Consider the following 57,671-nt stretch of genomic DNA (forward strand, 5'->3'; position numbering starts at 1 on the left):
TAATAAGTTAATAATCAATCATATAAATAGAATAAAAACAGGAGTGGGATAGTAAAAAATATAATGCGTCTGCCCTGGATAAGGTAACCTACAATCTGTTATCGAATGCGTTTAAATATACCCCTTCCAACGGACATATTGTATTGTCAGTAACGGTGGATGAGGCGAAACAACAGTTGCAGATACAGGTTTCAGATTCGGGAGTGGGTATACCGAAAGAGAAGCAGGCGGAATTATTCAAGCGTTTCATGCAAAGTAATTTTTCTGGAGATAGTATCGGAGTGGGGCTGCATCTGACGCATGAGTTGGTACAGGTTCATAAAGGAACTATCAAGTATGCGGAAAATGAGGGTGGCGGTTCTATATTTACCGTGTCTATTCCAACCGACAAGTCCGCTTATAACGAAAAAGACTTTTTAGTTCCCAATAATGCATTGCTGAAAGATGCCAATATTCATACCGGACACTTGGCAGAACCCACTGATTTTCTTGGAGACGAACAGGAGGAACTGCCGGAATACGAAAAAGTGGATAATCCATTGAATAAGCGGAAGATATTGATTATTGAAGATGATAATGATATCCGTCAATTCCTGAAAGAAGAAATCGGTGCTTATTTCGAAGTGGAAGTAGCGGCGGACGGAACTTTAGGTTTTGAAAAGGCACGTTCCTATGATGCCGATCTCATTATCTGTGATGTATTGATGCCCGGAATGACCGGATTTGAAGTGACGAAGAAACTGAAATCGGACTTTGATACGAGCCATATCCCTATTATTTTGTTGACTGCGCTGAACTCACCGGAAAAGTACCTTGAAGGTATAGAATCGGGAGCAGATGCTTATATTCCCAAGCCGTTCAGCATCAAACTGCTGTTGGCACGTGTGTTCCAATTGATAGAGCAGCGCGACAAGCTCCGTGAGAAATATCTGAATGAACCGGGCATCATGCGTCCGGTGGTATGCTCCACGGACAGGGATAAAGAATTTGCCGACCGTCTGACTGTTGTTCTGGAGAAACATCTTGCCCGTCCTGACCTTACGATTGATGAATTTGCTTCCATAATGAAGATGGGACGTACTGCTTTTTACAAAAAAATACGTGGTGTAACCGGATATGCTCCTAATGAATACTTGCGCATCATCCGTATGAAAAAAGCGGCGGAACTGTTACTTTCTGATGAAAATCTGACAGTCGCCGAAGTTTCTTACCGCGTAGGTATTGATGATCCGTTCTATTTTAGCAGGCGTTTTAAGATGCAATTTGGAGTCTCACCTTCTATATATCAGCGTGGTGCGAAGAATAATTCTGCTTCAGAAGAGTAACCTTTATAAATTATCCTGTATCTTTGTGCACAGAAAATAATTGTAAATATGAAGATAGAAGATAAACTTGTAGCGTCCGTTATCAGCGGACTCAAAGCACTTTACGGTCAGGAAGTCCCTGAAAAGATGGTGCAGTTGCAGAAAACGAAGAAAGAATTTGAAGGACATTTGACGTTGGTGGTATTTCCTTTCCTGAAGATGTCAAAAAAAGGACCGGAACAAACGGCACAGGAAATTGGTGAATATCTGAAGGTAAACGATCCGGCTGTAGCAGCGTTTAATGTGATAAAAGGCTTCTTGAACCTGACTATTGCATCGGCTACATGGATTGAGTTGCTGAACGAAATCCAGGCAGATGAACAGTACGGCTTGGTGCAGGTTACTGACGCTTCTCCATTGGTGATGATTGAGTATTCTTCTCCGAATACAAACAAACCGCTTCACTTGGGACACGTGCGTAATAACCTTTTAGGCAACGCATTGGCTAACATTGTAGCGGCAAACGGCAATAAGGTAGTCAAAACAAATATTGTAAACGACCGTGGTATCCACATCTGTAAGTCCATGCTGGCATGGAAGAAATACGGAAACGGTGAAACTCCTGAAACTTCGGGTAAGAAGGGGGACCATCTGGTAGGCGATTATTATGTATCTTTCGATAAGCATTATAAAGCGGAAGTAAAGGAGCTGATGGTTAAATTTACAGCGCAGGGAATGAGTGATGATGAGGCGAAGGCAAAGGCTGAAGCTGAATCTCCGTTGATGCAGGAAGCCCGCGAAATGCTGGTGAAGTGGGAAGCCGGTGATCCGGAAGTACGCGGATTGTGGGAAATGATGAACAATTGGGTATATGCCGGATTCGACGAAACCTACAAGAAGATGGGTGTCAGCTTCGATAAGATCTATTATGAATCCAATACTTACCTCGAAGGAAAAGAAAAGGTTATGGAAGGTCTGGAAAAAGGTTTCTTCTACAAGAAAGAAGACGGTTCCGTATGGGCCGACCTGACTGCCGAAGGACTGGATCATAAACTCCTTCTCCGTGGTGACGGTACTTCTGTTTATATGACACAGGATATCGGTACGGCTAAACTTCGTTTTGCCGATTACCCGATTAATAAGATGATTTATGTAGTAGGTAACGAACAGAACTATCACTTCCAGGTGCTTTCTATCTTGCTCGATAAACTTGGTTTCGAATGGGGTAAGAGTCTGGTACACTTCTCTTACGGAATGGTGGAACTGCCGGAAGGTAAGATGAAATCCCGTGAGGGTACGGTAGTTGATGCTGACGACTTGATGGAGGAAATGATTGCCACTGCTAAAGAAACTTCACAAGAACTTGGAAAACTGGATGGTTTGACACAGGAAGAAGCTGATGATATTGCCCGTATTGTGGGGCTGGGAGCATTGAAATATTTCATTCTGAAAGTCGATGCCCGTAAGAATATGACATTCAATCCGAAAGAATCTATCGACTTCAATGGTAATACAGGTCCGTTTATCCAATACACCTACGCACGTATCCAGTCTGTACTTCGGAAAGCTGCCGAATCAGGTATCACAATTCCTGAACAGATTCCGGCTGGTATTGAATTGAGTGAGAAGGAAGAAGGGTTGATTCAGATGGTTGCCGACTTTGCTGCTGTTGTAAAACAAGCTGGTGAAGATTACAGCCCGTCTATTATTGCCAATTATACTTATGACTTGGTGAAAGAATACAATCAGTTCTATCATGACTATAGTATTCTGCGCGAAGAGAATGAAGCGGTGAAAGTATTCCGTATCGCTCTGTCTGCTAATGTGGCTAAAGTCATTCGCTTAGGAATGAATTTACTGGGTATCGAGGTTCCTTCCAGAATGTAAGACTTTCTCTGAATAAAATATACTTTTGCGGGGTTTCTTTTATATAAAAGGAACCCCGCATGTTTTATTCTCCCCATCCAATATCCGGCCTGCTCTTATTTAAATCGTATTAATCTTTATTTGTACCAATCTTTATTTTGTTTCCCATTCGATGATACCCATCCTGCGAACTTAGGATATGATTGATCGATTCGTTTCCCTTCCTCCGGAACCGGGAGATTACTTACCGGCATATTGATAGCAAACGGCATCAAGTCTGCTGAAACATAATACATCCCTTCTTCCGGTCTGTAGATGTCTTTTCCGGTTCCCAGTATTGATAAGTCGGCTTTGTCAGTCGGGGGGTAATTTATCAGATGTAATTCTTTGCCTCTACCCTCATTGGAACAGATGAAGATAAACGGATTGTAAGGAGGTACCACATCTTTCTCACTGGCTCCATCAAGCGTGATGGTTACAGTATATTCTTTCTTTGATTCATCAGTGACGTTTTTGAATTTGGTCATGTCGTCATACAACAAAATGGTTGGGTGAGACTGTCCAGGCTCTGTTTCTTTTCCTTCCATGTATATAGAACTTGATAAACCATTGGCATCAGGCCCCGTTATTTTTACACTCTTGACATTGCTGTTTGAGAGCTTGTGGAATTGATATCCAAATCCGTTTTGCAGATAACCTCCACAGTGCTGTAAGATAAACTTGTCTTCTATTTCGTAAATGCGATTGTCGAGAGCGTTTCGGGTCATGGTACTGGTGTACTTTACCATTACGTCATTCATATCGTAATCACCTAACTTAGGCCATAAATCTTCAAAAGCCAGTGTGCCGGAATAAGAAATTTTATATTGCTCAGGAATTGCTTCGGGGGCCTCAGGCAGTGAAGGCAATGTTGGGTCAATCGCATTCTTTTCTGACGTATGAATATAGAATATGGCATCTGCATAATCAAAGTCAGTATTATCTTCAAATCCTACCGCTACAATCTGCCCGGACTTGGAATCACGGAGAGATACGGTTCTTTGTGTATTATTCGTGTTTAGATTCCTGGTGGAGTAGCGTGCTCCCATACCTTTTATAATATCACCCACTTTGTCTTTATCTGTTTCTGAGGTGAGTTTGCTCTTGAATCCCATACCTTGCAGGCACCAGCCAATTGTGACTCCGGCGGGAAATTTGTCCTCGTATTCTTGTGTAGCTTCATTCCAATATTTGAGTTTTATTTCTTCGCCACACACTAATGCTCCTGCTCCTAAAGTCTTGTAAATAGGAGAGGTGTTTGGAAATGCGATTATTTGTTTTATATCACTTGCGCTCTGGGGCGGATTATCGGTCGGATAGGTATAATATCCAACTGTATTGTACCATGCAGCAGAGCTGGTTATAAATACGAGGCTCACTTCGGTCGGGTTAACAATTGGAATATCTGAAGTCATTTTAATGGTACCATCAAAAAACTCCGGATAATTCTGACTGATGTTCATAACCTTGTTTTTACCGTTTTCATCTTTGACTGTAACCTTTCGGAAAACATACTTGATGTTGTATAGTACGTCTGCCGGCGGTATATTTATTTTAGGTTCCAGGTTGGTTGGTCTTCCTCTGTCATCCCAGTCTGCATCGGGAAGAACATTCCATTCTTTTAGATAGGTATGTTGGTTCGTGGTTACTCCTCTGGTTTTTGATGCCGTTTGTGAACGTAAGGCAGCGATATATGCATCTTGATTAAATAAAAGCCGATGACTCTCGTCAATCGTTAGTTTAAGAGGAGATACGGTAGCTAAATAATCCGATGATAACCATACTTCCGAGATGTCCGCCGAGATATTATTCATCTCCCCGCTGAATTTGCCATCTTCATCTGTAACTGCGCGGTAGATAGGCTCTATGTCTTTTTTGGACGCGGTGCCGTCAGTTGAGTATTCAATGGGATCTTGATCGTAAACATCAAAAAGGACACGATAATTTTCGCTTTTAAAACAATAATCAATATCCAAAGCAACAGCTTGGGTCATGTTGAAGTCGAAGTATGCTTCTTTTGGCATATGTCTTCTCTCCCAGGATAAGTCACGCTCTTTGTCCATGCAACTGATGGAAGATATGATAAGTGCTCCTATCATTAAATACTTTAAATTTGTTTGCTTCATAAGTTTGTGTATTAAATAGATAAAGAGCAAATATATACATTTAATTATATAATTTGCTCTTTTTCTGTTTTTTTTATTTCTTTTTTGCGAATCGTCCTTTTTTTGTGGTCGCTGGTCCTTTTTCATCTTGCAATTTGATGAGTTCCAAACAGCTAGCCAAACTCAAATCCTGCGGGACGATATCTTTAGGTATTTTATAATTGGAACCCTTATAGGTAATATAAGGTCCGTAACGTCCATTCAGAATCTCAAGTTCCGGCTCCTCTTCAAACGTCTTGATGTGGCGTTCCGCTTCCTTCTGGCGTTTCTCCAGAATCAACTGTTCTGCCTCTTCCAAAGTAATTTCCATCGGGTCAAGTGTTTTCGGGAGTGATACATATACCTTATTATGCAGGACATACGGACCGAAACGGCCTACGCCTACACTGACTGATTTTCCTTCATATTCGCCCAGTGTACGAGGTAATTTGAATAATTCCAGTGCATCTTCCAAAGTGATGGTTTCCATGGATTGACCTTTTTTCATTTGTGCAAAGCGTGGTTTTTCTTCATCTTCTACAGTACCAATCTGTACAACAGGACCGAAGCGACCAATCTTAACAGAAACAGTCTTACCTGTTCCTGGTTCTTCTCCCAGAATACGTTCGCCTACTTTATGTTCCGTCTTGATAGCCAATGTGTTTTCTACAGACGGATGGAACTTATCATAGAAATTCTTCATGATAGAAGTCCATTTCACTTCTCCTTCTGCAATCTCGTCAAATTCCTTTTCTACGCTGGCGGTAAAGTTGAAATCCAGAATGTCCGGGAAATATTCGGTAAGGAAATCATTTACCACAGTGCCGGTGTCTGTCGGGAATAACTTCGCCTTTTCTGCACCGGTAATTTCAGTATGGTTTTCATCCTTAATCTGACGATCTTTCAATGTCATGACATTAAACTGCCGTTCTTCCCCGTCTTTATTACCTTTTTCCACATATTCGCGTTGCTGGATGGTAGAGATAGTAGGTGCATACGTAGACGGACGTCCGATACCCAGTTCTTCCAACTTGCGTACAAGACTTGCTTCCGTATAGCGTGGAGGACGTTGGGTGAAACGTTCTGTTGCGGTGATAGGACCGTGTTCCAACTTCTGGCCTTTTTCCAGAGGAGGAAGCAGGTGGCTCTCATCTTCCTGTTCGTTGTCATCGTCATAAGATTCACGGTATACACGCAGGAATCCGTCAAACTTAATCACTTCACCGATGGCTGTAAATACATCGCTGCTGCCACTTATTGTTATGGTAGCAGTTGTTTTTTCCAGTTCCGCATCTGCCATTTGTGAGGCAATGGTACGTTTCCATATCAAGTCGTACAGTTTCTTTTCCTGTGCTGTTCCTTCAATGGACTGGTTTTCCATATAGGTAGGACGGATGGCCTCATGCGCTTCTTGTGCACCCTTAGTCTTTGTTTCGAAATGGCGGGGATGTACGTAACGGTCGCCCATCATTTTAATGATAGCGTCTTTACTGCCTGCTGTCGCAAATTCCGAGAGGTTGACAGAGTCCGTACGCATATAAGTGATGAATCCCGATTCGTATAAGCGTTGCGCGAGCATCATGGTCTGCGCTACGGTATATCCCAGTTTACGTGCGGCTTCCTGTTGCAACGTAGATGTTGTGAACGGAGCAGGAGGTGTTTTCTTGACCGGGCGGGTAGTGATATCGTCGATAGCAAAGCTTGCTCCCTGACATGCGTTGAGGAAAGCTTTTGCTTCTTCTTTTGTTTTGATACGGCGAGCCAGTTCAGCTTTCATTTCCACCAGTTTTCCGTCCGTGTCCGGAACGAGGAATACGGCAGTGATACGATAAGCAGCTTCCGTTTGGAAAGCATGTATTTCACGTTCACGTTCAACGATCAGGCGGACAGCAACTGACTGAACACGTCCGGCAGAAAGTGCCGGTTTCACTTTTCTCCAAAGCACGGGAGAGAGTTCGAAACCTACGATACGATCCAGAATCCGTCGTGCTTGCTGTGCATTTACGAGATTGAGGTCTATGTCTCGTGGTTGTTCAATCGCTTTTAAGATAGCGCTTTTCGTAATTTCATGAAATACGATTCGTTTTGTGTTTTCCGGTTTTAGTTTTAAGACCTCATAAAGATGCCAGGCAATCGCTTCTCCTTCGCGGTCCTCATCGGATGCGAGCCATACGGTTTCTGCGTCTTTAGCTTCTGTCTTCAGCGTGTTAACCAGAGCCTTTTTGTCTGCCGGAATTTCGTAGCTGGGTGTAAAATTCTTCTCTACGTCGATGCTGAATTCTTTTTTCTTCAGATCACGTATATGTCCGTAACTAGAAAGGACTTTAAAATCTTTCCCAAGAAACTTTTCAATCGTTTTTGCTTTTGCCGGAGACTCGACAATGACAAGGTTTTTCTGCATAATTCTTTCTTTTATAATGGCTTGTACCACAATATTCGGGGACAAAAGTAAAAAAAAAGATTCTCCTTACCTTATAATATAAGGAGAATTTAATAAAATCTTAAGATTTACATTTTATTGCAGGAAATAAAATATCAATTGGTATAGGTTAGTTTCTCTATATTCTACGTACATTTGTCTCATTAGTAAGTTGGTTTTCGTTTGACTTAAGTTGAACTATCGCTTGACTTAACTAAAACTATCGCTTGACTTAAGTCGAACGAAGATTCGATAGCATGATAAATAATTAATAATAGGGAAGTGGAGTTTAATCTTTCCTAATGAAATACGAATAGATAATGAGTGTAAATTATGATCTTTATGAGACTCCCGATCTCACAAAAAGTGGGGAAGAACAACCTTTGCATGCACGTGTCGTTTTGAAGGGAAGTTATACAGCCGAAGAATTTGTAGAACAAGTGACTGCATTTCAGCATATGCCTCATGCACAAGTGGTGGGTGTCATAGAAGCTATTTCGAAAGAATTGAGACATTTGCTTTTGAAGGGATTTTCCGTTGAATTGGGTGATATTGGCTATTTTACTCTTTCTTTGAGTGTGAACAAAGAAGTGACTGATTCAAAAGACTTGCGTTCACCGTCAGTATCTCTTAAAGATATTAATTTGAGAATCAACCGTCAGTTTAAGAAGGATATTGAGACTGAATTGGTATTACAACGTTATCATTCGCCTTTTCGTGGGAAGAATCTATTGGCAGAAGAAAAGTGCTTGCAGCGACTTAATAAATTCTTGGAAAAGAATCCATGTATTAACCGGCAGGATTATGCCTTACTTGTTGGAAAGACAAAAACACAGGCATTGCAGGATATTAATGCATTTATTGAAAAAGGAATTTTGAAAAAATATGGTTCAGGACGTTCGGTCGTATATATTAAGGCTGGATGAACCATTTTATCGGATATATACTTGATATTAAACATTTTCTGCTTACCTTTGTTTGCATGAAAAAAGAAAATGGGAAAGGAGACGAACCTATGGCCAGTAATTATATTCGTTTCGATTGGGCTATGAAACGCTTATTGCGTAATAAAGCCAATTTTGCAGTTCTTGAAGGCTTTCTGACTACTCTTCTCAATGAAAAGATTGTCATTCAGAAATTGTTGGAAAGTGAGGGTAATCAAGAAGATGAGTTTGATAAGTATAATCGTGTTGATATGCTTGCGGAGAACTCTAAAGGAGAACTTATTCTGATTGAAGTTCAGAATAACAATGAGTATGCTTATTTCCAACGTATGTTGTTTGGTACTTCTAAATTGGTGACCGAGTACATCAATCGTGGAGAAGGTTATGATAAAGTACGTAAAGTGTATAGCGTCAATATTGTCTATTTTTCATTAGGCAATGGAAAGGATATAGTATATCATGGTAAAACGGAATTCAGAGGGATTCATCAGAATGATGTACTGGAGTTGACTCCGTTCCAAAAACAGACGTTTAAGGTCGATGCTGTCAGCCAGCTTTATCCTGAATATTATATACTAAAGGTGAATGACTTTAATCAGGTTGCCAAGAGCCCGTTGGAAGAATGGATTGGCTATCTGAATACAGGTGATATTCCTGATAGTGCTACTGCTCCCGGTTTGACGGAGGCTCGTGAACGATTGAAACTTGATAAAATGACGAAAACCGAACTTGAAGCATATTATCGTCATTTGGATAATATTGTAATATTGAAAGATAATATATTAACAGAACGTGCGGAAGGTCGTGCGGAAGGTCGTGCAGAAGGTCGTGCAGAAGGTCGTGCGGAAGAAAAAAAAGAAACAGCACGTAATATGAAGATTTTGAATATTCCTATTAATACTATTTCACAGATAACAGGTCTGTCGGTAGAAGAAATACAAGGCTTATAAATCTATTGGTGGCGGATTTGTGGTGGAGACAACGGAATAATTGAAGTTTAAGTTTTTGAGAAGGGGCGTTATCCGGAAATGGAAACGCCCCTTTCATTAATTTAGAACCGGAAACTCAATCCTCCTAAGAAGTTGAATCCTTCTGTAGGATAACCCAAATAATATTGATATTTCTTATTCAGCAGGTTATGTACTTGCGCATAAACGGATACTCCTTTGAATACATTATAGCTGGCTCCGATATGCAAATCATTAATTGCGGTCATTTTTGCATATTCTTTCACTTCTTTCCGGCTGATGTAATCATAGCCCAGATTTATGTTAAGAGCAGAGATCGGATGAATACGTACATTGAAAGACATTTCACTGACGGGTTTCACAGCCAACAGATATTCCTCTGTTTTGCTGTCCCAATTATGATAAGTGTATTTAGCTGATATTCCGAGGATATCTTTGTAATCGTAACTGATTTCACCGCCAAGGTAGAGATTATCTGTATTATCTTGAGCAAAAGTAAGATAAGAGCCTGAATGAATATTACTCGGGTCAAAACCTAAATAAGATAAGTCGTTCTTTAGATTTTGATAACCACCGAACACGTTGAACCAAAGTCCCGGATAAGGGCTTGCTTTGAATCCGATACTACCGTTGATTTGCTCGTAAGTATCATAAGGACGTTGTACATATCCCAAAGTAGCAGTGGTATTTGCCTCCGGCAGTTCACCGTAAGGACAGATGTTTTCTAATCTGCGGAAATCATTCAGTTGCTTACCGCCAGTTGCTTTTGCATAAACAATGTAGCTGTCAGAAAAAATATACTGTGCAGTGATATCGGGTGAGATACGGAAAGACTTGTCAAATCCGAAAGATAAATCTACATTGGCTCCGATATGCAGTTTCCAGTCATCATTATCCAGTTCATAATATGGATTTAAAAGAAGCGTTGTGTAGTTCTTGAAATATTCATCTCCGGTGGAAACATTCTTTGTATATCCGCTGTAGAGAAGATTGTTCATTTCCAAAGCGATAGTTATTGATTGTTGGTCGCCGATAGCTCCCGTGACATCGCCTTTGGTACGTATGATTGTCTCCTTGATACCTGTATTGGCTTCAGATTCATTGAACATGTTATGCTGGCGTTCATACATCAACAGATTTGTTTCTGCATTGAAACGCAGTGGTGCAGTCTCATCAATGAAATGAATGCCTGCATGAAAGTCACCGGATGTGAATTTCTGCTTGCTGTTTACGCTTTCCGGTTGGAAGTTGAAGTTGCTCAATCCGAAGTTTCCGGCAATATTTAAATCCAATTGATCGAATTGATGCGTATAATCCACATTAGCACGTGTGCGGTAGTAGAAAGCGTTCCATTTCTCTCCATCTGTGAAAGGAAGAGTTAACTTACCATCCATCCCATCCATTTGGAAACGTACATTCAGCTTATCTTTCTTTGACAGGCGGAATAGATAATTGGCAAGAACATCCAAATTGCCATAATTGCCATATCCGGCACGTACATATCCGGGAGTAGTGCCTGGCTGAATTTCTTTTCCGGTATAGGGACGCATCAGACCTGCCGGAACAGAAGTAGCCGGAAAGAATGTCGTAGCATATTCCACCTCTTTCTTACTCACTGTCGGTTCTTCTACTTTAGGCAGGACGTTCACTTTCGAAGCATCCATAATGTCCGGGTTATATTCTTGTTCCACAACGACCGTGCGGTTCATTGTCGTATCCTTCGGTTGGGTAGTTTGGGCTTGAAGGCAGGATGGCATTGAGATTGCCAATGCGAGTCCTCCTATTATATAATAAGATCGTTTCATACTTTTCTATTTTTTAATTCTCAATTCTCAACTTTCAATTTATGAAGTCTGCTTTCAATCATACTTTGAATATCGTCATTACCCTGGTAATTCTGTTGCAAACTTAACAGATACTGACGTGCATCCAGATCTTTACCCGTAGCGTGGTAAACATCAGACAGAAGGACAAAACTACGTGCCAGCCAATAAGCATGAGGTGTGCTCTGTTCTATATAGTTGAGCAACTCTTTCTCTGCAGCGGCATATTCTTTTGCATCGTAAAGTGATTGTGCAACCTGATATTTTGCTTCGGCACCATAAGAGTTACGCGTATCTTTAGCCAGTTCACGGTAGTCTTCCAGTGCTTTTTTGTCAGCCTTTTGCTTGGCGTAGGCTTTAGCACGGTAATAAAGAGCTTCGTTCCTTAACTCCGGACTTAGTTTGGCTTCTGCAAGTAGGTCAGTAGCTGCATGGATGGTTTCTATATCATCTCTCAACAGGAAGGCGCAACGCAAAATACCTGTTTCGGCAAGTTGGCGACGTTCTACGCTAGTTGCTTTTTCTTTCAGCATTTTATAGCTAGCCAATGCTTCAGCCATGTTTTGTTGGTTGAACTGCACTTCGGCACGCAAGATTAGCGCTTCTTCTGCAAATGGGTTGTTAGGATATTCCAATAACTTATCGGAATGGAGAAGTACCATATCGTAATTCTTCTGTTCGTTACCAATCAGGCAGAGGTAATAATGCGCATTCAGACTGAAAGCACCTTCCGGGAAAGTCTGCAAGTATTTGTTGAAACTTGTTTTGGCTTCTTCCATCCGGCCTTTTATATAAATCTTTTCTGCAGCGGCATACGTAAGTGAGTCTTGTTCATTGGCATCGAAACGGATATGTCCCGGCATGGCATTTGCTAAAGCTGCAAATTCGTCGATGCGGTTCAAGTCTACATAAATAGATTTCAAGTCACGCATGGCAAGGCGGGCTTCTTCGCTGCCCGGATATTTCTCGATCACTTCCTTGTAAGCTCCGATAGCCTGATTGTAGTCTCCTTTCTGATAGTACAATAATCCGATTTCTGCAGCGGCTTTCCGGCTGACAGGGCTTTCGGGGTATTTGTTCAGTAATTCTTTAAAAGAGGTAATGGCTTGATTGTTGTTATCCATCAGGACATAAGAACGTCCTTTCTCATAAATGGCATTTACTGCATAAGGAGAAGAAGGATATTTACCCACCAGTCGGTTTAATAAAGTGATTTTGCCGGAATAGTCTTTCTGTAATCCCGATACGAGAGCGAGTTGATAGAAAGAATAGTCGCCAGAAGAAGTATTCATTTGTTCCGCTTGTGAGTAGTAATGTTTGGCCTCTTCGAAGCTGCGTACATGCAGGTAGCAGTCGCCGATACGGTTATAGGCATCGGCAAGTGCGGTTGTATTTTCACCTTTTTCCAGTTGAATATATTTCTGAAAGTAGTTACTTGCCTGTGTATAGTCTTTGCGGTGGAAAGCGATATACCCTAAGTTGTAGTTGGCAAGTGCGTACATTTCGTTATTGGGCTGGGTGGTGAGTTGCAGGTAAGCGTTGAAGTCACGGGTTGCTTCCGTCATTCGGTTAAGGCGATAGTAAGATTCGCCGCACCAGTAGTAAGCGTCTGCTTTGGTCTGCCGGTTGTATTGTCCGATGGCGATGGATTGATTCAGATATTTAATAGCCTGTGTGAAATCAGCATTGGCAAATGCTTGTGTACCTAGTTGGAACAGGATTTTTTGTTTGGCTTCCAATATTTGTGCACTTGGTTTGGCAATCCGGTCGATGGATTTCAGGGCTGCATCATAACTGCGGGTATTCATGTAAACTTCTACCAAATAGCTGCTGACTTTTTCAGCGTAAGGAGAAGTCGGAAATTCATTCAGGAACTTTTCGAAGGCAGTGACGGATTCGCCGAAAGCGGAGAAGGAAGTTTCATGCAGGCAAAGAGCGTAATTGTAAGCTGCCTGTTCCTTGATTTGCATATTGGCACTGGAGGCGGCTGCCTGTTCGAAAGCCATGCGGGCTTTGCTTTTTTCCGCCAGTTGCAGATAAGAGAGCCCCATGTGGAGATATGCGTTTTGAGTAAGGGCATCATTGGCAGTTGTAACTTTGCCTAATGTTTCGGCTGCTTTGGAATAGACTTTCGTCTGATAGTAGGAGAGCCCTAACATATAAAGAGCATCGCGACGTGGAGCCGAATGATCTTTGTTCAGGTAATTGTTGAATGCTTCTACAGCTTGGTGATATTGTCCGAAGTGGTAGTAGGCATCTCCCAGAATGCGATACATTTCTGCGGCATGTTCATTATTTGGATAGGCCGACAGATAGTTTTGTGCTACAATCTGTGCCTTATCATAGTTTTGGAGCTGTGCATAAATTTCGGCAATGTAATAGGGGACAAGTGCCTTGTATTTTGAATCGTCCTGCAACGGCAAGAAACCTTTCAGTGCTTCGTTATAGCGTTTTTGCGTATAGCGGATATAAGAGAGATAATAATCACAGTCTTTAGCATATTTGGGACTGTTGGAGCGCAATGTTTCAAACCAAATTGCGGCTTCTCGTAGATTATCGGTTTTCAGATAACAGGTAGCCAATTGGTAAGTGCAGTCATCCCGTTCCTCATTACCCAGTAGACCGAGGTCGGCAGAGTTGAAGAATGCCAGTGCTTCGTCGTATTTTCCTTCATAGAAATAGCAGGAGGCTAATAGTGCATAAATACGGTTGGCGTAAGGAGTGTCAGGATAGCGGTCGAGATACTTGCGCAGGATTTCGATCCGGTTCTTGTCTTTCAGTTCATAAGCGGAACTGGCCAGCATGTATTCAGCGTCTTGAAGAAGGCTGGCGGCAGGCTTTTGTTTTACAAATGCTTTCAGTGCCGGTAGGGCGGCTGCATAATTTTTTTCCTGGAAAAGTTCTTTCCCTTCTTTATAAAGGTTGTCGGTCGAAGTGAACTTATCACTTGTCTGGGCAAATCCTATCATAGGAGTGCAGCAGATAGCCGCACAAATGAGTCTAGTAATTTCTTTTTTCATAATCGGGTGTTTATGCAAAAGTACAGAATGAAAGGGGATATGTTTCTGTAGTTTGTTATATTTTAACGAATTATCTGTCAGATAAGAACTTTTTAAGTCCTCGCCGGATAGAATCCAGCCCAAAATCTTCCGGTTGAATCTCGGAGAGAGGTAGGAAGAGAGAATCTGCTACATCATCCATGGCGGAGAAATGGCTCATGTCTTCTACGGTACAGAGGAAAAACATATCAAGTGTGTGTACTGGAAAACCTGAATAAACATAAATATTGGGAAGTGTGAACTGGTAAACGGCTTTTTTAACTTTCAGCCCTGTTTCTTCCAGTACTTCGCGGATAACACCTTCTTCGCCTGTTTCATTCATGTCGATGAATCCGCCGGGTAGGTCGAGAGTTCCTTTGGCCGGCTCTTTGGCACGTCGGCAGACAAGCAGTTCATTTTTCTCATTCAAGATAAGTGCTACTGTGGCGGCAGAAGGATTGAAGTAATAGACAAAGCCGCAATCTGCACATTTTTTAGATTTCTCGTTGTTGACCTCAAAATGAGGGGAACCGCATTCAGGGCAATATAGGAATTGGGCAAGAGGATGTTCCATGATCGTATATATTTTCAGGTTTTTGTTTATGCTTGCAAAGTTATAAAATGCTTTTATTAATTTCATCTATCATGGCATAGAAATATTCGATTGGACTTTTTTTGCAAAGGCGGGGGGGCTGCCTTTATCTTTGCATCAGAAACAAAAAACAAAACGTTGTTTCTGATGTTATAAGTCAAATCAATTAATAACAATAAAAGCAATAAAGATTATGGAACCAATTTTAAATTCTCAACTTCCTGAATTCAGCGTTCAGGCTTTTCACAACGGAGCTTTCAAAACTGTAACCAACAATGACCTGAAAGGTAAATGGGCGATTCTTTTCTTCTATCCTGCTGACTTTACTTTCGTATGTCCTACTGAATTGGTGGATATGGCTGAAAAGTACGATCAGTTCAAAGCGATGGGGGTAGAAATCTACTCGGTAAGTACTGACTCTCATTTCGTGCACAAAGCTTGGCATGATGCTTCTGAAAGTATTCGCAAGATTCAATATCCGATGTTGGCAGACCCGACTGGCGCTTTGAGCCGTGCACTGGGTGTATATATCGAAGAAGAGGGTATGGCTTATCGCGGTACATTCGTTGTCAATCCGGAAGGAAAGATTAAAGTGGTGGAATTGAATGATAACAATATTGGCCGTGATGCAAGTGAATTGCTTCGTAAAGTGGAAGCTGCACAGTTTGTAGCCAGCCATGACGGAGAAGTTTGCCCGGCTAAATGGAAGAAGGGTGAGTCTACCCTGAAACCAAGCATCGACCTGGTAGGTAAGATTTGATAGATCTTGATAATGGTGATTATGGGAGGTCGGTAACGGAAGACGCTGCCGGCCTTTTTTCTCAAAAAACGAAAGGAAAAAGATATGTTAGAATCTGCATTAAAAGAACAACTAAGGGGTATTTTTGCTGGGCTGGAGGCAAACTTTACTTTTGATATATCCGTATCATCCGGCCACGAAAACAAAACCGAACTGGTGGAACTGCTGGGAGATGTAGCGGATTGTTCCGATCACATCACTTGTGTAGTGAATGAGGGAGACGCGTTGAAGTTTACTTTACTGAAGAATGGCAACCGTACCGGAATCACATTCCGTGGTATTCCTAACGGACATGAGTTCACATCGTTGCTTCTGGCTATCCTGAATCTGGATGGCAAAGGAAAGAACTTTCCCGATGAGGCCGTTTGCAACCGTGTGAAAGCACTGAAAGGCCCTATACATCTGACCACTTATGTTTCGTTGACTTGTACGAACTGTCCTGACGTAGTGCAAGCTCTGAATGCAATGACTACTTTGAATCCGGCTATTACGCATGAAATGATAGACGGTGCGCTTTATCAGGATGAAGTAGATGCACTGAAGATACAAGGAGTGCCCTCTGTCTTTGCAGACGGAAAATTACTTCATGTAGGCCGTGGTGAATTTGGCGAATTGCTTGCCAAGTTGGAAGAACAATATGGTATTGACGAAACCAAAGCGAATGCAGAGGTGAAAGAATATGATGTGATTGTGGCCGGTGGAGGACCTGCAGGAGTATCGGCAGCTATTTATTCTGCCCGTAAAGGACTCCGTGTAGCTATCGTGGCCGAGCGTGTCGGCGGACAGGTGAAAGAAACGGTAGGTATTGAAAATCTAATCTCTGTTCCGGAAACGACAGGAAATGAACTTGCCGATAATCTGAAAACACATCTCTTACGCTATCCGGTGGATTTACTGGAGCATCGTAAAGTAGAAAAAGTAGAAGTGGTTGGAAAACAGAAGCAGATCACTACCTCTGTTGGTGAGAAATTCCTGGCTCCGGCACTGATTATTGCAACTGGTGCAAGCTGGCGTAAACTGAATGTTCCGGGAGAAGCCGAATATATAGGTCGTGGTGTCGCTTTCTGTCCTCATTGCGATGGTCCGTTTTATAAAGGAAAGCATGTAGCAGTAGTAGGTGGAGGAAATTCCGGCATTGAGGCAGCCATTGACTTGGCTGGTATCTGCTCCAAAGTGACTGTTTTTGAATTTATGGATGAGTTGAAAGCAGACAGTGTACTTCAAGAGCGACTTAAATCATTGCCGAACGTGGAAGTGTTTGCAAGTTCGCAGACTACGGAAGTGATAGGAAATGGTGATAAGCTGACTGCCCTGCGCATCAAAGACCGCAAAACGGAAGAAGAACGTTTGGTTGAATTGGATGGTGTATTTGTACAGATCGGGCTTTCTGCGAATAGCAGTGTGTTCCGCGACATAGTGGAAACTAACCGTCCGGGCGAAATCATGATTGATGCACATTGCCGTACGAATGTGACGGGTATCTATGCAGCCGGAGATGTTTCTACGGTTCCTTATAAGCAAATTATTATCTCTATGGGCGAAGGGGCGAAAGCTGCGCTTTCTGCATTTGACGATAGAGTGAGAGGGATTATTTAAAATGTACAGATAGAACTGGACACACACAAACAACTCATGGTAAAGGCAATAAAGGTATGAATACATATTTTTGTTGCCCTTTATTTTTTTCTTACCTTTGGGGCACTTAACATTAACCCCCAAAAATGAGAAACATGAAAAAGATCTTTTTACTAATTTTCGTTATCCTATTTATTTTTCCGGTACAGGCCCAGCATACATTGAGACTGATGACTTATAATATTAAAAATGCGAACGGCATGGATGATATTTGTAATTTTCAACGGGTAGCCAATGTGATAAATAATGCTTCTCCTGATGTTGTGGCTATACAAGAGGTAGACAGTATGACCCGTCGGAGCGGACAGAAATATGTGCTGGGTGAGATAGCTGAACGTACACAGATGCATGCTTGTTTTGCACCTGCCATAGAGTTTGATGGAGGTAAATATGGAATCGGACTGCTGACAAAGCAAGTTCCACTACGTTTACAAGCTATCCCTTTACCTGGTAGAGAAGAGGCCCGCACCTTGATTCTGGCAGAATTTGAGGATTATATTTATTGTTGTACTCATCTGTCATTAACGGAAGAAGATCGCATGAAGTCTCTGGAAATAGTGAAGTCATTTACTGCTTCCTATAAAAAGCCTCTTTTTCTGGCTGGGGACATGAATGCTGAACCGGAATCCGATTTTATAAAGGAGTTACAGAAAGACTTCGAGATACTCTCCAATCCTAAACAATCTACTTATCCGGCTCCTGATCCCAAGGAGACTATAGATTATATTACTGCATTGAAGTCAAATGCTAATGGCTTCGCTCTTATATCCTCTCAAGTGTTGGATGAACCGATGGCCTCCGATCATCGCCCTATCCTTGTAGAACTGCGTACCGCTGAAAAGGCAGATAAAATATTCCGTACTAAACCTTATTTACAGAATCCCATAGGTAATGGTATGACAGTTATGTGGGAAACTACCGTTCCAGCATATTGTTGGGTGGAATATGGAACAGACACTACTCAACTGAAACGCGCTCGTACAATTGTTGACGGGCAGGTAGTCTGCAATAATAAACTACATAAAATACGTATCAACGATCTAATACCGGGACAGAAATATTATTATCGCGTATGTTCGCAAGAAATATTGCTTTATCAAGCATATAAGAAAGTATTCGGAAATACTGCCCAGTCAGATTTCTCTGAATTTACACTTCCGGAAACGGATACAGATTCTTTCACTGCTATTGTTTTCAATGATTTGCATCAGCATACAAAAACCTTTCGTGCTTTATGCAAACAGATACAGAATATCAACTATGACTTTGTAGTTTTCAATGGTGATTGTGTAGACGATCCTGTCGACCACGAACAGGCAACGACTTTTATTAGTGAACTTACCGAAGGTGTATGCAGTAATCGCATTCCAACTTTTTTTATGCGTGGCAATCACGAGATTCGCAATGCTTATTCTATCGGTCTGCGCGACCATTATGACTATGTAGGGGATAAGACCTATGGTTCTTTTAATTGGGGCGATACCCGTATTGTCATGCTTGATTGTGGAGAGGATAAGCTAGACTCTCACTGGGTGTATTACGATTTGAATGATTTCACACAGTTACGTAATGAACAAGTCGATTTTCTGAAAGAGGAGTTATCTGCCAAAGACTTCAAGAAAGCGAAGAAACGTGTTCTTATTCATCATATTCCGCTTTATGGTAATGATGGAAAAAATCTCTGCGCTGACCTATGGACTAAATTATTGGAAAAAGCACCTTTTAATGTGAGCCTGAATGCTCATACTCATACGTATGCCTATCATCCGAAAGGTGAGTTGGGAAACAATTACCCGGTCATTATTGGTGGAGGATATAAGATGGATAGCGCTACGGTGATGATTCTGGAAAAGAAAAAAGACGAATTGAGGATTAAGGTGTTGAATGTGAAAGGGGAGGTATTACTGGATATTACAGTTTAGATAATGCTGTATAAAAATGATATAGAAATGAAGGCCACAGGATTATAAATGATTCCTGTAGCCTTTATTTTTATAATCAGAGATATAGCTCGCACCGACTTTGATTATACTCTTGTTTTTTATATATGAATAAAATTATGAATTTCTGAAGTATTTTTATAGCTTCACTTTTGACACATTTTTTTAGTCGCTTTATTTCTTTAAATATACCACCGTCTTGCCTCCTCCATATTTTCGTATCACCCCCTCTTCTATATATTTATTCAATAATCCAATCGCCTTATCCCGATTTATCCCGGCCAGTCTCATAAAATCGGCTCGGGTGATGCAACCTTGTTCTTCTAAGTGTTGTATAAGGACGATACAGCAATTGTCTTCATTAAGACTGCCATCGTTGCGATAGGGAGATTCCATACGTTCCAACTGTAACGGTTCCATGCTTTCGCGGAATTTTTTGTTGATGCGAAGGTTTATTTTGTTCAAATGGATAGAAGGAGATCGGATTTCTTTCTTTTCCATTACCGGCCGACCGCATTTCAGCGATAAAGAGAAATGCCCTAATTCTCCGACTTCTACAATCCAACCTTGTTTTAACCAATGTTGTAATTCATCAGTAACAGCTTGCAGGCATCCTTCAATGGTAGCTTGACTGAAGCCATTACTTTTAGATATCAACTCTATGAATTTTTTTGCATCAAGAGTTCCTGACGGAATTACTCGTGCGTGAAGTGGCTGCTGCTCATCCTTTTTTGTGGGTTGCCACTGGCATAAAGATCATAAATAAACACTCATGTTTTATTTTGTTTTTAGTTATTCAGTAAATATTGTCTCCGATTGCATGATTTTATTCGTCGGACTATAGTCCGATGAAAGATAGACTACAGTCCGACGAATTAATTTGTGCACTCAAAGTTATTATTTTTTTCGGGTATAGGTACTAGTTTGTGCATTAAATGAGGAAATACTATCTGTCATATAGTTTCAATTAAGATTCATTAACTTATTTGCCGTAATACTTTTTAATATCTCTTGTGTATTAGCTAATAGATATCGAACTATAAACTTTAAAGACTAATATTATGGAAAAAGATTCTCCTTTTTCATCCACCGGCAGAAGGTGTATTGTAGCCCTAATGTGCATATTTGTCACAGCTCTTGTTTATGCACAGCAGCAAAAAATATCAGTTAGTATCAAAGAGCTTCCTCTTAAAGAAGCTATCAGTCAGATAGCAGAGAAGGCATCGATGAATGTAGCCTATAGCAAAGAATTTGTAGATACGAGTAGGAAAGTGTCATTGGAGGTGAAAAACACAGATGTAAACAAAGCATTAACTCTTTTGCTAAAAGGGACTAACATTGGGTTCCGTTTCTTGGATGACAGCATTTTATTTTATAATAAAGAATATCAAAATAAAAACACGTCCGAACCTGTTGATTCGCAAGAGAGTAAGAGAGAACTGTATGTGAAAGGTAAAGTTACTGATGAGAATGCGGAACCGATAATCGGAGCCACCGTGTCTGTAAAAGGATCGACTACGGGTACAATAACCGATATCAATGGTCAGTATTCCATCAAAGTACCCTATGGAAGTACACTTCGGTACTCATACGTCGGTTATCGTGAAGAAAGCATCATAGCGAAAGAAACGACAGTAAACGTAGTGATGAAAGAGAATGCTGTCAGCTTGGAAGACGTAGTAGTTGTGGGCTATGGCGTACAAAAGAAAGTAAACGTAACAGGTGCTGTATCTATGGTTAAAGCGGAGGCTATTGAGAACAGACCTATTACTAACGTAACTACGGGGTTACAAGGGTTGTTGCCCGGAGTTAGCATCGTTTCTTCTTCGGGACAGCCGGGTGCTGTGCCCAGTATCAATATTCGTGGTACGGGAACCATCAACAGTAGTACAGCACCTTTGATCTTGATTGATGGGGTAGCTGGGGGAGACATCAATTTATTGAATCCTTCGGACATTGAAAGTGTATCAGTGCTGAAAGATGCCGCCTCATCAGCCATTTATGGAGCACGTGCCGCCAATGGTGTTATTCTTGTAACTACTAAAAAGGGAGAAAAGAAAGAACGGGTAGTATTCCAATATAACGGATATGCCGGATTTCAGACTCCCACAGCATTACCGGAGCTTGTTAACGGAAGGGAATACATGGAACTCTCCAACGAAGCCATGAGTGCTGCCGGATTTTCCAAACCTTATACACAAGAGGCTTTCGATAAATATGATTCGGGACTGTACCCCAATGAATATTCCAATACTGACTGGATTGACGAAATATACAAAAGCCGGGCTTTTCAGACGGGGCATAATGTGAGTGCACGGGGTGGAAGCGAGAAAACCGGATTTTTTATGTCGTATGGTTTCTTGGATCAGGATGGGCTGATTGTAGGTGACGGATATAGTTCCAAAAGACATAATGCACGTATCAGTGTAAACACGGAAGTGTACAATCGTTTGAAACTGAATGGGCAGATGAGCTATGTCGATTTCTACAAGAAGGACTTAGGTTATAGCGGCACATCAGGGGTATTTCGCCTGTCACAGCGTATGTCTCCGCTACTTCCTGTCAAGTGGCAAATTCCTGACGAAAACGGCCGGATGGTAGATAGCGAGAATTGGTCGTACGGTTCGGTGCGTAACCCCTTGCAGGTAGCCTATGAGTCGGGAATGGAAGAACGGAAAACTCGTGTGCTCAATGGAATATTCAATGCAGATCTCAAAATTATAGACGGATTGAATGTCGGTATGCAGTATTCTGCTAATATATACACCCGCCAGGTGGATGAGTTTAACCCGAAGATGTTGTCTTATTACTCGGACGGTAGCCCGTTGAAAGCAAATGAAGATGCCAAGGACTATATTTCCCAAAGCCATCTCGACGTTATGACCCAAACGTTGCAATTCACCCTGAACTTTAATAAAACCATAGGACGCCACGAGTTGGGAGCGTTGTTGGGATTTTCGCAAGAGTGGGAAAACCGAAGCACATTGGGTGCTACGCGTGATAATGTGATGGTTGAAGATATTCACGTTATCAGCGCCGGAATGATTAATTTCATGAATAGCGGAACAAAAGATGAGTGGGCTTTGCGCTCTTACTTTGGTCGTGTCAACTATGCTTTTGACGGTAAATATCTGTTTGAAGCCAACCTGCGTGCTGACGGAACTTCAAGATTTGCCAAGGGCAATCGTTGGGGATATTTTCCATCGTTCTCGGCAGGATGGAACTTTTCACGTGAAAAATTCATGGAGTTTGCTACTTCGGTATTGAACTCGGGTAAGCTGCGTGCTTCCTGGGGTGAATTGGGAAATCAAAATATTCCCGGTAATTACTACCCCTACTTGTCACCTATCATTACCGAGGAGTCCTATCCTATCGGAGCTTCTAATACACCTGTTATGGGACTTTGGCAGAACAAAATAGGTAATCCCGATATCAAGTGGGAAACCATCCGCATGATTAATTTTGGAGTAGACCTTAGTTTTTTGAGTAATAGACTGAATGTGGACTTTGATTGGTATAAGAAAGAAAATATTGACGCGTTGGTTCGTCCCGATGTTCCGGCTATTGTCGGGGTTTCCAGCAGTAACGTGGGCTATGTCAATCTTGGTAAGATTGATGTCAAAGGATGGGAACTCAATTTGTCATGGCGTGATAAGATCGGAAATGTAAATTACAATCTCGGGTTCAATCTGTCGGACGCCCGTAATAAGATCACCGATTTGGGCGGAACTCCGGAGTCCCTGACCAGTACGGCTTCCGGTTCGTATCGTCGGGTAGGTGATCCGATAGGTGCTTTCTATGGTTATCTTACGGATGGGTTGGCACAAGTGTATGATTTCGAATCGGTGAATACAACTACAGGTAAGTATCAGAAACCAAAGTTCCCTCTTGTTGCCTCACAAAATGGCATTGTACAGCCCGGAGATATTAAGTATCGGGACATCAGTGGTCCTGACGGTGCTCCCGACGGGGTGATTGATGACTACGACAAAGTGGTATTTGGCGAGAAAGAGCCCCATTACACCTATGCAATCAAGGGTGGTTTGGAATGGAAAGGTATAGACTTCAGTTTCTATTTGCAAGGTGTAGGTAAAGTTGCCGGTTACCTTGAGGATGAGGCTCGGCATGCATTTATTAATGACTACTCGATCCCTAAAAAAGAACATCTTGACAGATGGACGCCTATGAATCCAAATGCTTCTTATCCCAGACTTTATCAGTCGCAGGAGCACAACAGGCTCTTCAGTGACTATTGGAAAGAAGATGCATCGTACTTGCGTCTGAAGAATATTCAGATAGGTTATCGTTTTCCTGCCCGGATGGTGGCACCTCTTGGCATTAATAGTCTTAGAGTATATGCTTCGGCAGATAACTTGTTTACTAAAACCAATTACTTCGGGGCTTATGATCCGGAAGTGAGGACCACCAGCGGAGATGTCTATCCGCAAGTAAAAACCTATGTTTTTGGATTATCAATAACATTCTAACCTATTAAACGACTATAAAGATGAAATACTCAAAATACTTTTTAATCATTGCTTTATTTGGTATAGTTACCTCATGTAGTGATTTCCTGGATAGAACGAACCCTAACGAGCCGGACAATGTGACATTCTGGGTAAATGAAGAGCAGCTTAAAAATGCTTTGCCACCCTGCTATGAAGCTTTACAAAAGGACTATCTTGTGAATTGGAGCGAATCGACGGCCGAAACAGTTATGTGGGGGAATATTACCAGTGGACTAAGTAAGGTTTCGGGAGGCAAGCACTCTTATACTGACGGTTTTCCTTTCACTACCTATTGGACAGGAGCGTATAGCTATATTTATCGCTGCAATAATTTTTTAGACAACTATAATAAAGCTCAAGTGGCTCAAAATAAGAAAGACGTTTATGCTGCAGAAGTAAAAACTATCCGGGCACTTATGTATTTTTACCTCACGACATTTTGGGGAGATGTACCTTGGGTAGGAGAAGTCATCCAGCCCGAAGATGCATATATCGAACGTACTTCCAGAGAGAAAGTCATTGACCAACTCGTCGAGGATTTGAAATGGGCGGCAGAGCGCATGCCTGAAGAAAGGTATACAGGCGATAAACTGGGAAGACTTGACCGCTGGGGCGCTTTAGCCATATTGGCACGTATCGCCTTGCAGAACGAAAGGTGGGAACTGGCTGCAAAAACGAGTGAATATATCATCGAAAACAGTCCCTATGGCCTGTATGAATACGAAAAACTATTTCATCACGAAGGGGATGTCGAGAATGATCCGAAGAATATCGAAGCCATCGTATATAGCCTTTTTGTACCCGAAGTCCGTACACAAAGTCTGCCCAATGAAACTTGCAGTCCGACAGACTATATACGTCTCAATCCAACGAAGTCGTTGGTGGATGCTTATCTGTGTACAGACGGTAAACCGGCAAAAACCGGATTGGAATATTATAAAAAGATTGGTGTGCAGACCTCATCATTATACAAGTCACCTGAAGAGCATTATGCTGATTATTTCCAGAACAGGGATCCTAGAATGAAGATGACTTTATATGCTCCGGGTGACAAATGGCCGGGAGGAGATGACGGTGACCCTGATACAGATAAGGCCAACGAGATATTTAATCTACCTCGTTTTGCTTCATTACAAGATAATAATCGTGTGGGGGCAAATAGCCGTACAGGTTTCTATCTAAAAAAGTATAACGACATAGATTTGGCCGGTTCAAGTGTAGGTGGGCACGGTAATCTCAATGTCATCCGTTTTGCCGAAGTCTTGCTGATTTATGCGGAAGCCACCTTTGAACTGCAAGGCAAGAAACTGACACAAACACAGATTGATTACTCCATCAACAGACTTAGAGATCGTGTGAATATGCATCGTATGAACCTTGACGAACTTAGTGCATGGGGGATGGATCTCGAAACTGAATTGAGAAGAGAACGTCGTATTGAGTTGGCAGGTGAAGGTACAAGATACGCCGATGTGATGCGCTGGCGTGAAGGTGAACTTCGTTTTGGACGTGCCATCACCGGTCCCAGCCTGAAAGTATGTATGAACGATTTGGGTGCCAACCCATATCCCGATACCGGAGTAGATGAATTTGGCGATGTAATCTACGAAAAGTCTACCGCAGAAGGTGGAGCACGCTACTTCGACGCAACGAAACATTATTTGTGGCCTGTGCCTAATCCCGAACGTCAGAAAAATCCTCTGTTGGGACAAAATCCAGGATGGGAAAAGTAATCATTAAAAAATAGAAACCATGTATTCAATGAAGAAATATTTATTATTGTTTTTATGCTTGACTTTGGGCGTTGCCTATGCACAAGACACTCTACGAGTGCGGGTAATGACATATAATTTGAGATTTGGGGAACTGGCATCTTTAGAAGAACTTGCTCATCACATCAAATCCTTCAAACCTGATTTTGTGGCGCTTCAGGAAGTGGATAGCAAAACAGACCGTAAGCGTACCCCGCATCAGAAGGGGAAGGATTTTATATCCGAACTCGCCTATTATACGGGAATGTTTGGGCTTTACGGAAAAACGATTGATTATTCTACCGGTTATTACGGTATTGGAATGTTAAGTAAATATCCATATATTTCTGTTCAAAAGACAATGCTGCCCCATCCGGTCAAAGAACATGAGAGACGGGCTATGCTAGAGGGATTATTCGAAATGGGTAATGATACTATTGTTTTCACCTCTACGCATCTGGACGTTAACTCTCAAGAAACACGGGCGGAGCAAATAAAATTTATTACCGGGCATTTCAAAAATTATAAATATCCTGTAATTTTGGGAGGCGATTTCAATGCGCGTCACTACTCCGAGGCCATACGTGGTATGGATAGTTGGTTTGCCGCGAGTAACGATGATTTTGGAATGCCGGCATGGAAACCTGTGATTAAAATAGATTACTTGTTTGCTTACCCGCAAAAAGGATGGCGTGTGATTAGTACACAAACTGTCCGGTCGCTTTTGTCAGATCATTTACCGATTATTACGGAACTGGAATATGTGAAAGAAGCATCGAAAAAGAAATATTGATACTCACTTATAACATTTTGATTTTTTATGATACATACGATAATCAAGTATTTATTAATTTCAACAACGCTTTTTTTCTGCTCATGCCACAAGCCTAAGACGGATATTATCACCCCCGCCAAGCAGTTAATAGAACGTCAGATTGGGGAAAGAGCAAAGTCTATCCACTTTGAATATATCGAACCATCCGAAGGTAAAGATATATTTGAAGTGATAGCAAGCGACGGCAGGCTTACTTTAAGGGGAAGTAGCTCCGTTGCTATTTGTTACGCTTTTCATACGTACATGAAAGAAGCTTGTAAGAGCATGAAAACATGGAGCGGTGAACATCTAACATCAGTGATGCCGTGGCCCGATTATGAATTGTATGAACAAGTGTCCCCTTATGAGTTGCGTTACTTCCTGAATGTTTGTACATTCGGCTATACTACTCCTTACTGGGACTGGGAGCGTTGGGAAAAGGAAATTGACAGGATGGCTCTTTATGGTGTAAATATGCCCTTGGCTACAGTGGCCAGCGAAGCTATTGCTGAACGGGTGTGGCTGCGTATGGGATTGACCAAAGAAGAAATCCGTGAATTTTTCACAGCTCCTGCACATCTTCCTTGGCATCGCATGGGTAATCTGAACAAGTGGGATGGTCCCTTATCTGATGCCTGGCAACGTAACCAAATCGGCTTGCAGCACCAAATCCTGACCCGTATGCGCGAGTTGGGAATGCAGCCCATAGCACCTGCGTTTGCCGGTTTCGTGCCGGAAGGATTCGTACGGAAACATCCCGATACACAATTCCGGCATATGCGGTGGGGTGGTTTTGATGAACAGTATAATGCCTATGTACTGCCACCGGATTCGCCTTTCTTCCAAGAAATAGGTAAACTGTTTGTCGAAGAGTGGGAAAAAGAGTTTGGAGAAAATACTTATTACCTGTCGGACAGTTTTAACGAAATGGAACTACCTATAGATAAGGAAGATAAAGAAGCGAAATACAAGTTATTGGCCGAGTATGGAGAAACGATTTATAAATCAATTACAGCCGGAAACCCTGATGCCGTTTGGGTTACACAAGGATGGACATTTGGATATCAACATTCATTCTGGGATAAAGAATCGCTTAAAGCCTTGTTAAGCAATGTACCTGATGATAAAATGATTATCATTGATTTGGGCAATGATTATCCCAAATGGGTATGGAACACCGAACAGACATGGAAAGTACACGATGGGTTTTACGGAAAGAAATGGGTATTCAGCTATGTACCCAACTTCGGTGGGAAAAATACAATGACAGGAGATCTGGGCATGTATGCTAGTTCCTCGGTCAAAGCGTTACGTGCTGCAAATAAAGGTAACTTGATTGGGTTCGGTTCTGCCCCTGAAGGTCTCGAAAACAATGAGGTTGTTTACGAACTGTTAGCCGATATGGGGTGGACTTCAGACAGCATTGATCTGGACGATTGGATGAAGATATACTGTGAGGCCCGCTATGGGGGATATCCCGATGCTATGAAAGAAGCTTGGAAACTTTTTCGGAAAACAGCATATAGTTCTCTCTATTCATACCCCCGTTTTACCTGGCAAACCGTAGTACCCGATCAACGGCGGATCAGTAAAATCGACCTTAGTGATGATTACTTGCAGGCTATACTTTTGTATGCCAGTTGCGCTGACGAACTGAAAAACTCTGAATTATACAGAAACGACCTCATTGAGTTTGTTTCGTATTATGTAGCGGCTAAAGCTGAAAATTTTTATAAGCAGGCGCTGAAAGATGATTCGGAGAATCGTGTTCTCGCAGCGCAGCGTAATCTGCAACAAACTGTTGATTTGTTGATTGACGTTGACAGGCTGTTGGCTTCTCATCCTTTATATCGATTGGAAGAATGGGTGGAACTTGCACGTAATAGCGGAACAACTCTTCAGGAAAAAGATGCTTATGAAGCAAACGCTAAACGCTTGATTACAAGTTGGGGTGGTATTCAGGAAGATTATGCAGCCCGTTTCTGGAGCGGGTTGATTAAAGATTACTATATTCCTCGTATACAGCTCTATTTCACAAAAGACCGGAATAAAATTCGAGAATGGGAGGAACAATGGATTACATCTCCCTGGAGCAACAGTACAACTCCGTTTGATGACCCGGTCAAGGCTGCATTGGGTTTAATAGAGAAAACAAATAAGTGATAGCTTTTTATGAAAAAGATTGTATTGGCATTCGATTCGTTTAAAGGTTCGGTCAGCTCTTTTGAAATAGCGAAAGCTGCCGAAAAAGCGATTCTGGAGGAATTACCTGACTGTCAGATTATACGTTTTCCCATAGCTGATGGTGGCGAAGGGACTACAGAAGCCTTATGTTCTGCTCTTAGTGCTCAAACGGTGTCATGTCGGGTGCATGATCCATTCATGAAGCCAATCGATGTATCGTATGGTATCGCGAACAATGGTGCGATGGCTATTATCGAAATGGCTTCAGCCTGTGGTCTTCCACTGATTGATTCAAACCGGAGAAACCCAATGAAGACTACGACTTATGGAGTTGGAGAAATGGTTGCTGACGCATTAAAACGAGGGTGTCGGGAATTCATTATCGGGATTGGCGGAAGTGCAACAAATGATGCGGGAATGGGTATGCTGAAGGCTTTAGGGGCACGTTTTCTGGATAGAGAGAACTGTGAACTGGAACCTGTCGGCGAAAGTCTGATAAAAGTCCATCAAATAGATATTTTTCAATTAAATCCGGCATTGAAGGAGAGTAATTTTACGATTGCCTGTGATGTTAGTAATCCATTTTATGGAAAAGAAGGTGCGGCCTATGTATATGCTCCTCAAAAAGGGGCAACTATGCTGCAAGTGATAGAGTTGGACAATGGGTTGCGGCATTATGCACAGGTAATAAAGGAATATACAGATATGGATATATCGCAACTTCCCGGTGCCGGAGCAGCCGGAGGAATGGGAGGCGGTCTGCTTCCGTTTCTGAATGCAAAATTGCAATCCGGGATAGAAGTTATATTGAAAACGCTTCGTTTCGAAGAAGTCGTTCAACAGGCAGACTTGATACTGACTGGAGAGGGGAAACTGGATTGCCAGACTTGTATGGGAAAGGCGCTGGACGGAATCTTACGTGTCGGTGACAGATGTCAGGTTCCGGTGATAGCATTAGGAGGAGCGGTCGAAGCCGCCGAAGCACTTAATAGGATGGGTTTTACAGCCGTACTTCCTATCCAACCTTTCCCGGTAACACTTGAAGAGGCGATGCAACCGGAGTTTACGAAAGAAAACATAGAGAGAACGGTGCGACAGGTGGTGAGAATCATCAAACAATTTACTAAATAATACTCAATGACAGCGATAGGCGCATTAATCGGGCTTTCATTATCCATACTGTTAATCATAAGAAAGCTTTCTCCGACATACAGTCTGATTATCGGAGCGATAGTTGGAGGATTGTTGGGAGGACTATCTTTAAATGAGACTGTAACGGTGATGACCGAAGGGGTGAAAGAGATCACTCCGGCGGTATTGCGGATTCTGACGGCCGGAGTCTTATCAGGTATATTAATACAAACCGGAGCTACCACTGTCATCTCCAATGCAATTATACATAAAATGGGTGAGAAGCGGGTATTTATGGCATTGGCACTCGCAACTATGTTACTTTGTACTGTAGGTGTATTTATTGATGTGGCTGTGATAACTGTTGCACCGGTGGCTCTTTCGATAGGTAAGCGTTTAAACCTGTCTCCATCCGTGTTACTTATTGCTATGATCGGGGGAGGTAAGTGTGGAAATATCATATCACCTAACCCGAATACCATTATAGCAGCCGGAAATTTTAATGCAGATCTATCGGCTGTGATGTTTGCCAATATTTTACCGGCAGTGATCGGTTTGTTTTTCACTGTTTTTGTTATTGTCCGTCTAATGCCTCAAACAGTAAAAAACAAAAAGGTGGTGATACAAACTGTGAATAAAGAGGAAGAGAGAAATCTGCCGTCGCTAAGAGCCAGTCTGATTGCTCCTGTTGTTACGGTTGTTTTATTGGCATTACGCCCTATAGCAGGAATCAATATTGATCCTTTGATAGCTTTGCCGGTAGGTGGTTTGTGTGGCGCTATCTGTATGAGACAATGGAAAAATATTCTTCCAAGTATAGAGTATGGACTGCAGAAGATGTCTGTGGTAGCTATTCTGTTGATAGGAACTGGAACTATTGCCGGTATCATAAAGAACTCTTCTTTGAAAGACTGGATTCTTACAGGATTGGATCATGCTCATATTAGTGATGTGTTGATTGCTCCTATATCAGGCGCATTGATGTCAGCGGCTACGGCATCGACAACAGCCGGAGCGACACTGGCTTCTTCTTCGTTTGCTGAAACGATATTGGCTATAGGGATTTCTGCGGTTTGGGGGGCAGCTATGATTAATTCGGGGGCTACAGTTCTTGACCATTTGCCACATGGTTCGTTCTTTCATGCGACAGGAGGCGTATGCGAACTCAATTTTAAGGAACGTCTGAAGTTGATACCTTATGAATCGCTTATAGGAATAGTGCTAACTGCCGGAACGACTATTTTATATATAATAAGTAATTAAAAGAATAAAATATATGAATCCGAACAAACGGTTACTTTCGCTTGATGTACTTCGGGGTAATACTGTTGCCGGGATGATCTTGGTCAACAACACAGGAAAGTGTGGGTATAACTTTGCTGTGTTTACACATGCCAAGTGGGATGGCTTTTCGCCAGCCGATTTGGTATTTCCGATGTTTATGTTCCTGATGGGTATTTCGACCTACATCTCTTTGTGTAAGTATAACTTCCAGTGTCGACCGGCTATTGCTAAAATCATAAAAAGAAGTCTCTTATTAATATTTATAGGTCTGGTTATGGAGTGGTTCATTACATCAGTAGATAGTGGTAACTATTCTGATTTGAGCCAGCTCCGGTTAATGGGAGTGATGCAACGGCTTGGAATTTGTTATGGCATTACAGCCCTATTGGCTGTAACAATACCGCATAAGCGATTTATGCCATTAGCCATCATCTTGTTGGCTGTCTACTTTATTTTTCAGTTATTTGGAAACGGATTTGAGAAAAGTGCGGATAATATCGTCGGGATTGTTGACTCGGCTATTTTAGGGTCTAATCACATGTATCTTCAAGGCCGGCAGTTTGTCGATCCCGAGGGGATACTTAGCACGATTCCCGCTGTATCTCAAGTGATGATAGGTTTTGTTTGCGGAAAAATAATCATCGACATTAAAGACAATGACCGCCGGATGCTGAATCTATTTCTTATAGGTACCACTCTGTTGTTTGTCGGCTATTTGTTAAGTTATGCCTGTCCTTTGAATAAACGTTTGTGGTCTCCTTCGTTCGTTTTGGTCACTTGTGGGATCGCAGCATTGTCATTGGCTTTGCTGCTCTATATCATTGATGTGAAGCAGAATAAAAAGTGGTTTTCATTTTTCGAAGCATTTGGAGCGAATCCGCTTGTAATCTATGTGTTTAGTTGCATAGCCGGAGGATTGCTTGTGCATTGGCATATCCATACGGTTGTATTCAGTAATTTGCTTAACCCATTATTCGGAAATTACTTCGGTTCATTTATGTATGGTGTGTTTTTTCTGTTGTTCAATGGGCTGTTGGGGTATGTTTTATTAAAAAGAAAAATCTATATAAAATTATAAATCAGAATGAAGAGAAAAAGTGTATACATGTGTCTGGTTATGTTTTTTATGTCGTTGGCTCTTCAGGCTAAAGACAAAGACGTAGCTGTTGCCGAAGCATTAGTGAAACGTTTGCTGCCGTCATACATCGAGAGTTTTCAGTTTCAAAAGTTAAAAGGGGAGAAAGACTGCTTTACGGTAGAGTCCGTCAAAGATAAGATTGTAATCGGTGGAAACAACGCCAATTCAATGGCGATGGGACTGAACCATTACCTGAAATACTACTGTCTAACTACGGTATCGTGGTATGCGGATATAGCCGTTGAAACTCCTGATGAATTGCCAATGGTTGGCGAGAAGGTCGTTTCGGAAGCGAGAGTGGATACTCGCTTTTTCCTGAATTACTGCACGTATGGTTACACGATGCCTTGGTGGCAATGGAAAGAATGGGAACGCTTTATTGACTGGATGGCCCTTAATGGCATAAATATGCCTTTGGCAATCACCGGACAAGAAGCTGTGTGGTATAAAGTCTGGTCAAAAATGGGAATGTCGGACATCGAAATACGCTCTTACTTCACGGGACCGCCGTATCTGCCCTGGCATCGGATGGCTAACATAGATGGTTGGAACGGTCCGTTGCCGATGGAATGGCTGGAACATCAGGTAAGTTTGCAGAAAAAAATACTCGCACGTGAGCGTGAATTGAATATGAAGCCCGTATTGCCAGCCTTTGCCGGACATGTCCCTGCCGATTTAAAACGGATTTACCCCGAGGCCGATATTCAGCATTTGGGCAAATGGGCAGGTTTTACTGATACATATCGTTGTAACTTTCTGAATCCTAACGACGCTTTGTTTGCGAAAATTCAGAAACTATTTCTTAATGAACAAAAAAAACTTTTCGGAACCGATCATATTTATGGCTTAGATCCTTTCAATGAGGTTGACCCGCCAAGTTTCGAACCCGAATATTTGCGGAAGATAGCTTCGGATATGTACGCCACGTTGACGGCTGCCGATCCCAAAGCCCAATGGATGCAAATGACATGGATGTTTTATCATGACAAAGAGAAGTGGACATCTCCGCGAATAGAAGCTTTACTGACGGGTGTTCCGCAGAATAAGACGTATCTGCTCGATTATCATTGTGAAAATATTGAACTTTGGAAAACGACTGATAAATTTCATGGACAGCCTTATATCTGGTGTTATCTGGGCAATTTCGGAGGAAACACAACTTTGACAGGTAACGTCAAAGAAAGTGGCGCACGACTTGAGAATGCTTTCATTAACGGTGGAGACAACCTTAAGGGAATCGGCTCTACGCTGGAAGGATTGGATGTTGTACAGTTCCCTTACGAATACATCCTTGAGAAAGCATGGAACTTGAATGTAGATGATAACAAATGGATAGAATGTCTGGCTGACAGACACGTAGGATGTGTATCGCAACCTGTGCGCGATGCTTGGAAAATATTATTCAATGACATTTATGTACAGGTGCCGCGTACATTGGGCACTTTACCCGGATATCGCCCCGTATTGAATAAGAATAGTGAAAAACGGACAAGTAATGTGTACAGTAATGTTGAACTATTAGAGGTTTGGAGAAAACTGAACGAAGCGCCTTCTGACCGGAGGGATGCTTTTCGTCTGGATTTGATTATTGTAGGCAGGCAGGTGCTTGGAAACTATTTTCTTGATGTGAAAATGGAGTTTGACAGGATGGTTGAAGCTAAAGATTATCAGGCTTTGAAAGCTTGTGGCGAAAAAATGAAGGAAATATTGAATGATTTGGATAAACTGAATGCCTTTCATCCTTACTGTTCTCTGGATAAATGGATGGATGATGCGCGGAAGATGGGGGATTCTCCCCGGTTGAAAGACTATTATGAAAAGAACGCTCGCAACTTGATTACTACTTGGGGAGGAAGCCTGAACGATTATGCCAGTCGTTCATGGGCAGGACTGATAAGTGATTATTATGCAAAACGTTGGGAAGTGTATATCAATACATTTATCAATGCGGCTGAGAAAGGTGTGGAAGTGGATCAGCAACAACTTGAAGATGAGTTAAAAGAAATAGAAGCTGGTTGGGTAAACGCAACTGATAGGAAAGATATTCGGAAAGATGTTCATTCAACAAATGACGGATTGCTATCATTCTCAACCTTTTTATTCAGCAAATATCAAAGACTGGTGAAATAAACAAGAGGCCTGTTTCATTTATTGTTTGCGATTCATGCTATATCAGAAAGAATTAATATATTTGAAAATAAGGACTTGATATCATAAGCTTTTTGTTTTCATATTTAAAATGATTAAGATGTTCCAGAAATACTCACAGGATGAAGCCCAAGCTTTGGTTAAGGCTCTGAAAGAGGGGAACCAGCTGGCATTTAGTATTGTATACAAGACATATGCGGCGCAGACCTTTTCTTTGGCATTTAAATATTTGCTGAATAAGGAATTGGCTGAAGATGCTGTGCAGAACTTATTCTTAAAACTCTGGCTGAAAAAAGAAGAGATCGACGAAACAAAACCTATAAACAGATACCTTTTTACGATGTTGAAGAACGATCTGCTCAATACGTTGAGAGATTCAAAGAAAAATATCTATTTACTTGAGGATTGCCTTTCAATGGTTTTGGAATTGGAAGACAATTCTCAAAACGAAAACCTTAAGCAAGAACAAATGAACATTATACAACAAGCTCTTGAGCAACTTTCGCCGCAACGTCGTAAGGTTTTTGAAATGAAAGTTTCAGGAAAATACTCCAATCAGGAAATAGCTGATAAACTTAATCTTTCGATAAATACAATTAAATTCCAATATAGCCAATCTTTAAAGCAGATTCGCTCGACAGTGGGAGAGCTTAGCCTACTGTTACTTTATTGTATGATGTAGTTCTATCACTTTTACGGATATGGAACGTTCTTTTGAATTAACACGGTTTAACGTAGTCTGTATAATACTTTTTTGTAACAGTGTGTATTACTAATAGATATTGAAATATGAAATCAAAAAAGAAACATACAAGTCAGGACTTTGAAGTGGTTGACGGCATCGGAAAATATATTGATGACGACATTCAGAGGATAGTAGAAGGCAAACAGCTCGAACTGGGTGGCAGAGAACTGCCTCCTTTTGATGAATATCGCATTTATAAGAATATTCAGGAAGCCGTAATGCAGGAAGAAAAACGAAAGAACAGGAGAATCAGAATGCCATTGTTATTTAAGTGGACGGTGGCTTGTGCTATTGTTTTGCTTGTGATAAGTGTGGGATATAATTATTATCAAAGCCACAGTGAGGCAAATCTTGTTTATCGTGAAGTCTGTGCTGTAAGAGGTGAAAAGCTGCTTGTATTACTTCCTGATGGTAGCCGGGTGTGGTTAAATGCCGATTCTAAATTGACTTATCCGGAACAGTTTGCGAAATACAACAGGAATGTTATGCTGGAGGGAGAGGCTTATTTTGAAATAGCAGAAAATAAAAAATCACCATTTCAGGTACTTGCCGAGAATGTAAAAATACAGGTGACAGGAACGTGCTTCAATGTAAAAGCGTACGCTTCGGATAAGGTAGTAAAAACTACACTCGACGAAGGAAGTATCAATATCGGACATGTGCAAAGCCGTAGACCTATGCAGCAAATGCTTCCCGGGCAAACGGCCGTTTATGAAAAAAGGAGTAATGTAATAAAAATAAAAACTGATAGATATCACGATGATGCTTCGAGTTGGAAGAGTAATCGGCTTATTTTCAGAAATGCATCGCTAAAAGAAGTGCTAACAACACTTTCGCGGCATTTTGATATAGAGATTACAGTTCAAAATGAAAAGATTGCTTCATTTACGTACAACTTCGTTTGTAAAGGGAACGACTTGAACTATGTCTTGGAGGTGATGCAATCAATAACACCGGTTAGTTTTAAAAAGATATCAGAATATACATATACTGTTGAATAAGTAAACTTAATCTAATAACAAAAACAATTTTATGAAAACACTTTTGAAGCCCATTGTATGGGTATGCCTTTTCTTCTTTGCATATCAAAGTACGTATGCACAGGCTCTTAAAATAATGAGCTATAATTGCCGGATGTCCGGACAGATGACTGGTTACTCGGTGAAAGAGTATGCAGTATTTATCAGGAAATACAATCCGGATGTTGTAATGTTGCAAGAGATAGATTACAACACAAAAAGGAATAAGAATCAAGATTTCACCACTCAGCTGGCTGCAGAATTGGGATTGTTTTCCGTATTCGGGAAAGCGATGAATACTGGGGATGGAGAATATGGAGTAGCCATACTTTCAAAATATCCTTTTGTTTATATCAATAACAAAACCTTTGAAGGTATAGACGGAGCCAAAGAACCCCGGACACTACTATATGTGGATATTCAGGAGCCCGGAACTTCAGATGTAATCAGGATAGGAACGACTCATCTGGATCATTCGACGGATTTGATAAGGAGCGCAATGGCCGAACAGATTAATGAGCGGATTGGTACAGGAGATACCCCGACGTTGCTGGGAGGAGATTTTAATGCCAGGACCGACTCTAATGTGATTTGTGAAGTAATGAAGAACTGGCAGAGAATCTGCGATGATACATTCACCTATCCGGCAGATCAGCCGACAATCAAGATTGATTATCTATTCGGGCTTCCACAGAATAAGTGGAAGGTGAAGTCGTTTGAAGTTTTATCTAATCCGGCGGTATCTGACCACAGAGCTTTGTTTGCCGAAGTTGAATTTGTAAAATAAGTGAAATATGAAATCAAACTATCTATATCTGCTATTTATATGTATTACCTCTTGCCTGTTCGTTTCATGTAGTGATGAGGATAACAAGAGAGAAGAAATCCCTGAATGGAATCGGTTCAGAACAACTAACGTGTTGGTTTATGCACACTTGTCAGAGCAAAATTTATTTAGTTCTTGTAGTTATAAAGAGGTGGCGGCGTCTATCAGGAACACTGTTCATGCAGTGGCATTGTTGGATAGAACGAACGCTATTTATGGGCAAACTGCAATCATAAATACGGGTACGGAGACTGCTAGAGAGAGTAAAAAAGTGCCGGTGTTTGTACCTGTCAGCTATAGTAGCGGAGAAAAAAAGATAATCGGTAGTACTGTGCTTTTTCCTTCTACTATTTCCGAGATGACACAATATGTGGTAAAAAACGATTGCAGATATCTTGAAACAAAAACAGAAGCAGTGAACGGAATAGATATGCTCTTCTGTTCTGTGTCACTAAATAGTGAAGATCTGATAGCTCCGGCCGTTGATGTATTCAAGAAAAGAGTAAACGAACAGACAGTTCTGGTGGGCACTGTTAAACGTGCGTTGTTGTCTAATCTTGAGTCGGCAATTACTTCTAACTTAACTTCTGATACTTATTTTTTCTCGGAAGTGGAAAATAGAAATAGAGACTCCGAGTATTGTATATTTGTCCTGACTTCACACAAATGGGCTTTTAGGGGGGTAACCGAAACAAGTGTAAGCGGGGATTTACATTGTTTTCAATTACAAATCGAATCTTTAAAATAAAAAATGAACAGTCATGAAGCAATATATCAAAAACACAATGATCCTGATGCTTGCCCTGTCATGGGGCTTGCTATTGACAAATTGTAGTGATAGTGAAGCCGATTATTCGGATGACAACGCATATCCGCCACCTACTGTAGAACTAACTTCTCCTTCCGAGATAGATGTGGTGGAGTATAATTCTACGGTGACTGTATCTGCCAGAAGTTTCTCTGCTGTGGGGATACATAGTATATATGCTACCTTGTTGAAGGTGGATGAAAATGGAGAATATGAAGAGATAAATGCGAATGAACGCCAACGTTTAAAGATAGATACTCTGGAAACTGATATGACACTTGAATTTGATTTGAATGTCAAGGTCAACACGCGTGAAGCAGCCGGAATACTAGTGACATCGACAGATGTTTTGACAAAAACGGCACAAAAGGTAATACCGATTAAAAAGATAACCAAACTTCCGTCCCAGATATTTACAGAACCATCAGATTTACCAGTTTTAGTACCCGATGAAGAGGTTTCTCTGTCTGTGGTGATCCGTTCTGCAGTGGGCATTAAGTCCGTAAAACATACTTTGTGCAATAAGGTACTGGGTGATCTGAAGGATTATACAACTATTCCGGTATCAGGTAATCCATTGGAAATGGAATTTATCTTGAAAACTGTCGTAGACAATAAGGATACTGATGGAATCAAGATTGTGGTGGAAGATATAGAAGGGTTGAGAGAGGAGAAGATTATCAATATCGAGGGCATTGAGGGTGTTGACAATAATGTTGCGCTTGTTTTCAACGATATTGAAATGGCACCCGAATGGGAACATTCAATAGAACCGGATCAACCTTATATTTTCTCCATAGAGGGAATAATGATACGCGGTGTGCAGAAGCATGTGTTAAGCTTGAAGGAAATTAAAGGATATGGCTCAAAGGCAAACGGCGTAGACTTTGCTTTCATTAATATATGGAGAAATCCAAGCTTTGTTGCCGTTAAAAACAGAGGTTTCTCTTATGTCAGTGCGTCAAGAATTAGTGGAGGACCAATAGGGAGAGCTTACGATGTGAATGACTGGATTAAACCGGTCGGTGTGGCCACCAACAAAACGCTGTTTACTCTTATACCTGATGATAAGGTTGCTGACCTTGGTATTGATGTGATGATGGCGAACGCGGCTCCGGACGTCAAGACTTTTGAGGCGTTGAATGTGTTGGAAAGTATAGCTAAAGGAGGTGCTGATATGTTAATGCAAAGAGTCAATGCGTCTGACGGGTATCCGGATGATCCTTGTAGCTTGCAGATAAAAGACAATACTTATATTGCTTTTGTTACCGCAATGGGTAAGTATGGTGTGATTCATGTTATTGAAGCCGCAAACGATATGGATGCATTAGTTGCCGGAGGATGTAAAATTGCTACTCCTACAGGAGTGCTAGGAGGCCAGGGACCAGCCTATTCAGGAGCTGGTATAACCGGACTCACTTATGATGGCGTAGCATTACTCTATGGGCGCACATGTAAGTTGAAAATTGTGGTTCAGAAGTGAAATTGTTATAATTTAAAGAATAAAGAACTATACATTTATATTTAGATGTAAAAGTTAAGAAAGGTCGGTTCAAAAAAGAAAATGAACCGGCCTTGTTTTTTAGATGTTTCCTCAATATTGATTATGGTAGTTTGAGCGTTACTTCACTAATTAATGTGTCAAACACGAAAATATTATTTTCTTCTATGCTTTTTGCAGGAAAAGTTATAACTTCGGAGCACTTTTTAATTTGAATAATAAATGTTGGATTTAAAGCAACTTACCACTGATGTATGCCGGATTGCTACAGAGGTTGGACATTTTTTGAAAGAAGAACGGAAGAACTTCCGTCGTGAGCGTGTGGAGGAAAAACATGCACATGATTATGTGTCTTATGTAGATAAAGAGTCAGAGGTGCGAGTGGTGAAAGCACTTGCTGCTCTACTGCCCGAAGCGGGATTCATAACAGAAGAAGGCTCTGCCACTTATCAGGACGAACCCTACTGTTGGGTCATTGATCCGTTGGATGGAACTACAAATTATATTCATGATGAGGCTCCTTATTGTGTATCTATTGCTTTACGCAATCGCACTGAACTTCTTTTAGGTGTCGTTTATGAAGTTTGCCGGGATGAATGTTTCTATGCCTGGAAAGGTGGAAAGGCTTTCATGAATGGTGAAGAAATTCATGTATCGAGTGTTGAGGATATCCAAGATGCCTTTGTTATTACAGAATTACCTTATAATCATCTGCAATATAAACAGACCGCTCTTCATCTCATCGATCAACTTTATGGAGTAGTGGGAGGTATTCGTATGAATGGTTCGGCTGCCGCTGCAATTTGCTATGTAGCTATTGGGCGTTTCGATGCGTGGCTGGAAGCGTTTCTCGGAAAATGGGATTACTCCGCAGCGGCATTGATCGTCCAGCAAGCGGGAGGAAAGGTTACTAACTTCTATGGCGAAGATAACTTCATAGAAGGACATCATATTATTGCAACGAACGGAACTCTGCATTCTTTCTTTCAGAAACTTCTGGCAGAAGTCCCTCCATTGAATATGTAAGTGGTATTGCAACTTTAAAATCTCTATTATGATGAAACACACACTTCTTGTAAAAGACTGGCTTAGTTCTTTTTTATCTTTACTGTTTCCCCGTTGCTGTGTTGTTTGCGGCCGACCGTTAGCAAAGGGTGAGGAATGTATTTGTACAGTATGCAATATCAAACTACCTCGTACGAACTATCATCTTCGAAAAGATAATCCGGTAGAGCGACTTTTCTGGGGACAAATTCCTTTGGAACGGGCTACTTCTTTTTTCTTTTATGAGAAAGGAAGTGACTTCCGGCTGATTCTTCACCGTTTGAAATATGGTGGACAGAAGGAAATAGGTGCAATTATGGGACGGTATATGGCAGCAGAACTATTATCTTCCCATTTCTTTCAAGGAATTGATGTTATAATCCCTATACCGCTTCACAAGAAAAAACAGCAAATCCGCGGTTATAACCAGAGCGAATGGATTGCCCGTGGAATCACTGCCGTAACTGGAATACCTATAGATACAGAATCCATATTGCGTAAGAAAAATACGGAAACGCAAACACATAAATCCATACTTGAACGTCGGGATAATGTGGAAGGTATCTTTGAACTTCAACGTCCCGAAATACTTGTAGGGAAACACATACTGATCGTTGACGATGTATTGACCACCGGTTCTACTACGCTGGCATGTGCTTCTTGTCTGGTGAATGTGGAGGGAATACGGATTAGTATATTGACGTTGGCAACGGTGGAGTGATTATATACGAATAAATGATATTAAATAAGAAAGCCACCCATTCAGGTGGCTTCTTTTTTGCTCTTCCTCTTGGACTTGAACCAAGGACCCTCTGATTAACAGTCAGATGCTCTAACCGACTGAGCTAAGGAAGAATGTTTGCAATCAAGATTTTCAACTTTGCTCTTCCTCTTGGACTTGAACCAAGGACCCTCTGATTAACAGTCAGATGCTCTAACCGACTGAGCTAAGGAAGAATGTTTTTCTCAATTGCGATGCAAAAGTACTAGGTTTTTTTGAAATATGCAATATCTTTGCAAAAAAAATATTAGGAATGGACAAAATAATAGGATTGGGCAACGCCCTGGTAGACGTACTCGCAACCCTGAAGGATGATACTCTGTTGGATGAAATGGGTTTACCCAAAGGAAGCATGCAGCTCATCGATGACGCTAAGTTACAGCAGATTAACGCAAAATTTTCACAGATGAAAACCCATTTGGCAACAGGCGGATCGGCAGGAAATGCCATCCTCGGACTGGCTTGTTTGGGTGCCGGAACAGGGTTTATCGGAAAAGTGGGAAATGATAATTATGGAGAATTTTTTCGTGAAAATCTGTGGAAAAATAAGATTGAAGACAAATTATTGACGTCAGATCGACTGCCTTCCGGTGTGGCATCCACTTTTATTTCACCGGATGGGGAGCGTACTTTCGGAACCTATCTGGGAGCAGCGGCTTCTTTAAGAGCAGAGGAACTGACCTTGGATATGTTTAAGGGTTATGCATACCTATTTATAGAAGGCTATCTTGTTCAGGACCACGAAATGATTCTTCACGCCATTGAACTGGCTAAAGAAGCCGGTTTGCAGATTTGTCTCGATATGGCTAGTTATAACATTGTGGCTAATGATCTGGAATTCTTCACTTTGCTAATAAACAAATATGTCGACATTGTCTTTGCAAACGAAGAGGAAGCGAAAGCCTTTACTGGCAAGGAGCCGGAGGAAGCTTTGAGAGTGATTGCCAAGAAATGCAGTATTGCTATTGTAAAAGTCGGGGCAAATGGTTCTTACATCCGCAAAGGGACAGAAGAAATAAAGGCTTCAGCCATTTCGGTTCAAAAGGTGGTAGATACTACTGGTGCCGGTGACTATTTTGCTTCCGGATTCTTATACGGATTGACTTGCGGATATTCGTTGGATAAATGTGCAAAAATAGGTTCTATTCTCTCGGGAAATGTTATTCAGGTAATCGGAACAACGATATCACAGGAACGCTGGGATGAAATTAAGTTAAATATTAACAGGATTCTGGCGGAATAACAAAGGATTGAGCTACTTTTACGACTCATTTAGATTGAAAGAGGTATGAAAAAATTGCTGAACAGGCAGATAGCTATTGTTGCAGTAGCGGTGATAGCCACAGTTGCTTTCTTTAGTTTCAAGAGTGGAGACGACCGTAATTTCCAGATTGCAAAGAATCTGGATATATTTAATGCGATTGTGAAAGAACTGGATATGTTCTATGTAGATACCATTGATCCGAATAAAACGATTCGGGAAGGAATCGATAATATGCTTTATACGCTGGATCCTTATACGGAATATTTCCCGGAAGAGGATCAGAGTGAACTGGAGCAGATGATTAAAGGATCATTTGGTGGGATGGGTTCTTACATTGCTTATAATACGAAACTAAAGCGTTCGATGATTTCTGAACCTTTCGAGGGAACGCCTGCTGCAAAAGCCGGTCTGAAAGCGGGAGATATCCTGATGGAGATTGACGGACAGGATCTTGCCGGTAAGAATAACGCGGAAGTCAGCCAGATGTTACGCGGACAGGCAGGTACCAGTTTTAAGCTAAAGATTGAGCGCCCGAATGAGAAAGGCGGACGTACACCGATGGAATTCACGATTGTGCGTGAGTCTATTCAGAATCCGGCAATTCCTTATACTGCCGTATTGGATAACAAGGTAGGTTACATCAGCCTTAGCACTTTTTCCGGCAACCCTTCCAAAGAGTTTAAGAAAGCATTTCTGGATTTGAAGAAACAGGGCGCTACTTCGTTGGTGATAGACCTTCGTAGTAATGGCGGCGGATTGCTGGATGAAGCAGTGGAAATTGCGAATTATTTCTTACCGCGTGGAAAGGTGATTGTGACGACAAAAGGAAAAATCAAACAGGCTAGTAACACTTACAAGACATTGCGCGAACCGTTGGATTTGGACATTCCGATTGCGGTACTGGTAAATAGCGGAACCGCTTCTGCTTCCGAAATCTTATCAGGTTCTTTGCAGGATCTCGACCGTGCCGTTATCGTTGGTAACCGTACCTTCGGAAAAGGACTGGTACAGGTTCCCCGCTCTTTGCCTTATGGCGGAACGATGAAAGTGACTACCTCCAAATATTATATTCCGAGTGGCCGTTGTGTACAGGCTATTGATTACAAGCATCGTAATGAAGATGGAAGTGTAGGAACCATTCCTGATAGTTTGACTAAGGTATTCCATACGGCTGCCGGACGTGAAGTACGCGACGGAGGTGGTGTAATGCCGGATATTGTTATCAAACAGGAGAAATTACCGAATATCCTCTTCTATCTGGTACGCGATAATCTGATTTTCGATTATGCAACACAGTATTGTTTGAAGCATCCTACCATCGTTGCTCCGGAGAAGTTTGAGGTGACAGATGCCGATTATAATGATTTTAAAGCGTTGGTGAAGAAAGCCGACTTCAAATATGACCAGCAAAGCGAGAAGATTCTGAAAACGTTGAAAGAAGCTGCCGAGTTTGAAGGATATATGAATGATGCTTCAGAGGAGTTCAAAGCACTTGAAAAGAAGTTGAATCATGATCTTGACCGCGACTTGGATTATTTCTCATCTGATATAAAGAAGATGATTGCTACCGAAATTATCAAGCGTTACTATTACCAACGTGGTAATATCATCCAGCAGTTGAAGGATGATGACGGTTTGAAGGAAGCAATGAAAATTCTGAATGATCCGGTGAAATATAAAGAAATGCTTAGTGCTCCGGCTGCTAAGGAATAAATGAATATATTTCGAACATAGATATATGTGGAAAACGCGGCTTTGTTACTAACAAGCCGCGTTTTCTGTATATCTATATCTAATTGTAAAAGTCCTGTAAGGTCATGCCCGGACACTGATATTTGTGTCCTTAACCGATCTTTATTGGCGAATCAAAGGCAGGGTAAAATAGAATCTGCTTCCTTGTCCTTCCTGAGAGCGCAACCAGATACGTCCACCCATCTTCTCTACCAACATTCTGCAAAGAGTTAATCCCAATCCTGTTCCCTGAACAAAATCGTTGACCTTTCCAAAGCGCCGGAAAATAGTGGCAATTCTTGCTGCCGGAATGCCGATGCCGCTATCTTTAATATAGAACTCTACAAAATCCTCCTTTTCCCGATAGCCGAAATGGATTTCTCCTTTCGGGGTAAACTTCGTAGCGTTACTAAGCAAGTTACTTATAATTTGTATGATGCGATTCCAGTCTCCCGAAGCATACATGTCCGTATCTACGTCGTCCAAAATGAGCCTGACACCGTTTTGCGTCTTATGGCAGAATTGTTGTTCCAGTTGCAGGCAGATATCTATTAATTTGATCGGGCGGATATTGAATTTTAGAGAATCAGCTTCAAGAGATGCCAGATCCAGAATATCATTGAATAGATTCAGCAGCATTTCCGAATTTCGTTCGATGATTTCCGAATATTGGTTCTTCTCTTCCGCAGATGCTGCGGAAGTGATTAGTTTGGAGAACCCTACAATGGCATTGAGCGGGGTACGTATTTCATGACTCATATTTGCCAGAAAAGCAGATTTCAGCCGATCCGACTCTTCCGCCTTGATTCTGGCGGCCTTTAGCTCTTTCTGTTGTTGGGCATTCGTCTGTTCCGCCTCCCATTGTTGGGATATATCACGGCACATACACAATAGATATTCCTTATCCAAAGGAAAGATACGGTTTTCGTAGTGATGTAAAACACCGTCCAACATAAGATCATGTCTGGCTGTTGAACTTTCTCCTGTGAGAATCACCTTATCCATATTCTTGCGGACACTTTCATAAGCCTCTTTGGGTAGAATGTCTTTTACGTTAGTAGTGGTGATATTGTTGGCGCTGATACCTTCAACGTGATTAGTTGCCGGAGAAGAAGCAAGCTCTATGATGTTGGCGTCATGGTCGAAGACGGTGAGCATGTCAGGAAGAGCATCCAGTATCCGGGTGCTATATTTATCACGAAAACGTTCTTTGGAGGGAGAGGAAGAATCAGAAGAAGAATGAGAGGAAAGAAAATCTATTTTCTCCTCTAATTGTTCGATTATTTCTAAAAGGTCTTCCTTTGTTTTGTTTTTGTAATTCCTCATAGAAGATTTATTGTTATTCATTAGAATGTTGTAGAATTTGTTTTATCTGTTGCAAATATAAGACAATATTCCGAGATGCTGACTGCCTCCCTAGTTATTATAATATAAAAAAAACGGATAGCTTTTGCCCTACTAATCAGAATGTTCTATCTTTGCGTCCATTATATATAAATGATTTACAATATGTCTACAGAATTATTCTCTACTCTGCCCTATAAGGTGGCAGATATTACACTTGCTGATTTCGGACGCAAGGAAATCGATTTGGCAGAAAAAGAAATGCCCGGCCTGATGGCTCTTCGCGAAAAGTATGGAGAATCCAAACCGTTAAAAGGCGCCCGCATTATGGGCTCGTTGCACATGACCATTCAAACGGCTGTGCTGATTGAAACATTAGTGGCTTTAGGAGCTGAAGTACGTTGGTGCTCTTGTAATATATATTCAACACAGGATCATGCTGCTGCTGCAATAGCTGCTGCCGGCGTGCCGGTGTTTGCATGGAAAGGCGAGACTCTTGCCGATTATTGGTGGTGCACGTTGCAGGCATTGAGCTTTGACGGCGGCAAGGGACCGAATGTGATTGTAGATGATGGCGGTGACGCGACAATGATGATCCACGTGGGTTATGATGCAGAAAATAATGCTGCCGTATTGGATAAGGAAGTACATGCAGAGGATGAAATAGAACTGAATGCCATTTTGAAAAAAGTGTTGGCAGAAGACAGCACCCGCTGGCATCGTGTAGCGGAAGAAGTGCGTGGCGTATCTGAAGAGACTACGACAGGCGTACACCGTTTGTATCAGATGCAGGAAGAAGGCAAATTGCTGTTCCCGGCATTCAATGTGAACGACTCGGTAACGAAATCTAAGTTTGATAATCTGTACGGTTGCCGCGAATCGTTGGCTGACGGAATCAAGCGCGCAACAGATGTGATGATTGCCGGAAAAGTAGTAGTGGTATGCGGTTATGGTGATGTGGGTAAAGGCTGTTCTCATTCCATGCGTTCTTACGGAGCGCGGGTGCTCGTGACGGAGGTAGACCCGATCTGTGCACTGCAGGCTGCAATGGAAGGTTTCGAAGTAGTGACGATGGAAGAAGCTTGCATGGAAGGTAACATCTTCGTGACTACGACAGGAAATATCGATATTATCCGTATCGACCACATGGAGAAAATGAAAGATCAGGCTATCGTTTGCAACATCGGCCATTTCGATAATGAAATTCAGGTAGATGCTTTGAAACATTATCCGGGCATCAAATGTGTGAATATCAAACCGCAGGTAGACCGTTATTATTTCCCGGATGGACATAGCATCATCTTGTTGGCCGACGGTCGCCTGGTAAATCTGGGATGTGCAACAGGACACCCGTCATTCGTGATGAGTAATTCATTTACCAATCAGACATTGGCACAGATAGAACTGTTCAACAAGAAATATGATATCAATGTATATCGCCTGCCGAAGCATCTGGACGAGGAAGTGGCTCGCCTGCATCTTGAGAAGATCGGTGTGAAACTGACTAAGCTGACGCCCGAACAGGCCGCTTATATCGGTGTGTCAGTGGATGGTCCTTATAAAGCAGATCATTATAGATACTAATTAGATTTACGATTAGACGATTTACCATTTACGATTGATAAATGCAGGAGATTGATATCCCACCGTTATCAATTGTAAATGTTAGATTGCCAATCGTATTTATTTTTATATTCAAACTTCAATCGTAAATAGTAAATCGTCTAATCGTAAATGAAAAAGTTTCTTCCCGACTTAATAGCCATTCTGGCTTTTATCATTCTTTCTTTTGCCTATTTTTTCCCGGCTGATATCGAAGGTCGTATCTTGTTTCAGCATGACACGGCTGCCGGAGTCGGTGCAGGACAAGAATCGAAAGAGTACCTCGAACGTACTGGAGAACGTACACGTTGGACGAATTCGATTTTTGGAGGTATGCCTACCTATCAGATGTCTCCGAGTTACGACTCGACAACGTCTCTGAAAGGAGTGGAGAGGATTTATCGCCTCTTTCTCCCGGATTATGTAGTGCTGACTTTTATCATGATGCTGGGATTTTATATCCTCTTGCGGGCATTCGGAATATCGGCCTGGCTGGCAGGATTAGGCGGAGTGATATGGGCATTCTCTTCCTATTTCTTCATTCTGATACCGGCAGGGCATATCTGGAAGTTTGTGACATTGGCTTATATACCACCTACGATTGCAGGTGTCGTTCTGGCTTACCGGAAGAAATATCTGTTGGGCGGAATCATTACGGCCCTGTTCATCGCCCTTCAGATTCAGTCGAATCACATTCAGATGAGTTATTATTTCATGTTTGTGATCCTGTTTTTTGTAGGAGCTTACTTTGAAGATGCTTATAAAAAGAAAGAATTGCCTCATTTCTTCAAGGCCAGCGGGGTTTTGGCACTGGCTGCCGTGGTAGGAGTCTGTATCAATATTTCCAATCTGTATCATACGTATGAATATAGTAAGGAGACGATGCGCGGCAAGAGCGAATTGAAGCAGGAGGGAGCTGCTGCCAGTCAGACCAGTAGCGGATTGGATCGTGATTATATAACCAACTGGAGTTATGGTATCGGTGAAACGTTGACGTTGCTGGTTCCGAATGTAAAAGGGGGAGGATCAGGATCTACGATGTCGCAGAGCGAAGCTGCTATGGCAAAGGCTAATCCAATGTATAACGGTATCTACTCACAGTTACCTCAATATTTCGGCGAGCAGCCGTGGACAGCCGGTCCGGTATATGTGGGGGCATTTGTGATGTTCCTTTTTGTATTGGGGTGCTTCATTGTGAAAGGTCCTCTTAAATGGGCGCTGCTGGGAGCTACTATCTTCTCGATTCTGCTTTCATGGGGAAAGAATTTCATGGGACTGACGGACTTCTTTATCGATTATGTCCCGATGTATAATAAGTTCCGCGCTGTATCTTCTATTCTGGTAATAGCTGAATTTACAATACCTTTGTTGGCGATTTTTGCCTTGAAAGAGATTTTGAGTAAACCGGATATGCTGAAACAGGAAAAGAACTGCAGAGGCGTGATTGCTGCGTTGGTACTAACTGCCGGTGTTGCACTCGTTTTAGCTGTCGCCCCGGGCGTTTTCTTCTCCTGCTTTATAACGACGCAGGAGATGGCTGCGTTGCAACAAGCACTTCCTGCCGAACATTTGGCTCCGTTTGTGGCTAATCTGACTGAAATGCGCGAAGCCATTATTGCTTCGGATGCATGGCGCAGCTTCTTTATTATAGTGATCGGTTGCCTGTTCTTATTCTTGTATCAGCTGCGGAAGTTGAAAGCCTCTTTCACGCTGGCGGGTATTGCGCTTTTGTGTCTGATAGATATGTGGAGCGTCAATAAACGCTACTTGAATGACGAACAGTTCGTACCGAAGTCGAAGCAGTCAGAAGCATTCGTGAAGACACAGGCGGATGAGATTATTCTTCAGGATACGACTCCGAATTATCGTGTACTGAACTTCATCGGTTTCCCCGGTAATACATTTAATGAAAACAATACAGCATATTGGCATAAGAGTGTCGGCGGCTATCATGCAGCAAAGCTTCGCCGCTATCAGGAAATGATAGACCATCACATCGTGCCCGAAATGAAGGAAACTTATCAGGCTGTGGCTACTGCCGGTGGACAGATGGACAGTGTGGATGCTTCCAAATTCCGTGTATTGAATATGCTGAATACCAAATACTTCATTTTCCCTGCCGGAGAGCAAGGGCAGGCTGTTCCTGTTATGAATCCTTATGCATACGGTAATGCATGGTTCGTAGATAAGGTGCAGTATGTAAATAATGCAAATGAAGAAATAGATGCTTTGAACGATATTCTCCCAACGGAAACAGCCGTAGTGGATGTGAAGTTTAAAGAACAGCTGAAGGGTGTGACAGAAGGATATAAAGATTCATTATCTACCATCCAGTTAACCAGTTACGAGCCAAATCGTTTGGTTTATAAGGCTTCCACTCCTAAAGACGGAGTTGTTGTTTTCTCTGAAATATATTATCCGGGATGGCAGGTGACTATCGATGGTCAGCTGGTGGATATTGCCCGTGCAGACTATATCTTGCGTGCAATAAATATGCCGGCAGGAGAACATACCATCGAGATGTGGTTTGATCCGCAAAGCATACACGTCACGGAAAGTATTGCTTATGCAGCATTGGCTTTATTGTTAATCGGAGTTATGCTTCTTGCGTGGACACAGCGGAGCAAGATAGCGAAGAAGCCTTAAAATGTAATAGTCATCAACCTTATAATGTATTGTAAGGCTGTAAAATAAAGGCGGCTCTCTTCCTCACGAAGAGAGCCGCTACTTTGCATTCACTAAAAAATTATGAAAAACAAACGCTGTTCATAGAAATATATTAAGTGTGATGTTTTAGAGATTTTTCTGTTCAAAATCCGGTTTTTCGCCAGAGTGATTATCTTTGTGCATTCTTCTTTGAGCAGCCTTTTTCCGTGCGGCATTTTGTTCTGCCTGCCACTTTTCGTACTGCTCTTTTGTCAGAATCTTTTTTATCTTCTTTTCTTTGGCTTCTGCAGCTTTCTTTTGTGAATCGGCAGAATTGTTATCTTTGCTCATCATCGGTCCACCTCCCATTCTGCCGGGAAAACCACCTTCTCTCATCATAGGCGGTTGGCCTCCACCCATTGGTGGGCGTCCTCCCCGCATTTCATGACCTTCTCCCATTGGCGGACGTTGGCCATCCGAATTTTGCATAGCCTTGAAGAATGCTTTCTGCTCTTTCAAGTTCAGCTTGTATATTTTTTTATATTGTTTATCTGTCAACTGGAGTAACTTGTTCATTTGGTCTGTCATCTGCGTGGCTACCTTTTCCGGATTCAACACCTCACGTGGAAGACGCTTTTCTTGTTGCCTTTCTTGCGGCTCATTGGCTTCTTGTGCATTTATAAAACCTGCACAGCACGTTAAGCAGACTGCCAATCCTATCAATTTCATGTTTTTTCTCATCTCTCTTATGCTTTTATTTGTTTTAATACTTCAAAGCTAAGCAGATATCGGAACAGATAAAAATAAAATCGACTAAGTGCGGAGATTTGTCTATCAAAAGCTCAACTCTACTCTCCTGTGGCTTATATTATCTATGCCTTGGGATGGAAAGGAGTTACGAGGTGGTAAACAAGTAGTTTCAAGCGTTGAAACTGTTGTTTCTCCGGCGTGAAACTATTGTTTCCCCAGCGTGAAACTATTGTTTCTCCACCTTGAAACTTTTGTTTCTAACGCTTGAAACTGATAGTTCCACGGCTTGAAACAAGTCGTTTCAATACGGGAAAGACTATTAAGAACGCGTTGATGTTCTCTTTAGCAATAACTATTATTTAATTTAGGTGGTGATAGGTGATAGATGCGGTGATAGGTTACTGACAACCTATCACCGCTCTGAAAACACTATGGATAAAGGGTTTGATAATGCTGGTGATAGGTTGAAAGAGGATTTCTGTTTTTATATATGAGAGAGAACCGGATATACACAGATTTCTATATCTATTCCTGTGTCGGCTGAATCAGCTGATGGTGTATCGGGTTGAATCATTTATTCTTTTTCGCCATAAGCAAGATCACCTGCATCACCCAATCCCGGAACAATATAAGAATGTTCGTTGATTTCCGGATCAATGGCAGCGCACCAAATGGTTGTCTTGTCTTCAGGAAATACATTCTTTATATGGTCAATGGCCTTTTGGCTGGCAATAATGGAAGCAACGTGGATTTCAGCGGGATGACCTTTCGTCAGCATTGCCTGGTAACTCAGTTCCATACTGCCTCCTGTTGCTAACATAGGATCGGTGATAATCAATGTCTTGTCATCAATACGGGGAGATGCGATATATTCTATATGTATATCGAATTTCAGCGTATCTTTATATTTGCGGTAAGCGGAAACAAATGCATTTTCCGCCCCGTCGAAATAACTAAGGAAACCTTGGTGGAAAGGCAGACCTGCACGTAGAATAGTGCTGATTACTAAATTGTTGTCCGGCGTACTGACCGGAGCAATTCCCAGTGGTGTCTGGATATTCTTTACCGAGTATTTAAACTCTTTACTCATTTCATAAGCCATGATTTCTCCAATCCGTTCAATGTTACGGCGGAAACGCAGGCGGTCGTTCTGAACTTCTACATTTCTAATTTCGGATATGTACTGGTTTAGAATCGAATTAGTTTGGCCAAAATCAATTACTTTCATATTATATTTTAATCAAATTTTAATCTCATTTTCATAGTATTGTCAGCATACTGGCTTGCAAAGTAAATGATAATCTTTCAAATTGCAATATTCAGTTTGCAGATATTGTTAGGAATTTATAAAAGAGTTTCAATTAAGGAAAAATTTCTTCAATACCTTCTTCCTTTCCAAAGAAAGTATTACTTTTGTAGCCGGATTTACAAGGGGGTATTCAAAGCTCCCCATGTTAAGGTGAAAAGAGATAGAAAACAAAATACCAATTTTAATTAATTCAAAGAAAATGGCAAATTTAGATTTAAGCAAGTACGGCATCACAGGTGTGACCGAGATTTTGCACAATCCGTCTTATGATGTTTTGTTCGCTGAAGAAACAAAACCGAGTCTGGAAGGCTTTGAAAAAGGTCAAGTAACTGAATTAGGCGCTGTGAACGTGATGACAGGTATCTATACCGGTCGTTCTCCTAAAGATAAATTCTTCGTTAAGAATGAAGCTTCTGCTGATTCTGTATGGTGGACTTCTGAAGATTACAAAAACGACAACAAACCATGTACTGAAGAAGCTTGGGCTGACTTGAAAGCTAAAGCTGTAAAACAACTTTCCGGCAAACGTTTGTTCGTTGTTGATACTTTCTGTGGTGCTAACGAAGCTACTCGTATGAAAGTACGTTTCATTATGGAAGTAGCTTGGCAGGCTCACTTCGTAACTAACATGTTCATCCGCCCGACTGCTGAAGAACTTGCTAACTACGGAGAACCTGATTTCGTATGTTTCAACGCTTCTAAAGCAAAAGTTGACAACTACAAAGAACTGGGCTTGAACTCTGAAACTGCTACTGTATTCAACCTGAAGACTAAAGAACAAGTAATCCTGAATACTTGGTACGGTGGTGAAATGAAGAAAGGTATGTTCTCTATCATGAACTACATGAACCCGCTTCGTGGTATCGCTTCTATGCACTGTTCTGCTAACACTGATATGGAAGGAACTAGCTCTGCTATCTTCTTCGGATTGTCTGGTACAGGTAAGACAACTTTGTCTACTGACCCGAAACGTAAATTGATCGGTGACGACGAACACGGATGGGATAACGAAGGTGTGTTCAACTACGAAGGTGGTTGCTACGCTAAGGTTATCAACCTGGATAAAGAAAGCGAACCGGATATCTACAATGCTATCACACGTGATGCTTTGCTTGAAAACGTAACAGTTGACGCTAACGGTAAGATTGATTTCACAGATAAGAGCGTGACTGAAAACACTCGCGTTTCGTATCCTATTTATCACATCGAAAACATTGTTAAACCGGTTTCTAAAGGTCCTCACGCTAAACAAGTTATCTTCTTGTCTGCTGATGCATTCGGTGTATTGCCTCCGGTATCTATCTTGAACCCGGAACAGGCTCAATACTACTTCTTGTCTGGATTTACAGCTAAATTGGCTGGTACAGAACGTGGTATCACTGAACCGACTCCGACATTCTCTGCTTGCTTCGGTGCTGCTTTCTTGTCATTGCACCCGACTAAATATGCAGAAGAATTGGTTAAGAAGATGGAAATGACTGGTGCTAAAGCATACTTGGTTAACACAGGATGGAATGGTTCTGGCAAACGTATCTCTATCAAAGATACTCGTGGTATCATCGATGCTATCCTTGATGGTTCTATTGACAAAGCTCCTACTAAGGTGATTCCTTTCTTCGACTTTGTTGTTCCTACAGAACTTCCGGGTGTTGATCCGAAGATCCTTGATCCACGCGACACTTACGAATGTGCTTGCAAATGGGAAGAAAAAGCAAAAGATTTGGCTGGACGTTTCATCAAGAACTTCGCTAAATTTACTGGTAACGAAGCTGGTAAGGCTTTGGTTGCTGCTGGTCCGAAACTCTAATTGGAGAATCAGATATAATATGGAAGGCGGTTCGATTTCGAACCGCCTTTTTTTTGTTTATGCCTGTGCCTTTCTATGGGAATAAATGCTGCCTGTTTAAAACTTTTCCCTATATTTGCCAAAACAGGAGTACTAACCTTTAAAGGCAGTTATGGTATATTTTGATTACTTTTGTGCAAATTATATATAAGTGGATAATCTTGAATAATAATACGACGACCATGAAGAAATTTTATTTCCTTCTTATCAGTTCCTTATTCCTTACCTCCGGGCTTTATGCCGGAGAAACCGATTATACTCAAGGACTTTCCATCTGGTTTGACACTCCCAATACTTTGCAGGGGTATGCTGCCTGGTATGGCGGAAGACCGGATTTGTGGAAAGGTGAAAATAAACCGGTAACAGCAGGAAGCGGACGTAATCTGGATGCCAGTTGGGAGTCACAGTCATTGCCTATTGGTAACGGCAGCCTCGGCGCAAATATTATGGGATCGGTGGAAGCCGAGCGTATCACTTTCAATGAAAAAACGCTTTGGCGCGGTGGTCCGAACACAGCGAAAGGTGCGGACTATTATTGGAATGTCAATAAGCAATCGGCCCATCTTTTAGATGAAATACGCAAAGCATTTACGGAAGGAGATCAGAAAAAGGCTGAAATGCTGATGCGGCAGAACTTCAATAGTGAAGTATCGTATGAAGCTGACGGAGAAAATCCTTTCCGTTTCGGCAGCTTTACTACAATGGGAGAGTTTTATGTAGAAACCGGACTGAATATGATAGGAATGAGCGATTATAAGCGCATTCTGTCTTTGGATTCGGCTATGGCAGTCGTGCAATTCAAAAAGGATCGTGTGGCTTATCAACGTAACTTTTTTATCTCTTACCCTGCCAATGTAATGGTGGTACGTTTTAGCGCGGATCAACCGGGGAAACAAAATCTGGTTTTCAGTTATGCGCCCAATCCCCTGTCTACCGGCAGCATGGCTTCTGATGGAAATAAAGGATTGGTTTACACAGCTTCTTTGGATAATAATGGAATGGAATATGCTGTTCGCATCCGGGCAGAAGCGAAAGGAGGAACACTGTCTAATGCAGATGGAAAGTTGACGGTGAAGGATGCAGACGAAGTTGTATTTTATGTCACAGCGGACACTGACTATAAGATTAACTTTGATCCGGATTTCAAAGATCCGAAAACATATATAGGTGTTAATCCCGAAGAAACGACAAAGCAGTGGATGAATAACGCAGTGGCGCAGGGATATACTGCTTTATTCAATCAGCATTATAATGATTATGCTACTCTGTTCAACCGGGTCCGGCTGAATCTGAATCCAGCGGTGAAAGGAGTGAACCTGCCTACTTCTCAACGTCTGAAAAATTATCGGAAAGGACAACCGGATTATTATCTGGAAGAGTTGTATTATCAATTTGGACGTTATCTCCTGATTGCCAGTTCCCGTCCGGGCAATATGCCTGCCAATCTGCAGGGGATCTGGCACAATAATGTTGATGGGCCGTGGCGTGTGGATTATCATAATAACATCAATATCCAGATGAATTATTGGCCTGCTTGTTCTACCAACTTGAATGAGTGCGTGCTTCCGTTGATTGACTTTATCCGTACGCTCGTGAAACCGGGCGAGAAGACTGCACAGGCTTATTTCGGTGCTAGAGGATGGACGGCATCTATCTCAGGCAATATTTTTGGCTTTACCACTCCGTTGGAAAGTCAGGATATGTCGTGGAACTTCAATCCGATGGCAGGTCCTTGGCTGGCTACCCATATCTGGGAGTATTACGACTATACAAGAAACTTGAAATTTCTGAAAGAAACCGGTTATGAACTGATTAAGAGTAGTGCCGATTTTGCAGTCGATTACCTGTGGCATAAGCCGGATGGAACCTATACGGCTGCTCCGTCCACTTCGCCCGAACATGGTCCTATCGATCAGGGAGCTACTTTTGTGCATGCCGTGGTGCGTGAAATTCTGATGGATGCGATTGAGGCAAGCAAAGTGTTGGGTGTAGATAAGAAAGAACGTAAGCAGTGGGAGCATGTGCTTGCCAATCTCGTTCCCTATCAAATAGGTCGTTATGGTCAGTTGATGGAATGGTCGGTGGATATTGATGATCCGAAAGATGAACATCGTCATGTGAATCATTTGTTCGGTCTGCATCCGGGGCATACGGTTTCTCCGGTCACTACTCCCGAACTGGCGAAAGCTGCTAAAGTAGTATTGGTGCATCGTGGTGATGGTGCTACCGGTTGGAGTATGGGTTGGAAGTTGAATCAGTGGGCGCGTTTGCAGGATGGTAATCATGCTTATACTTTATTCGGCAATTTATTGAAGAACGGAACCATGGATAATTTGTGGGATACGCATCCGCCTTTCCAGATTGATGGAAACTTTGGCGGGACAGCGGGAATTACCGAAATGTTGCTCCAAAGTCATATGGGCTTTATTCAATTATTACCGGCTTTGCCGGATGCATGGAAAGATGGTTCTATCAGTGGTATCTGTGCAAAAGGAAATTTTGAGGTGGATATGATTTGGGAGAATCATCTGTTGAAGGAAGCTGTTGTGCGCTCTAATGCAGGAGGCAACTGTGTTATAAAGTATGCGGATCAGACTATTTCCTTTAAAACAGTGAAAGGACACAGTTATCAGATTAGATATGATGCAGCCAAAGGGCTCATTAAAAATTAAACGCAAAATATCGGAAAGTTAGAAAGAGAGGATGGTACTGGAGTATTTAAAATTATTCGTGACATTTGCGAAGATTGGAATGTTTACTATTGGTGGTGGTTATGCCATGATTCCGTTGATTGAACGGGAGATTGTTGCCAAACAATGGATGAGTAAGGAAGAATTTATGGAGATGTTTGCTTTGACACAGTCACTTCCGGGGGTGTTTGCGGTGAATATTTCTATCTTCGTAGGATATAAGTTGTATAAGGTGGGTGGGAGTCTGGTGTGTGCATTGGCTACGATTCTTCCTTCTTTCGTTATCATGATGCTGATAGCCATGTTTTTTGCACGGTTTCAGGATAATGAAGTGATGATTCGCATCTTTAATGGAATACGTCCTGCCGTAGTAGCATTGATTCTGTTTCCTTGTATTTCTGCTGCAAGAGCTTTGAAACTGAAGTGTTTTCAGTTGGTTGCTCCTGCCATAGCTACCGTGTTGATCTGGCAGTTCGGCTTATCACCTATTTATATTGTATTGGCCGGAATTATAGGGGGATTGGTATATACATTATGGTTGAAAGAAAAAATAGCGAATAAACAGGTATGATATATTGGCAATTACTTTGGGTGTATCTTAAAATAGGTATGTTCGGTTTTGGGGGTGGATATGCGATGCTTTCCCTGATTCAACATGAGATAGTGGATCTCCATCATTGGCTGACTCCTCAACAGTTTACGGATGTGGTCGCAATTTCGCAGATGACTCCGGGACCGATTGGTATAAATAGTGCTACGTACGTAGGCTATGCGGTAACACAAAGTGTTTGGGGAGCTGTGTTGGCCACTGTAGCCGTTTGTTTGCCTTCTTTTATTTTGGTATTGCTCATTTCTTATTTCTTTGCGAAGTGTAAGGATAATAAGTATATTAAAGCGGCTATGTCCGGACTGCTTCCTATGTCGGTCGCCCTGATTGCTTCTGCTGCATTGCTTATGATGAATAGAGAGAATTTTATGGACTATAAAAGCATCGGTATTTTCGCAGTCGCCTTTGGGGTTACATGGAAATGGAATCTTCATCCTATTCTATTGATTTGTCTGGCGGGTGTGGTAGGATTGTTGCTGTATTAGTAATGCTTATAGGAAAAAGAAAATCCCGGTTAAACACTGCGTTTAACCGGGATTTCTATTATAATATTATGAAAGAATGGTTAGTTCTTGTTTGCACGTTTACGTTCAATTTCGTCCAAAATCACTTTACGCATACGCATTGCTTTAGGGGTAACTTCTACATACTCGTCTTCCTTGATATACTCCAGTGCTTCTTCGAGTGAG

Annotated in this window: 38 protein-coding genes, 2 tRNA genes and 2 pseudogenes (1 of these 42 running past the window's edge); 30 read left to right on the plus strand and 12 right to left on the minus strand. The window is 41.7% G+C overall.

What is annotated here, in order from left to right:
• Positions 1-74: 74 nt before the first annotated feature.
• Positions 75-1,325: pseudogene (locus I2I13_RS18900) on the plus strand (response regulator); the annotation flags it as partial.
• A 48-nt stretch (positions 1,326-1,373) separates the two neighbouring features.
• Entirely contained in the window at positions 1,374-3,191 is a 1,818-nt protein-coding gene (gene argS, locus I2I13_RS18905) for an arginine--tRNA ligase (protein WP_148365596.1), read from the plus strand.
• Positions 3,192-3,307: 116 nt separating this feature from the next.
• Here the strand turns inward: argS and I2I13_RS18910 are convergent, their stop codons facing one another.
• Both I2I13_RS18910 and topA read right to left on the minus strand, forming a co-directional pair.
• Entirely contained in the window at positions 3,308-5,335 is a 2,028-nt protein-coding gene (locus tag I2I13_RS18910) for an LruC domain-containing protein (RefSeq protein ID WP_195650220.1), read from the minus strand.
• Positions 5,336-5,408: 73 nt separating this feature from the next.
• Positions 5,409-7,754 carry a type I DNA topoisomerase gene (topA, locus tag I2I13_RS18915; RefSeq protein WP_195650221.1) on the minus strand — a complete coding sequence of 782 codons (2,346 nt, stop codon included), beginning with the start codon at positions 7,752-7,754 and terminating at the stop codon, positions 5,409-5,411.
• A 338-nt stretch (positions 7,755-8,092) separates the two neighbouring features.
• Between topA and I2I13_RS18920 the strand changes: the two genes are divergently transcribed.
• Both I2I13_RS18920 and I2I13_RS18925 read left to right on the plus strand, forming a co-directional pair.
• Entirely contained in the window at positions 8,093-8,698 is a 606-nt protein-coding gene (locus I2I13_RS18920) for a DNA-binding protein (RefSeq protein WP_195650222.1), read from the plus strand.
• A gap of 56 nt (positions 8,699-8,754) precedes the next feature.
• A complete protein-coding gene (locus I2I13_RS18925) occupies positions 8,755-9,666 on the plus strand; it encodes an Rpn family recombination-promoting nuclease/putative transposase (RefSeq protein WP_148365592.1) in 912 nt (303 codons plus the stop codon).
• Positions 9,667-9,767: 101 nt separating this feature from the next.
• On the opposite strand, the gene I2I13_RS18930 is transcribed toward I2I13_RS18925, so the two are convergent.
• The 3 genes from I2I13_RS18930 to I2I13_RS18940 form a co-directional block, all read right to left on the minus strand.
• A complete protein-coding gene (locus I2I13_RS18930; RefSeq protein WP_148365591.1) occupies positions 9,768-11,489 on the minus strand; it encodes a TonB-dependent receptor in 1,722 nt (573 codons plus the stop codon).
• 20 nt (positions 11,490-11,509) lie between these two features.
• Positions 11,510-14,527: a tetratricopeptide repeat protein gene (locus tag I2I13_RS18935; protein WP_195650223.1), complete on the minus strand. Its 3,018-nt coding sequence runs from the start codon at positions 14,525-14,527 to the stop codon at positions 11,510-11,512.
• A 70-nt stretch (positions 14,528-14,597) separates the two neighbouring features.
• Complete coding sequence (locus I2I13_RS18940) at positions 14,598-15,119, minus strand: NUDIX domain-containing protein (protein WP_195650224.1); 522 nt, start codon at positions 15,117-15,119, stop codon at positions 14,598-14,600.
• 211 nt (positions 15,120-15,330) lie between these two features.
• Between I2I13_RS18940 and ahpC the strand changes: the two genes are divergently transcribed.
• The 3 genes from ahpC to I2I13_RS18955 all read left to right on the plus strand — a co-directional run bounded on the left by ahpC (position 15,331) and on the right by I2I13_RS18955 (position 19,493).
• The gene (gene ahpC, locus I2I13_RS18945) at positions 15,331-15,897 is read left to right on the plus strand and encodes an alkyl hydroperoxide reductase subunit C (RefSeq protein ID WP_004307892.1); all 567 of its coding nucleotides are present in this window, start codon (positions 15,331-15,333) and stop codon (positions 15,895-15,897) included.
• 84 nt (positions 15,898-15,981) lie between these two features.
• A complete protein-coding gene (ahpF, locus tag I2I13_RS18950) occupies positions 15,982-17,532 on the plus strand; it encodes an alkyl hydroperoxide reductase subunit F (RefSeq protein WP_148365588.1) in 1,551 nt (516 codons plus the stop codon).
• Positions 17,533-17,666: 134 nt separating this feature from the next.
• On the plus strand, positions 17,667-19,493 hold the full coding sequence (locus tag I2I13_RS18955) for an endonuclease/exonuclease/phosphatase family protein (protein WP_195650225.1): 1,827 nt from the start codon (positions 17,667-17,669) through the stop codon (positions 19,491-19,493).
• 192 nt (positions 19,494-19,685) lie between these two features.
• On the opposite strand, the pseudogene I2I13_RS18960 reads toward I2I13_RS18955, so the two are convergent.
• A pseudogene (locus I2I13_RS18960) lies at positions 19,686-20,285 on the minus strand (HU family DNA-binding protein).
• 287 nt (positions 20,286-20,572) lie between these two features.
• Here I2I13_RS18960 and I2I13_RS18965 point away from each other — a divergent pair.
• The 15 genes from I2I13_RS18965 to I2I13_RS19035 all read left to right on the plus strand — a co-directional run bounded on the left by I2I13_RS18965 (position 20,573) and on the right by I2I13_RS19035 (position 41,133).
• A complete protein-coding gene (locus tag I2I13_RS18965; RefSeq protein ID WP_195650226.1) occupies positions 20,573-23,998 on the plus strand; it encodes a TonB-dependent receptor in 3,426 nt (1,141 codons plus the stop codon).
• A 20-nt stretch (positions 23,999-24,018) separates the two neighbouring features.
• Positions 24,019-25,752, plus strand: a complete 1,734-nt coding sequence (locus I2I13_RS18970) for a RagB/SusD family nutrient uptake outer membrane protein (protein ID WP_195650227.1) — start codon at positions 24,019-24,021, stop codon at positions 25,750-25,752.
• A gap of 19 nt (positions 25,753-25,771) precedes the next feature.
• On the plus strand, positions 25,772-26,563 hold the full coding sequence (locus I2I13_RS18975) for an endonuclease/exonuclease/phosphatase family protein (RefSeq protein ID WP_148365575.1): 792 nt from the start codon (positions 25,772-25,774) through the stop codon (positions 26,561-26,563).
• Between the two features lie 27 nt (positions 26,564-26,590).
• Positions 26,591-28,747 carry an alpha-N-acetylglucosaminidase gene (locus tag I2I13_RS18980; RefSeq protein WP_195650228.1) on the plus strand — a complete coding sequence of 719 codons (2,157 nt, stop codon included), beginning with the start codon at positions 26,591-26,593 and terminating at the stop codon, positions 28,745-28,747.
• A gap of 9 nt (positions 28,748-28,756) precedes the next feature.
• Positions 28,757-29,899 carry a glycerate kinase gene (locus I2I13_RS18985; RefSeq protein ID WP_195650229.1) on the plus strand — a complete coding sequence of 381 codons (1,143 nt, stop codon included), beginning with the start codon at positions 28,757-28,759 and terminating at the stop codon, positions 29,897-29,899.
• Between the two features lie 6 nt (positions 29,900-29,905).
• Complete coding sequence (locus I2I13_RS18990; RefSeq protein ID WP_195650230.1) at positions 29,906-31,162, plus strand: GntP family permease; 1,257 nt, start codon at positions 29,906-29,908, stop codon at positions 31,160-31,162.
• Between the two features lie 13 nt (positions 31,163-31,175).
• Entirely contained in the window at positions 31,176-32,261 is a 1,086-nt protein-coding gene (locus I2I13_RS18995; RefSeq protein WP_195650231.1) for an acyltransferase family protein, read from the plus strand.
• A gap of 6 nt (positions 32,262-32,267) precedes the next feature.
• Positions 32,268-34,451, plus strand: a complete 2,184-nt coding sequence (locus tag I2I13_RS19000; RefSeq protein ID WP_195650232.1) for an alpha-N-acetylglucosaminidase — start codon at positions 32,268-32,270, stop codon at positions 34,449-34,451.
• Positions 34,452-34,569: 118 nt separating this feature from the next.
• Complete coding sequence (locus I2I13_RS19005) at positions 34,570-35,151, plus strand: RNA polymerase sigma factor (protein ID WP_148365569.1); 582 nt, start codon at positions 34,570-34,572, stop codon at positions 35,149-35,151.
• Between the two features lie 107 nt (positions 35,152-35,258).
• Entirely contained in the window at positions 35,259-36,215 is a 957-nt protein-coding gene (locus tag I2I13_RS19010) for a FecR family protein (protein ID WP_195650233.1), read from the plus strand.
• 31 nt (positions 36,216-36,246) lie between these two features.
• The gene (locus I2I13_RS19015) at positions 36,247-37,020 is read left to right on the plus strand and encodes an endonuclease/exonuclease/phosphatase family protein (protein ID WP_195650234.1); all 774 of its coding nucleotides are present in this window, start codon (positions 36,247-36,249) and stop codon (positions 37,018-37,020) included.
• A gap of 7 nt (positions 37,021-37,027) precedes the next feature.
• Positions 37,028-37,807, plus strand: coding sequence for a hypothetical protein (locus I2I13_RS19020; protein ID WP_148365566.1), 780 nt, complete (start codon positions 37,028-37,030; stop codon positions 37,805-37,807).
• Positions 37,808-37,820: 13 nt separating this feature from the next.
• Positions 37,821-39,350: a hypothetical protein gene (locus I2I13_RS19025; RefSeq protein WP_195650235.1), complete on the plus strand. Its 1,530-nt coding sequence runs from the start codon at positions 37,821-37,823 to the stop codon at positions 39,348-39,350.
• 240 nt (positions 39,351-39,590) lie between these two features.
• Positions 39,591-40,394, plus strand: a complete 804-nt coding sequence (locus I2I13_RS19030) for an inositol monophosphatase family protein (protein ID WP_195650236.1) — start codon at positions 39,591-39,593, stop codon at positions 40,392-40,394.
• A 31-nt stretch (positions 40,395-40,425) separates the two neighbouring features.
• Positions 40,426-41,133 carry a ComF family protein gene (locus tag I2I13_RS19035; protein WP_195650252.1) on the plus strand — a complete coding sequence of 236 codons (708 nt, stop codon included), beginning with the start codon at positions 40,426-40,428 and terminating at the stop codon, positions 41,131-41,133.
• Positions 41,134-41,193: 60 nt separating this feature from the next.
• On the opposite strand, the gene I2I13_RS19040 is transcribed toward I2I13_RS19035, so the two are convergent.
• Together I2I13_RS19040 and I2I13_RS19045 are read right to left on the minus strand one after the other, a co-directional pair.
• Positions 41,194-41,267, minus strand: a tRNA-Asn gene (locus tag I2I13_RS19040).
• Positions 41,268-41,295: 28 nt separating this feature from the next.
• Positions 41,296-41,369 (minus strand) — tRNA-Asn (locus tag I2I13_RS19045).
• Between the two features lie 77 nt (positions 41,370-41,446).
• On the opposite strand from I2I13_RS19045, the gene I2I13_RS19050 reads away from it, so the two are divergent.
• On the plus strand, positions 41,447-42,436 hold the full coding sequence (locus tag I2I13_RS19050; RefSeq protein WP_195650237.1) for an adenosine kinase: 990 nt from the start codon (positions 41,447-41,449) through the stop codon (positions 42,434-42,436).
• Between the two features lie 45 nt (positions 42,437-42,481).
• Positions 42,482-44,170, plus strand: coding sequence for a S41 family peptidase (locus I2I13_RS19055; RefSeq protein WP_195650238.1), 1,689 nt, complete (start codon positions 42,482-42,484; stop codon positions 44,168-44,170).
• A 141-nt stretch (positions 44,171-44,311) separates the two neighbouring features.
• Here I2I13_RS19055 and I2I13_RS19060 read toward each other — a convergent pair whose 3' ends face one another.
• A complete protein-coding gene (locus tag I2I13_RS19060; protein ID WP_195650239.1) occupies positions 44,312-45,514 on the minus strand; it encodes an ATP-binding protein in 1,203 nt (400 codons plus the stop codon).
• Positions 45,515-45,685: 171 nt separating this feature from the next.
• On the opposite strand from I2I13_RS19060, the gene ahcY reads away from it, so the two are divergent.
• On the plus strand, positions 45,686-47,116 hold the full coding sequence (ahcY, locus tag I2I13_RS19065) for an adenosylhomocysteinase (RefSeq protein ID WP_117936946.1): 1,431 nt from the start codon (positions 45,686-45,688) through the stop codon (positions 47,114-47,116).
• Positions 47,117-47,266: 150 nt separating this feature from the next.
• Positions 47,267-49,780, plus strand: coding sequence for a YfhO family protein (locus tag I2I13_RS19070; RefSeq protein ID WP_195650240.1), 2,514 nt, complete (start codon positions 47,267-47,269; stop codon positions 49,778-49,780).
• Between the two features lie 147 nt (positions 49,781-49,927).
• Here the strand turns inward: I2I13_RS19070 and I2I13_RS19075 are convergent, their stop codons facing one another.
• Together I2I13_RS19075 and upp are read right to left on the minus strand one after the other, a co-directional pair.
• Positions 49,928-50,521, minus strand: a complete 594-nt coding sequence (locus I2I13_RS19075) for a hypothetical protein (RefSeq protein ID WP_195650241.1) — start codon at positions 50,519-50,521, stop codon at positions 49,928-49,930.
• A gap of 583 nt (positions 50,522-51,104) precedes the next feature.
• Positions 51,105-51,758, minus strand: a complete 654-nt coding sequence (gene upp, locus I2I13_RS19080) for a uracil phosphoribosyltransferase (RefSeq protein WP_004310703.1) — start codon at positions 51,756-51,758, stop codon at positions 51,105-51,107.
• A gap of 280 nt (positions 51,759-52,038) precedes the next feature.
• Between upp and pckA the strand changes: the two genes are divergently transcribed.
• From pckA to I2I13_RS19100, 4 genes are all read left to right on the plus strand, one after another.
• Complete coding sequence (gene pckA, locus I2I13_RS19085; RefSeq protein WP_143259220.1) at positions 52,039-53,646, plus strand: phosphoenolpyruvate carboxykinase (ATP); 1,608 nt, start codon at positions 52,039-52,041, stop codon at positions 53,644-53,646.
• 221 nt (positions 53,647-53,867) lie between these two features.
• On the plus strand, positions 53,868-56,357 hold the full coding sequence (locus I2I13_RS19090) for a glycoside hydrolase N-terminal domain-containing protein (protein WP_195650242.1): 2,490 nt from the start codon (positions 53,868-53,870) through the stop codon (positions 56,355-56,357).
• A 31-nt stretch (positions 56,358-56,388) separates the two neighbouring features.
• Positions 56,389-56,946 (plus strand): chromate transporter, encoded by a 558-nt coding sequence (locus I2I13_RS19095; RefSeq protein WP_195650243.1) that lies wholly within the window; start codon positions 56,389-56,391, stop codon positions 56,944-56,946.
• Positions 56,943-57,467, plus strand: coding sequence for a chromate transporter (locus I2I13_RS19100; protein ID WP_148365554.1), 525 nt, complete (start codon positions 56,943-56,945; stop codon positions 57,465-57,467). Before I2I13_RS19095 ends, I2I13_RS19100 begins: the two co-directional genes overlap by 4 nt.
• An 80-nt stretch (positions 57,468-57,547) precedes the next feature.
• Here I2I13_RS19100 and typA read toward each other — a convergent pair whose 3' ends face one another.
• Positions 57,548-57,671: the final stretch of a translational GTPase TypA gene (gene typA, locus I2I13_RS19105; RefSeq protein WP_148365553.1), read on the minus strand. Its footprint extends 1,676 nt past the window's final position; only the last 124 of its 1,800 coding nucleotides appear in the window; the start codon falls outside the window, past its right edge; the stop codon is at positions 57,548-57,550.

The sequence above is a fragment of the Bacteroides sp. D55t1_190419_B8 genome (genome assembly GCF_015558905.1).
Taxonomy (GTDB): domain Bacteria; phylum Bacteroidota; class Bacteroidia; order Bacteroidales; family Bacteroidaceae; genus Bacteroides; species Bacteroides vicugnae.

Excerpts from the sequence above, each read along its gene's own strand:
- argS (WP_148365596.1), top strand. The coding sequence starts at position 1,374 with ATGAAGATAGAAGATAAACTTGTAGCGTCCGTTATCAGCGGACTCAAA.
- I2I13_RS18910 (WP_195650220.1), bottom strand. The coding sequence starts at position 5,335 with ATGAAGCAAACAAATTTAAAGTATTTAATGATAGGAGCACTTATCATA.
- topA (WP_195650221.1), bottom strand. The coding sequence starts at position 7,754 with ATGCAGAAAAACCTTGTCATTGTCGAGTCTCCGGCAAAAGCAAAAACG.
- I2I13_RS18920 (WP_195650222.1), top strand. The coding sequence starts at position 8,093 with ATGAGTGTAAATTATGATCTTTATGAGACTCCCGATCTCACAAAAAGT.
- I2I13_RS18925 (WP_148365592.1), top strand. The coding sequence starts at position 8,755 with ATGAAAAAAGAAAATGGGAAAGGAGACGAACCTATGGCCAGTAATTAT.
- I2I13_RS18930 (WP_148365591.1), bottom strand. The coding sequence starts at position 11,489 with ATGAAACGATCTTATTATATAATAGGAGGACTCGCATTGGCAATCTCA.
- I2I13_RS18935 (WP_195650223.1), bottom strand. The coding sequence starts at position 14,527 with ATGAAAAAAGAAATTACTAGACTCATTTGTGCGGCTATCTGCTGCACT.
- I2I13_RS18940 (WP_195650224.1), bottom strand. The coding sequence starts at position 15,119 with ATGGAACATCCTCTTGCCCAATTCCTATATTGCCCTGAATGCGGTTCC.
- ahpC (WP_004307892.1), top strand. The coding sequence starts at position 15,331 with ATGGAACCAATTTTAAATTCTCAACTTCCTGAATTCAGCGTTCAGGCT.
- ahpF (WP_148365588.1), top strand. The coding sequence starts at position 15,982 with ATGTTAGAATCTGCATTAAAAGAACAACTAAGGGGTATTTTTGCTGGG.
- I2I13_RS18955 (WP_195650225.1), top strand. The coding sequence starts at position 17,667 with ATGAAAAAGATCTTTTTACTAATTTTCGTTATCCTATTTATTTTTCCG.
- I2I13_RS18965 (WP_195650226.1), top strand. The coding sequence starts at position 20,573 with ATGGAAAAAGATTCTCCTTTTTCATCCACCGGCAGAAGGTGTATTGTA.
- I2I13_RS18970 (WP_195650227.1), top strand. The coding sequence starts at position 24,019 with ATGAAATACTCAAAATACTTTTTAATCATTGCTTTATTTGGTATAGTT.
- I2I13_RS18975 (WP_148365575.1), top strand. The coding sequence starts at position 25,772 with ATGTATTCAATGAAGAAATATTTATTATTGTTTTTATGCTTGACTTTG.
- I2I13_RS18980 (WP_195650228.1), top strand. The coding sequence starts at position 26,591 with ATGATACATACGATAATCAAGTATTTATTAATTTCAACAACGCTTTTT.
- I2I13_RS18985 (WP_195650229.1), top strand. The coding sequence starts at position 28,757 with ATGAAAAAGATTGTATTGGCATTCGATTCGTTTAAAGGTTCGGTCAGC.
- I2I13_RS18990 (WP_195650230.1), top strand. The coding sequence starts at position 29,906 with ATGACAGCGATAGGCGCATTAATCGGGCTTTCATTATCCATACTGTTA.
- I2I13_RS18995 (WP_195650231.1), top strand. The coding sequence starts at position 31,176 with ATGAATCCGAACAAACGGTTACTTTCGCTTGATGTACTTCGGGGTAAT.
- I2I13_RS19000 (WP_195650232.1), top strand. The coding sequence starts at position 32,268 with ATGAAGAGAAAAAGTGTATACATGTGTCTGGTTATGTTTTTTATGTCG.
- I2I13_RS19005 (WP_148365569.1), top strand. The coding sequence starts at position 34,570 with ATGTTCCAGAAATACTCACAGGATGAAGCCCAAGCTTTGGTTAAGGCT.
- I2I13_RS19010 (WP_195650233.1), top strand. The coding sequence starts at position 35,259 with ATGAAATCAAAAAAGAAACATACAAGTCAGGACTTTGAAGTGGTTGAC.
- I2I13_RS19015 (WP_195650234.1), top strand. The coding sequence starts at position 36,247 with ATGAAAACACTTTTGAAGCCCATTGTATGGGTATGCCTTTTCTTCTTT.
- I2I13_RS19020 (WP_148365566.1), top strand. The coding sequence starts at position 37,028 with ATGAAATCAAACTATCTATATCTGCTATTTATATGTATTACCTCTTGC.
- I2I13_RS19025 (WP_195650235.1), top strand. The coding sequence starts at position 37,821 with ATGAAGCAATATATCAAAAACACAATGATCCTGATGCTTGCCCTGTCA.
- I2I13_RS19030 (WP_195650236.1), top strand. The coding sequence starts at position 39,591 with ATGTTGGATTTAAAGCAACTTACCACTGATGTATGCCGGATTGCTACA.
- I2I13_RS19035 (WP_195650252.1), top strand. The coding sequence starts at position 40,426 with ATGAAACACACACTTCTTGTAAAAGACTGGCTTAGTTCTTTTTTATCT.
- I2I13_RS19050 (WP_195650237.1), top strand. The coding sequence starts at position 41,447 with ATGGACAAAATAATAGGATTGGGCAACGCCCTGGTAGACGTACTCGCA.
- I2I13_RS19055 (WP_195650238.1), top strand. The coding sequence starts at position 42,482 with ATGAAAAAATTGCTGAACAGGCAGATAGCTATTGTTGCAGTAGCGGTG.
- I2I13_RS19060 (WP_195650239.1), bottom strand. The coding sequence starts at position 45,514 with ATGAGGAATTACAAAAACAAAACAAAGGAAGACCTTTTAGAAATAATC.
- ahcY (WP_117936946.1), top strand. The coding sequence starts at position 45,686 with ATGATTTACAATATGTCTACAGAATTATTCTCTACTCTGCCCTATAAG.
- I2I13_RS19070 (WP_195650240.1), top strand. The coding sequence starts at position 47,267 with ATGAAAAAGTTTCTTCCCGACTTAATAGCCATTCTGGCTTTTATCATT.
- I2I13_RS19075 (WP_195650241.1), bottom strand. The coding sequence starts at position 50,521 with ATGAGAAAAAACATGAAATTGATAGGATTGGCAGTCTGCTTAACGTGC.
- upp (WP_004310703.1), bottom strand. The coding sequence starts at position 51,758 with ATGAAAGTAATTGATTTTGGCCAAACTAATTCGATTCTAAACCAGTAC.
- pckA (WP_143259220.1), top strand. The coding sequence starts at position 52,039 with ATGGCAAATTTAGATTTAAGCAAGTACGGCATCACAGGTGTGACCGAG.
- I2I13_RS19090 (WP_195650242.1), top strand. The coding sequence starts at position 53,868 with ATGAAGAAATTTTATTTCCTTCTTATCAGTTCCTTATTCCTTACCTCC.
- I2I13_RS19095 (WP_195650243.1), top strand. The coding sequence starts at position 56,389 with ATGGTACTGGAGTATTTAAAATTATTCGTGACATTTGCGAAGATTGGA.
- I2I13_RS19100 (WP_148365554.1), top strand. The coding sequence starts at position 56,943 with ATGATATATTGGCAATTACTTTGGGTGTATCTTAAAATAGGTATGTTC.